The organism is Flavobacterium sp. (genome assembly GCF_040402835.1).
Taxonomy (GTDB): Bacteria; Bacteroidota; Bacteroidia; order Flavobacteriales; family Flavobacteriaceae; genus Flavobacterium.
Map to the genome: position 1 here is coordinate 1 of NZ_JBBALW010000012.1, position 57671 is coordinate 57671.

Consider the following 57671-nt stretch of genomic DNA (forward strand, 5'->3'; position numbering starts at 1 on the left):
TTTTTTTGCCACAGATTCACAGATTAAAAAAGATTTTTGAAAATCTGTGAATCTGTGGCCGTTATTTCACTAATACCTCTGGGGCTCTGCCCCGAGGCAGTTTATTTTTCTAACAACCAGTTTTTCAAATCATAAAAACTTTGTGGGGAAACTCCATGACCAATTGGGTATTCTTTATAGGTAGTTTTTATTCCTAAACTTTCTAAAATAGCGGGTGCTTTTCGTGCCCAATCCACAGGAATTACTTGATCAACCGTTCCGTGGTAAGCAAATATTTTCAAGTTGCTAAAATCATTATTTTGATAGTTTTCTTTAATTATATCTAAGTTTAAATAACCGCTCATAGCAGCTACTTTTTGAACTTTTTCAGGATAAGAAAGTGCAATTGAATAACTCAAAATAGAACCTTGACTAAAGCCAATTAACGTTATATTGGATGCGTCAATTGGATAATTAGCAATCAATTCATCAATAAAATTCAATACTAAATCTCTTGAAATTACTGCTTGGTCGTGGTCTGAAAATTTATTCTGATCGGCATCAAAGTTGATGGCGTACCACGCATAACTTCCATATTGCAAATCATAAGGTGCTCGTGCCGAAACCACATAATATTCGTCAGGAAGTTCTGCAGCAAACGAAAATAAATCGGCTTCATTGCTTCCGTAACCGTGTAATAGCAACAATAATGGGTTTTTGTCAGCTTTTATTTTTGGTTCTCGAATTTGATAAACTAATGATAATTCCATATTTATGAGATGCTTTTAAACCATTTTTGAAAATAATTACCCAATAAAGGTATTGGTTTTGTAGTTCCATTTATGGCGCTGAAAATCCCATAACTCCATAAAACAGAAACAGAAATCCACATTGGCGCTGAAATCATAAGGCTGTCAAAATTACAAATTATTAATCCCAAAGAAATAAAAGTCAATGAAATTCCTAATGCTTGACGAATGTGAAACGATGCAAATGAATTTTTATTTTCACTGTTCATCGACATTGCTATAAAAACGCCAACTACTAATACGTAACTTGTTATAGCGGCTATTTTCCCTTCTTCTACTGAGTTTTCCATACTATTATTAAGCTAAAACTAATTGTCCTTGATTGTAAATTCCGTAAACTTTCCCTTTCATTTCAATTCCAATAAAAGCAGAATTTTTCGATTTTGATAAAATATTTTCTTTGTTGAAAGTCCAAGTTTCCTTTGGATTAAAAAGTGTAATATTTGCGATTGAACCTTCTTTTATTGTTGCGTTTTCAATGCTAAATGTACTTTTTCCAGCGGTTAATTTTTCAATTACTTTTTCAAAATGCAGCACTGTCGTCAACGCTCCAAAAGCAGTTTCTAAACCGATTGTCCCATTTTTGGCTCCATCAAATTCCATTTTTTTATGTTCAATATCTATCGGATTATGATCTGAAGTAATCATATCGATGGTATTGTCTAAAATTCCTGCCAATAAAGCTTTTCGGTCTGCTTCGGTTCTCAAAGGCGGTGAAACTTTATATCGGGTGTCAAAACCATCTAATTTTTCATCGGTTAAAACCAAATTATGGACGGTAACACTACAAGTAACTTTCAATCCTTTGGCTTTTGCATTTTTAATTAATTCAACCGATTTTGCTGTTGAAATTGTTGGAATGTGTATTTTTCCACCTGTATATTCTAATAAAAACAGGTTTCTTGACATTTGAAGTTCATCGGCTAAATTTGGAATTCCTTTCAATCCTAATCTCGTAGAAACAACGCCTTCATTCGCAACTCCATTTCCTTTTATGGTTGCATCTTGGCAAAAAGCAAGTAGCAATCCGTCAAAATCTTGAACATATTGCAATCCTATTTTCAGCAGATTGGCATTGTCAGTATTTTTATTGTAATCCCCAAAAGCAACTGCTCCCGCATTTTTCATATCGAATAATTCCGCCATATCTTTTCCTTCGCTTTCTTTTGTGAAGGCGCCAATTGGAAATAATTCTGTTGCAAATCCATTGGCTTTATTTCTCACGAAATTGATTTGAGATTGATTGTCAATAATTGGGTAGGAATTGGGTTGCAAAGCAATTGCAGTAAAACCACTTTTTGCTGCAACATTAAGTCCGTTAGCAATGGTTTCTCGGTCTTCATAACCTGGTTCTCCAAGCGAAACACTACTGTCAAACCAGCCTTCAGAAAGATGAAGGTTTTCAAGTTGTATTTCTTCAAAACCAATTTCTTGAGGAAGATTAGTTCCAATTTTTTCAATAGTTCTTTCATTAATTTTCACATCCACAATTTGGTTGTGAAAAGGACTTTTTGAGTCAATAATTCTCGCTTCTCGGATGATTAGTTTCATTTTACAAATTTTTGAATTACTATTTCTAAAGCTAAAAATAATAGGGTTAATAGAACAAACAATTTCCAAATTTCATTATTACTTCGGTCTGAAAGTAAGCTGTTAAATACAATATCAACCGAGTTTACGACTTTATAATCGGATAATAAATTGCTATTGGCTAAAGCTAGATTTCCTTCAGATCGATTGTAGTTAAAACTGATATTTCGTATGAAATCATCTTGTTTGTAAACTCCAAAATTCCCTGCAACAGTTGGATAATCGTTGAATAAAAGTTTGACTTTGTTATTCAAGATTTGTTGAATTGGAATGAATTTCTCGGATGTATTTTTCACATTTATAATTTCGTCTTTTGATAAATTGGTAGCCACTAAAAACGGTTGGTTTTCACCAATTGTTATCGCATTTACGCCTGTTTTCTGTGCGTTTTGCGCCATATTATAGAATATCGGAACAATCAATGGTGAATTCTGAAAATTAGAATTTACTTTGTTTAAAGGCGCCGAAAATACATAAACAGCTGAAATTTGGTTTTGCAAAGCGGTTAAAAATACACTCTGATCTTCAAAACTCAATATGGGAGGATTTGGACTTGTTATTTCAAAAGACTGTTTCGTATTTGGATACTGAAAATTGACTATTTTTTTCTCAAATACCGATTGGAACAATGGATGTTGAAAGGCAATTTTCGTAATTAATTTATTGGTGTTTTGCAAAGCTCCAAATTGGATTTTTCCGAAAAATCCCAAAAAGCGATTCAAATCAGAAGTTGCATTTTCATTGGAAGGAATTACAACCAAATTACCGCCTTTTTCAACAAATGATTTTAGGTTGGTTTCCAAAGCTTGCGGGATTTTCTCTACTTCGTTCAACACAATTACATCTTGCTTTTCAATGGCATTGTAATCCAAAGTTTCAATTGTTGAATTGGAATAATTGAATTCCGAAACGGTATAAATCCGTGTTAGGAAGCTGTTTTTTTCTGATTTTCCAATACTAATTACATTGGTTTTCTCTGGTTTTGAAATGCTGAAATAGAACGTATTATCATACGATAAACTGGCGTCATATATAGAAACATAACCGTTAAAATCCTTTTTAGGAATGGTAAAATTGATAGTATTTTCTTGGGTTTCAAATTTCACTAAGGTTTTAGCAATCAGCTTATTTTCATTGTACAAAGCAATTGGAATAGCATTTTTTTGTTCGCCGTAGGAATTCAATTTTACGCCAATTTCATAAAAATCATTTAAGTTTTGCTGGATAAAAACACTGTCAATTGAAATATTATTTTTCTGTTCCGCTTCAGGATTTATAAAATACGTATTAAAATTGGAATCGATGCTTTTCAATTGTTTTTGTTTCAATCCAACAGCATCTGTAATAATAATTACGTCTTTGTTGAACGGCGTTTTGCGAGATTTTATTTTTGCCATAGCGCTTTCAAGTTGAAATGGCAAAGCGCTATAGGTAAGATTTTGAACTTCTTTTTGAATCGATTTTATATCAGTATTCCAAAACGTTTCCGAATTGGTAATCAATGAAAAAGTCTGTTTTTCTGGAGTGTTTTCTAATAATTCCTGAACGGCACGTTTCAAAAGTTCGCCTTTTTTACCTTTTGCTTGCATTGAAAACGAATTGTCTAAAACAATATACATTTCATTGGTAGCATTTTTCTTGTCTTTGGCTTGAAAAAATGGTTGTGCAAAGGCTATGATTATTGCTGCCAACAACAACATTCGCGTAATTAAAAGGAACCATTTTTTGATTTTTGAACTCTTCCGAGTTTGAATTGAAAGCTCTTTAAGGAAGCGAACATTCGTAAAATATTCTTTTTTGAAACGTCTTAATTGGAACAAATGAACCAGGATTGGAATTACCAGTAATATGAGGAAATAGAGTATTTCTGGATGTTTAAATTGCATTCTAATTAGCGTTTGTCAAAAATAGCAATCAATTATCAATTATCAAGTATCAATCAAGAATTATTTCTTGTCTTTTCGTTTTTTATCTCTCGTTTTAAGCATATTTCTATTCACAGAACCCGAAACTTTCTTTTTGGTTTTTGATGGTCCTCCAAGATTTACTTTTTTATTCTTTTTTGATTTTTCATGAAAAGCACCGTCACCGTCTAATTTTGGTTTTTTAAGCAAAAACTTAATCGGTTGTTTGTCTTTTTCAGGCTCAATTAATTTAGATGAAATTTCTACAACTTCAGGAAATTCAACTATTTCAAGCACTTGTCCCATCAATTCTTCCACTTCATTTTTGAAATCTTCTTCCCGTGGCGTAATAAAACTAATGGCGGTTCCCGTAGCATCGGCACGACCCGTTCTACCAATTCGGTGCATATATAATTCAGGCATTTCGGGCGCTTCAAAGTTCACAACGTGCGAAATATTGGAAATATCCAAACCTCTCGCCATAATATCGGTGGTAATAATTCCTCTCAAATTTCCTTCTTGAAATGAAGCCATCGTACTCAAACGATAATTCTGAGATTTATTCGAGTGAATAACCCCAAATTGTCCGTCAAAATGTTCCTCAATTCGCTCGTGAAGCATATCCGAAATCTTCTTATTGTTCACAAAAACCAAGATGCGTTCCATTGATTCATCGGTTTCAAGCAAATGAATTAATAGGTTTACTTTCGTGTTAAAATTCGGAACGTCGTAAGAAATTTGTTTGATGTTTTCTAACGGAGTTCCCGATGCAGCAAGCGTAACTTCTTCAGGAAAATCAAAAAAGTCATTCAAAATCGCATCCACTTCGTCGGTCATTGTAGCCGAAAAAAGAATGTTTTGACGTTTATTTCTCGTCATCATTGCCAAAATTGAAGTCAATTGAACTCGGAAACCCAAATTCAACATTTCGTCAAATTCATCAATAACTAATTTTTGTGTATCGTCAAAACGGATTACGCTGTCCAAAGCCAAATCCATTACTCGTCCAGGTGTTCCCACCAAAATATCAATTCCTTGGTACACCGATTTTTTTTGCGTGTTGATATTCACACCACCAAAAATCCCGATGGTTCGCACCGACATATATTTCGTTAATTTTTCCACTTCTTCCACAACCTGCACCACCAATTCCCGCGTAGGAACTAGGATTACAATTTTCGGAGTATCGGTTGGAGTAAATTTGTATAATTTCAATAAAGGAAACAAATACGCAAAAGTTTTCCCCGTACCCGTTTGCGCAATCCCCATCATATCGCGCCCTGACATAATCACAGAAAAAGATTTTTCCTGAATTGGAGTAGGCGTCACGAATCCTAAATCGTCAATTGCTTTTTGAACCGATTTTGGAAGATTGAATTGCTCGAAAGTAGTCATAAAATGTAAATTTGCTGCAAAGATAGGTTTTTTAGACGGGTACAAAAAGTTTCCAAAGTTCAAAGGTGGAATTCATAGAAAATAGTATTTAAAAAATCCGCTTTGCTTTCACAAAACGGATTGATATTGAAATTTATTTCGAGTATTACAAGTGAATTACTTCGCCATAAGCTTCGGCTACGGCTTCCATAACTGCTTCGCTCATAGTTGGGTGTGGGTGAATGGATTTTAGAATTTCGTGTCCTGTAGTTTCCAATTTACGGGCTACAACTGCCTCGGCAATCATATCGGTAACGCCTGCGCCAATCATGTGGCAGCCCAACCATTCGCCATATTTGGCATCGAAAATTACTTTTACAAATCCATCTGGTGTTCCCGAAGCTTTTGCTTTTCCTGATGCGGTGAATGGGAATTTACCCACTTTTATTTCGTATCCTTTTTCAATTGCTTGTTTTTCGGTTAATCCTACGGAAGCAATTTCTGGACTTGCATACGTACAACCTGGGATATTTCCGTAATCGATAGGATCGACATGCAATCCTGCGATTTTTTCTACGCAAGTAATTCCTTCGGCAGATGCAACGTGCGCCAATGCTGGGCCTGGAACGATATCGCCAATAGCGTAATAGCCAGGAATGTTGGTTTGGTAGAAATCGTTTACCAAAATTTTATCTCTGTCGGTTGCAATTCCAACTTCTTCTAATCCAATGTTTTCAAGGTTGGTTTTGATTCCCACAGCTGAAAGTAAGATGTCGGCTTCAAGAATTTCTTCTCCTTTTGCGGTTTTCACATACGCTTTTACGCCAGCTCCTGAAGTGTCAATTCTTTCTACGGAGGAATTGGTCATAATTTTTACGCCCGCTTTTTTCATCGAACGTTCCATTTGTTTAGAAATGTCTTCGTCTTCTAAAGGAACAATATTTGGAAGGAATTCAACGATGGTTACATCTGTTCCCATTGCGTTATAAAAGTGTGCAAATTCAACTCCAATAGCTCCAGAACCTACCACAATCATTGATTTTGGTTGTTTTTCTAATGTCATTGCTAGTCGGTATCCAATTACTTTTACACCGTCTTGTGGCAAGTTTGGCAATTCGCGAGAGCGCGCTCCTGTTGCAATAATGATATGATCGGCATCATAATCGGTTACTTTTCCATCGGCTGCTGTAACGGCAACTTTTTTCCCAGGTTTCATTTTTCCAAAACCATCAATCACATCAATTTTATTTTTTTTCATTAGGAATTGAACACCTTTGCTCATTCCGTCAGCAATTCCTCGGCTACGTCCTACAACGGCGGTGAAATCTTTATCAAATGATGAAACAGTCAAACCATAATCGGAAGCGTGCTTCAGGTAATCAAAAACTTGTGCTGATTTTAGTAATGCTTTCGTTGGAATACAACCCCAATTTAAACATACACCACCTAAGTTTTCTTTTTCGATAACAGCTACTTTGAACCCTAATTGTGAGGCTCTAATTGCGGTTACATATCCACCAGGACCACTTCCTAAAACTATAATATCGTATTTCATTTTTTTATGTGTTTATTTTTTTAGTTGTAAAAATGCAGTCGCAAAAGCTCGTATCATTTTAGTGTATTTCTATGTTAAAATTCTGATGCGAATTTAAGAATTTTTTTTTATTTGATAATAGCAAAAGTACAATTAGTTATTGCTTATTGTACAAATCAATATTTATGTATTTAATATAAACTGAGAATCGTATAAATTCTTGTAAAACCCTGTTTTTTGACTCAATAATTCTTGGTGCGTTCCTTGTTCTACAATAATTCCTTGATCCATAACTACAATTTTATCGGCGTTGATGATGGTTGCCAATCGGTGTGCGATGATAATTGAAGTTCGTCCCGTTGTGATGGTTTCGGTGGCACGTTGTATTAATTCTTCAGAATACATATCGATTGATGAAGTGGCTTCGTCCAAAATCAAGATACTCGGATTACTGACATACGCTCGTAAAAACGCAATCAATTGGCGTTGTCCCGAAGATAGCATTATGCCTCGCTCTTTCACATTATAATCGTAGCCTTCGGGCAAACTCATAATAAAATCGTGCACTCCAATTTTTTTGGCTGCTGCCACTACTTGTTCTCTTGAAATATCAGGATTATTGAGTGTAATGTTGTTCAGAATGGTGTCTGCAAATAGGAAAACGTCTTGCAAAACGACTGCGATTTGTTTTCGAAGGGAATTCAAAGTATAGTCGTGAATGTTTTGATTGTCAACAAAAATAGTTCCGCTATTGATTTCGTAAAACCGATTTAGTAGGTTGATAATCGTTGATTTTCCTGCACCTGTAGCACCAACAATAGCGATGGTTTGACCCGATTTGACTTTTAAATTAATTCCTTTTATGACTTCTTCATTTTCAATATAACTGAAACGCACGTCTTTGAATTCAATTTCGCCTTCAAAAATTGGGGCTTCAATTGTTCCAATGTCTTGGATGTGTTCTTTGGTATCTAAAATTTCAAAAACACGGTTGGCAGAAATCATTCCCATTTGCATTTCGTTGAATTTATCTGCAATTTGACGCAAAGGATTGAATAGCATTCCAATGTACATGGTATATGAAAATATATCTCCAAAAGAGGTTGAGTTGTCGCCATCTAATATCCTAAAACCTCCATAAAGCACAATGAAACCGAGCGTAAAAGAGGAAATAATATCTGCAATTGGGAAAAAGATAGAGTTGTAAAGTATGGTTTTTATCCACGCTTTTTTGTGTTTGGCATTGATGTCATTGAATTTTTCAAACTCGGTATCTTCTCGATTAAAAAGTTGCACGATTTTCATTCCCGTAACACGTTCTTGCACAAACGTATTTAAGTTGGCAATTTGGTTTCGAACTTCTTCAAAGGAAACTTGCATTTTTCGTTGAAATATTCTGGTGATATAGACCAAAATGGGCATTGCTACAAAAACGATACAAGTTAATCGCCAGTTTTCTTTGAGCATAAAGCCAAGAATTACTACCATTTTCAGTAAATCGCTACCAATCATAAAAAGACCTTGACTAAAAATTTTAGCGATAGATTCCATATCCGAAACCGAACGCGTAATTAATTGACCAACAGGCGCTGTGTCATAATATTTCATTCGGAAACTTAGCATGTGTTTGAAGAGTTTCACACGTACGTCTTTCACGATGTCTTGTCCCAACCAATTCGCCCAATACACGAAGAAAAAGTTGGATAGTACTTCAAGAATAAGGATAATTCCCATTAAAGTCACATACCATAAAAGTCCATTTTTATCGTGGGTTTTTATGTAGTCGTCAACGGTTAGTTTCAATAGATACGGGCGTAAAGCAGCAAATATCGATAAAAATATTGCAAATAGAATTACGCCGTTGAACCTCATTTTATAAGGTTTGGCATATTCTAAAATCCGTTTGAAAACGGTAGTATCGAATGCGGTAGCTTTCATATTTTTGTTACTGCGATTAGGCAAGTTGCTATTCCGTTATACATAATCATATTCTATTTTTGTGAGATATAAACCTTGTGCTGGAACGGAAAATCCTGCTTCGTTTCTATTTTTATTTTCTATAATGGTATTAAAATCGGATAATGATATTTTGTGTAAACCAATATTTACGAGCGTTCCCACAATTGCGCGAACCATATTCCGAAGAAAGCGATCGGCGGAAATGGTAAAAATTAATTGGTTGTTTTCTTGGATCCAATAGGCTTCAGAAATAGTACAATTGAATGTATTTACATCGGTATTTACCTTTGAAAAACATTGAAAATCGTTGTGATTTAATAGCAATTGTGCTGCTTGATTCATCAAATCGATATCTAAATTTTGGTGGTAATACCAACTCCCATCTTGTGAAAAAGCATCTTTATAGGTGGAAATGTAATATTGATAGCTTCTTTTTTTTGCGTCAAAACGGGCATGCGCTTCATCAGAAACAGCAAAAATTTCAAAAATCACGATGTCTTTTGGAAGATAGGAATTGAGTTTATGAACGATAAATTCTGTTTCAAATTTAGGTTCGTAATCAAAATGAGCAAACATTTCTTTAGCATGAACGCCAGTGTCTGTTCGCCCGGCTCCCATTATACTAATATCAGAATTCAAAATTACAGAAAGTGCGGTGTTCAAAGTTTCTTGTACAGACGAAGCATTCGGTTGAATTTGCCAACCGTGGTAATTAGTTCCGTTGTATGCCAATTTTATGAAGTAGCGCAAAGTTTGATGGTTTTCAAAGTTGCAAAGATACTTATTAAAGTAGGATTTTTTTAATTTGATTTTGTAACAAAATGTTAATTTGAATTGGAAGCAAATAGTTAAAGGTACAAAGGTTGAATTTGATTTTTTAATTGGAATTGGAATGTTTAATTTTACCACAAAATCCTAGCCCAGATTGCAGCGGAAATCCCACGCTTTTTTGCGTGGATTGAAGCGGAAAGCTGGAAATAGCTCCAAAAAAAACAATTTTGAAAAAAATACTTTTGCTTTCTGATACGCACAGTCACATTGATGTAACGATTTTGAAATACGTTCATCTTGCCGATGAGGTTTGGCATGCGGGCGATATTGGAGATTTGGTTGTTACGGATTCCATCAAAAAATTGAAGCCGTTGCGTTGTGTTTTTGGGAATATTGACGATGATAAAGCCCGAATGGAATTTCCTTTGCACAACCGATTTATGTGTGAAGGTGTGGATGTTTGGATTACGCATATTGGCGGTTATCCGGGGAAATACAATCAAAATTTGAAAGTTGAAATGGCTACAAATCCTCCGAAATTATTCATTTGTGGGCATTCTCATATATTGAAAGTTATGTTTGACAAGAAAAATAATTTGTTGCACATGAATCCGGGAGCGGCTGGAATTAGTGGTTTTCACCAAATGCGAACGATGTTGCGATTTGTGATTGATGGCGATAAAATTAAGGATTTGGAAATTGTGGAAATAGGGAAGAGGTGAAGAAAAAAGATGACAGATGAAGATATATTAGATGAAAGATGATAGACGAAGAGATGATAGAGATAATAGCCAATGATTTACAGATTTTTCTTTGCGAACTTTGCGTAAAACCTTTGCGATATTAGCCGTTAAAAAATAATAAACGAAAAAAAACCCAAACTTTCGTTCAGGTTTTTCTTCGCATTAATAAACTAAGTTTATAGGTTTATCTCAAACGATCAGCAGATTTTACAAGATCTTCATCCTTCTTGATGGCTTTATTGGCTAATGCCAAAAAAACGATAGCAACAATTGGAAGAAACATCCCAATACCTTTCTCAGAAACCACCATAGTTTCTCCAGATAAATTTAGCGAACGATATACAAATAATCCTAATAAAATTAAATTCAATATGATAGACAATCTGTTAATTACAAATTGATGTTGTCTTTTTTTGAAATACATAATACTAACCAAAGTCAGAGTAGTTGTTAAACCAAAAAGAATCGTATAAGTAGCATCGCTCATAAAGTGAAATTCCTTTCCGTCACTCAAAGTCCACAAGGGAAATACATACGGAAGTACTCCAGAAATTACTAAGGCAATTAATAAATAGATGGTTTGAATTCTTTGAATCATAATTCTAAAATGTAAAAAACAAAAATATTATTTTATTTTAAAAAAAACACTATGATTATTAAATATTATTTGTATTATTGCAAAGCAAATGCGTAAGTGCTTCATCCTTTGGAGATTTCATTTATACAAAAATCACACATTCTTTATCATTATTCCTCAACAACTAAATTCAAATAACATTTTATGTTTGAAATTTCTATACTAAAAGAAATGAAGCTTTCTGAGCTTCAAGAAATTGCGAAAGCAGCAAATATTACAAAAACAACGGGTGTAAAAAAGGAAAGTTTAATCAATCAGATTTTAGAAATTCAAGCATCAAATTCAACGAATAGTTCCAACTCTCAAGTTGATAACGGTACTGAAGCTAAGCCCAAAAGGGCTAGAATGACTGTTGATAAAAAGCTAATTGTTCAAAAATCAGAGCCTATTTCGTTATTTTCAGAACCTGCAGAAATTTCAGTGGAAGAAATGAAGGAAGTTTCCGAAAAAAAGGATAATCAGGCTACTATTTCTGATGAAAATTCTAAGGAACCAATTGAAATTGAGCAAAAAGAACGTAAGGTAATTAAGTTTAAAAAAGCTGATTTTGAAGCTAAAGTTGCAGCAAAAGCAGCTGTAGAAAGCAATATTCAAGAAAATACCTCACTTCCAATTGATAATAGTATGCCAAGTTGGGTTACTGAAAATCCATCGGTTGAAAATTCTACAAATCCGAATCAAAAACAAAACCCCAACCAAAACCCTAATCAAAAACAAAACCCAAATCAGAATCCTAATGCAAATCAAGGACCAAATGGGAATGTAAATCCAAATTTTAAAGCAAAGAAAAGTAATTTTGGACATTCAGATTTTGAATTTGATGGAATTATAGAAAGCGAAGGAGTATTGGAAATGATGTCTGAAGGATATGGTTTTTTGCGTTCTTCAGATTATAATTATTTGGCTTCTCCTGATGATATTTATTTATCAACGTCTCAAGTTAGATTATTTGGTTTAAAAACAGGAGATACAGTTAAAGGAGTTGTTCGTCCTCCAAAAGAGGGTGAAAAATTCTTTCCTTTAGTTCGTATATTAAAAATAAATGGTCACGACCCACAAGTGGTGCGAGACCGAGTTTCATTTGAGCATTTAACACCTGTTTTTCCATCGGAAAAATTCAGATTGGCTGAAAAACAAAGTACTATTTCAACTCGAATCATAGATTTATTCTCTCCAATTGGAAAAGGACAACGTGGAATGATTGTGGCACAACCAAAAACGGGTAAAACCATGTTGTTGAAAGACATTGCAAATGCAATTGCTGCGAATCATCCTGAGGTTTATTTGATTGTTCTTTTGATTGACGAACGTCCCGAAGAAGTTACCGATATGCAACGCAGTGTTCGTGGAGAAGTTATTGCATCAACATTTGATAGAGAGCCACAAGAACATGTTAAAATTGCAAATATTGTACTTGAAAAAGCAAAACGATTAGTAGAATGCGGTCACGATGTTGTGATCTTATTAGATTCAATTACCCGTTTGGCAAGGGCATATAATACTGTTCAGCCTGCTTCTGGAAAAGTATTGAGTGGTGGTGTAGATGCTAATGCTTTACAAAAACCAAAACGTTTCTTCGGAGCTGCTAGAAATGTTGAAAATGGCGGTTCTCTAAGTATTATTGCTACCGCATTAACAGAAACAGGTTCTAAAATGGACGAAGTGATTTTTGAAGAATTCAAAGGAACTGGAAATATGGAATTGCAATTGGATAGAAAAATTGCTAACAGACGTATTTTTCCGGCTATTGATTTGACTTCATCAAGTACGCGTCGTGATGACTTGCTTTTAGATGAAAAAACATTGCAACGCATGTGGATTATGAGAAAATACCTTTCGGATATGAACCCAATCGAAGCAATGGATTTTATAAATGATCGTTTTAAGAAAACTAAAAACAATGAAGAATTTTTGATATCTATGAACAATTAGAATTCAAAATAGAAGGAAATAAAAAACTCCGATGTAAATTACTATATCGGAGTTTTTATTTAAAATAAGATGGGTATTAATTCACACTAATCTTTTTAGTAATTGAATTGTTATTTGAAGATAATTTCAAGAAATAAAATCCTTGAGGTAAATTTTCTAACGAGTAGGTTGCATTTGTAGAAATAGGCTTCCTAATTTCTTGAATTATTTGACCATTAACAGTTATTAATTGGATATCATCAATTATTGCAGTAGTTCCAATGGCAATGGTGTGGTTGTTCGTTGGATTTGGAAAAATAGAAACTCCTGAAGAAAAATCAAAACTAGCATTGCTTAAAGAAGTTCCCCAAATAGTATAAACCCATTCTGGATGATCTATAAAAGGATTTCTGTTCCCTTGAGCTGAATAAACAGCATTATTACGGTCGTCTTCTTTGCGGCTCACCGGATCTGCAATATGCCAGCTGTAAAGCATATTTAATGACCATTGTTCAAAAACTCTAGTGTTTGTTCCATCTAGAAATGCAGCTCCATTAGCATTATTGTTTTCCCAACCTGCAATTAAGTCTTGATAACAAGTAGCCATATAAAAATAATTACGGGCGATGTCGCCTTTGTATTCATCCGCAGGTTCAAAAACAGTTAAAGTAGGTCCGTTTGGTGCAATATTATTTCCTATTTTACAACCGTTTGAAGATGTATAAGTAGCAGTTCCTACAATACCATAAGCATTATTTCCCCTTAGCCCATTCACTTTTTTGTCTGTTGGCATTACATGAAATGCATCAGAATACATTGCTGTTCCCGTAACTCCACCAAACCAACTTTTAGGGAAAGTATGTTCTTTATTAAAAAACTGACATTCAGAAGTGCCACCCGAACCTTGGTCTTGATTGCCTCCAACTCCTGTTCCGAAAGTAAAATTGCATGAAGTGTAAATGTCCCAAACCTTCCCGTCTGCTCTTACGTCACTAAGAGGATATAAATTCCATAATCCAGGAGAATAACTTACGATCGTATGAGGATTTATTATGTTGAATAATTGTGTTTTCAATGTGTATCCAGTTCCAGTAGCAGCATTATAATATCCTGATGGGATTTGAGCAGAAAGGGTCGTTATAATAAATAACGTAAATAATATGAATATTTTTTTCATTTTAATATCTTTGGTAAATAGTAATTTTATTTTTTAGTTCGGGGCGACAAATCTAAACTATATTATTATAATATAGTTTAGATTTTGATTTTAATTGTTGTTAAAGTTCTATTTCGTAAAAAAAACTCCAAATCAAAATCAGGAGTTTTCTTATTTATAGAAATTTAATTATACTTTTCGCTCTAGCAAAGCCATGTAAAATCCATCAAAACCAGATTCAGAGGCTAGAATTTTAGCTTCTTTCACAAATGTAAAACTTTTCCCAGTTTCTGTATTCGTTAGAAAGTTTTTTATTTGTTCTTGGTTTTCCGATGGAAGTACCGAACACGTAGCATAAACTAATTTCCCGCCAGGTTTTACAATTCGGGAATAGCTTTCTAAGACTTCAGCTTGAATTTTTTTTATATTTTCGATGAATTCAGGTTGTAATTTCCATTTCGCATCAGGATTTCTCTTCAGAACTCCCAAACCGCTGCATGGTGCATCAATCAAAACTCTATCGGCTTTTTCTTGTAATTTTTTGATAACTTTAGTAGAATCAATAATTTTATATTCAATATTGAAAGCACCATTTCTTTTGGCACGTAATTTCAATTGTTTTAATTTGCTTTCATATAAATCCATTGCTATTAACTGTCCTTTGTTTTCCATCAATGAAGCCAGATGCAAGGTTTTTCCACCCGCACCAGCACAAGTATCAACTACTCTCATTCCCGGTTTTACATCTAAAAAAGCAGCAACTAATTGTGAATTGGCATCTTGAACTTCAAACATTCCCGCTTTAAAGGCATCTGTCATAAAAACATTAGCTCTTTCTTTCAGTACTAACGCATCTGGTTGTTCTTTTAAAAAAGTTGTTTCAATATTCAAATCCATTAAAAGTGCGTGTAATTTTTCACGGGTGGTATTTAAGTTATTGACTCTTAAAATTACTTTTGCGGGTTGATTTTGAGCAGCGATTTCTGTTGACCAAACTTTTTCTCCCAATTCTTTAACGCCCAATTCATCCATCCAATCCGGTATAGATTCTCTCAAAGCTCTGATTTTTGATAATTCATCAAAACGGCCTTTAATTTTTCTTTCTGGGGTACCCTCTAATTGTCTCCAATCGGGAATTGGATAGCCACGTAATACTGCCCAAACAGAAAACATTCTCCAAATATTATCTCTGTCAAACGGTTCTTTTACTTCTGCAATTTCTGCATATAATCGTTTCCAACGCACCACTTCATAGATGGTTTCGGCAACAAATTTACGATCGGAACTCCCCCATCGCTTGTCTTTTTTTAAAGCGCGTGCAACCACTTTATCAGCATATTCCCCTTCGTTGAAAATTGCATTTAAAGAATCGATTGTGGTGTAAACTAAATTTCTGTGTAATCTCATTATTTGTAATTGAGGGGCAAAGGTACAGTTTTTTTCAAAAGGAATTTAAGTGTATTTTACGGTTTATTAATACATAAACTAAAAGTTGGTTTTACTGGAATTTAGATATGAATCTTATGTGAAAATTAAGATTTTTAGATAAATATTTTTTTAAATTTGTATTTCAAATCTTTTTAGAAGTTTAAAATGAGAGTAAAATAATTATAGTTATGAAGCAAATTTTTATTAGAATTCTTATTCTTTTACTTTTTTCAAAGGGTTTTTCACAATCTTTGAAAGAGGAATATAGAGATTGTGCTTTGCAAAAATATTATTCCAAAGACTTTAAAGAATCCATAGATTATTTTACCAAAATAATAGAAATTAATCCAAAAGATTCAGTTGCCTATAATGATAGAGGTTTAATGAAAGAATTATTGAAAGATTATTCTGGGGCTATTAAAGATTACACTATAGAAATTGCAATCGATACAATGTTTGCCGATAGTTACTTTTTTAGAGGTATGGCAAAGAGTAAAATAATGGATTTTGAAGGAGCTATTTTAGATTATAAAAAAGTAGTATTTCTTGAAAATGACAATGCGGATGCCCATTATTTTATGGGTTTAGCAAAATTTGAACTTAAGGATGTAAAAGGAGCAATTATAGATTATAATGATGCAATTAGTATAAGAAATAATCATAATGAAGCTTTCTTTAGTAGGGGTTTGGCAAAAGAACAACTTAAAGACTATAAAGACGCCTTAGAAGATTATAATTCAGCAATTCAAATTAATGCCACAATTCCAGATTATTATCTTAAAAGAGGTACTTTAAAAATAAAAATGAAACGCCTAAAAGAAGGGCAAATTGATTTAAAAAAATATAACGAACTGTTTTTGGTTAATAAAAACAATAAATAAAAGTATCAAAAATTGAATTGATTATGAAAAAAACGACTTATTTATTTGTGTTTTATATTTTGAATACAATTTCAATTTATTCGCAACAAGAACCCATTTTAATTGAAGGAATCGCTCAAGGTACAACGTATCATATTACTTATTTTGATAAAAAAAATAGAAATTTACAACCTCAAATAGATAAAATTTTACGTGATTTTGATTTATCGGTTTCCACTTACATTCCAAATTCTATCATATCTAAAATTAATTCTAATGTTAAGAATGTAAAAGTGGATATCTATTTCAAAACGTGTTTTAATAAAGCCAAAGAAGTCTGGAGAAATACCGACGGAGCTTTTGACCCCACCGTTTATCCGATTGTAAATGCTTGGGGATTTGGCCCAGGCAAAAAGCAAAAAATTGAAAAGCAAAAAATTGACAGCATGCTTCAGTTTGTAGGTTTTGAATTAATTGAGTTGAAAGCAAATAAAATAATAAAAAAAGATTCTCGTGTTGCATTAGATTTCAATGCTTTTGCGCAAGGATATTCTGTTGATGTGGTTTCAACATTCTTAAAATCTAAAGGGATTACTTCTTTTGTTGTAGAAATTGGTGGTGAGGTATATGCTAATGGAAGAAATCCAAATGGAGACTTTTTTAAAGTGGGAATTGAAAAACCAATTGACAATAAAGAAGATACAAATCCATTGAAAGCAATTGTGAAATTAGAAAATTTAGCGGTTGCCACTTCTGGAAATTATAGGAGATTTGTTATAGAAGACGGAATAAAATATGCTCATCATATCGATCCTAAAACCGGTTATCCAACAAAAAATAACATATTAAGTGCTTCAATTTTTTCTAAAGAATGTATTACTTCAGATGCTAATGCGACGGGAGTTTTAGTTATGGGACTTGAAAAAGCCAAGACTTTTTTAAGTTTACATCCTGAATTGCAAGCGTATTTGATTTATTCAGATGATACTGGGAAATATCAAGTTTATGAAACGCCTGGTTTAAAAGAAATAGTTTCAGAAGTTGTTGAACAAAAAAAGTTTTCTTTATTTAAAGAGAATTAAGATTTAAATAATCTTTAAAGATTTCACTTTTCATAAATAATAAACATAAAAAAAGCACCCAATTAGGTGCTTTTTAAATTGTATTAAGAAATAAATACTATTTATTAAGTATAATTTTATAATTAGAAGTTCCATTTTCATTAGTAACAGAAACAATATAAACACCATTTACTAAGTTTGATAAATCTATTCTTTTTGTTGTAGCTGCATAATCTGTAGTTACTTTTTCAGAATAAACTACTTTCCCTAAAATATTAATTATTCTAATTTTATTTACATCATTTTTAAATTCCATAAAAAAGTTACCACTGGTAGTTGGATTTGGATAAATAACTACTTCTGGTTTTACTGAAAATTCGGGGTTAGCTAAAATCGCGGTAATATTTGTAAAGTTTGAGTCATCTGCATAAGATGGATTTGTAGCATTAGGACCTTTTACAAAAGGGAAATATCTAGTTGCAGTTCCTGTAGAACCATGATTCCATGTAGATTGTATTACAAATTGATAATTACCATCTGCTACAAGTATACCAGATGCATCTTTACCATCCCAAGTTACCGTTTTTGTTGACCATGAAGCCAATGTTGCCCCAGTAGTAGCTGTTGCTACATTACAAGAAGCGGAATTAGCAGTCGTAGTTGCCCCAGCACTGGCTTTTGATGCCCAAGTCGGTAAATGATCACTAGTAATTGAGCCAACATATCTATATTTGGTAGCTATAAAATTACCTGGTGAACCTGTACCTTGTTCAATCCAAACGGCTAAAACATGTTGAAAATTACCATTGTACGTAATTGCCTGAGAAGCTTCAGTAAAAGTAAAAGTTCTTGACTGAACCGTTTGTGCATTAGTAGTTTTAACAAAGAATAAACTAAAAAAAATTATTAATAAAGATAATTTTGTTTTCATATTTTTTTTGTAAAATTACAAATTTTAAAACTTAATTTTTAAAAATAATTTGGAAATTAAGTTAACCTTAACCCTAGTTTAAGTTTAAATTCTCTAATAAACTAACTAATTCTATTCAAATGGATTTTTTCTGGTGGGTGCAAAACCATTGGAAATTTCTCTATTTTTACCGAGCTACTGTCCAATCCAAAGGCTTTTTCCTCAGATAAACTGAATTTTTTAATTAAGAAATAGGTATTCATAACAATTTTTTCATGCCATAATAAATCACTATCATTTGATAAGAATTTTTCTAATAAAACGAATTTGAAATCACCAAGAATATTGTTTTTATTTAATGATTCATAACGGCTTGTAACATCAACTTCACCATTACTTACCATATCTTTCAACACTTCTTTGAACATCAAATTAATTTTTGTAGGCTCTCTGAAACCTAAATTAAAGTCAACTCTAAACAAATCATCTTTTATAATTTCGGTAACTTTATATTCAGTTTTATAGGGTTCACTAAGAATATTAACGTGAACAAACCAATATAAATCGGCTCTTTTCGGTCGTTTTTGTAATATGGAATACATTACTTTTTCTTCAATTTCATCAATACGATTGGCATTGGTCATGTAAACCAAATGCGTCGCATATTTTGGAATAGTTAAATCGGCACTTAATTCTGCTAAAACTTTTCTATAGGAATCAATTTTAACAAATTTGGTATAATTTCTACTAATTTTCTTAGCCAGATGCCAAGTTGTCATTATTCCAATTAAAATTGTTGCAATAAATAAAGTTACATAACCACCATGAATGAATTTATTCAAATTGGCAATTAAGAAACTTATTTCAATAACTAAATAAATAAGTATTAAAGGTGTTATTATGAACCAAGAAATCCTTTTAATAATCATAAAATAGGTGAGGAGCAAAGTAGTCATAATCATACAAAGTATAATAGCTAACCCATAAGCACCCTCCATATTACTGGATTCTTTAAAATGCAAAACAATCATAACACAACCAATAAAAAGCAACCAATTTATAGATGGAATGTACAATTGTCCTTTTAATTCTGTGGGATATTTGATTTTTACTTTTGGCCAAAAATTCAAACGCATCGCTTCATTTATTAATGTAAATGAACCACTAATTAAGGCTTGAGAGGCAATTACAGCAGCAAGAGTAGCGATTACAATTCCAAAAGGTAAAAACCAGCTTTCCATAATTAAATAGAAAGGGTTTCCGTTTTTTCCTCCTAAAGTTTGTAATGTTTCTCCTTCATGATGAATTAAATAGGCAGCTTGACCAAAATAATTTAAAACCAAAGTTGTTTTTACAAATATCCAACTGATTCTGATGTTTTTTCTACCGCAATGCCCCATATCCGAATACAACGCTTCTGCACCAGTAGTACAAAGAAATACAAATCCTAAAACATAAAATCCTTCGGGGTGTATTGACAATAAATGAAATGCATAATAAGGATTTAATGCTTTTAAAACTTCTATATGGTTTGCCATTTGTATAGCTCCAAGAACTCCTAACATTCCAAACCAAATGAGCATCATAGGAGCAAAAAACTTGCCTACTAATTTTGTTCCAAATTGTTGGATAGTAAAGAGTACAAATAAAATTCCAATTACGATTGGAATGGTATTTATATCAGGATAATACGTTCTAATTCCCTCAACTGCCGAAGCTACGGAAATTGGTGGGGTGATTATTCCATCTGCTAAAAGGGCACTTCCACCCACAATTGCGGGGACAATTAACCATTTTACCTTCGTTCGTTTTACTAAAGCATACAATGCAAAAATTCCACCTTCGCCATTATTATCGGCACTTAGCGTTATCAAAACATATTTGATGGTAGTTTGTAAAGTTAAAGTCCAAAAAATACAAGAAACTCCACCTAATACAACTTCGGCATTAATAGCGTGAAGCCCAATGATTGCCTTCATTACATACAAAGGAGAAGTTCCAATGTCGCCATAAATTATACCTAAAGTAATTAATAATCCACCTAAAGTTAATTTACTATGTAAATCGTGATGTTGAGCCTTCATAAAAATATCTTAAAAAAGAGAACAAATTTATTACTATTAAATTTAATATTTATGAATGATTGCGTTTTTTTTATTTTTAGATAAAAATATTTTGTCAAATAAAAAAGCACCGACAATTGGCGGTGCTTTTCATGAGTTTTATAAAAAATTATCTTCGATTATTTCTCGAATCTCTGTTTTCATCTCTTTTTTCGTTTTGCGTTTCGTTTCGCGTTTCGTTTCTCGGTGTTACATTTGATCTTGAGTTGCCTCTCGGAGTTTCCTTTTGCGTTCTATTTCCTCTTGGAGCTTCACTTTCCGGTCTATTATTTCTTGGTGAAATGTTCTCGGTTCTATTATTTCCTATTGGTGAAACAGAATTATTAGAATTAGTTCTCATTCTTGTAGAAGCTCTATTTTGGTCTAATTCATAGCGATTGTTAACACTTGAATTTCGTCTTTCAAAGGAACGTTCAGGATTTCTAACTTCATAACTATTTGCTCGTAAATTCAGATGTAAATTAATCGCCACAGCACTTCGTCTAACATTTACATAATTGTAATGATTGTTGTAATTTATCCAACTACGAACATTTCTATGGTATCTGTAAATTGGAAAAGGATGCCAATAGGAATAGAACCGTGGATAAAATCCCCAATTCCAGCTAGAACGATAAGGTCGGTAATTTGATGCCCAAAAATACGTAAAAATAACTGGCGAATGAACATAAATTGGTTCGTAGATATAGTTATTTCCATACATATACACATCGCCAACTACTTGAACTTGCAAGCGATTGTTATTGTCTTTTTCAACTTCAATTGTGGCAACATCTTGAAAAATGTCTTTTTCTAAAACCGCTTGAATAATAATTAAATGAGTTCTACCTTCAACAGATTCAATTACTCGCAAATAGTCAACTTGATTGTCATTGTTCAAATCTAAATTAGAAATTTTCAATTTAGGATCGTTCAAACGTCTTTCAAAATCTTCTAAATTATTAGAATCTCCAAAAATAGATGCAACCGCTTTTAAATCTAAATTATCACTAATATCAGAATTACTTGCGTTGACTGTCGTTTTGTCTTGAGCAAAAATGGGATTTGCAAAAAGGAAAGCAATAAAAGCAAAGGAAATGATTTTCGTTTTCATGGTATTTTTATTTTAAATTATTACTATTTCAAGAATATTCAATTACTATGCCAACAATTTAAAATTGTATAATTCGGATTTTATTCGGAAGAATAATTGTAAATTAGCAAAGGTAAATGGAAAATAACATGAAAAATAGTGTCACTTTTTTAATTCTTATGGTTTTGATTTTTTCTTGTAAATCAAAAGTGGTGAATCCTCAAAACGACAATCCAAATTATAATGTTACTGTTTCATTGGATACAATTTTTACTGATAAAATAAGTATTCGAGCCATTTTAATTGATAAAAATAAAGTTTGGTATGCGGCTGATAAAAATAGATTTGGCTATTATGATTTGAAGAAAAATAGGCGAGTAGAGCGTAAAATAAGCAAAGATTCCTTGCAATTAGAATTTAGAAGTATTGCCCAAACGGAAAAGGCAATTTTTGTTTTGAGCATTGGAAACCCGGCATTAATGTTTAAAATCAATAAGAAAGATTTATCCGCAGCATTAGTATATAAAGAAAGCCACGAAAAAGTGTTTTATGATGCGATTCAATTTTGGAATAATAAGGAAGGAATTGCTATTGGCGATCCAATTCAAGATTGTTTTTCTATAATAATTACTCGTGATAGTGGTAATTCGTGGAATAAAATTCCTTGTCAAAATTTACCTAAATTAATCCAAGGCGAAGCAGCTTTTGCGGCTAGTAACACCAATATTTGTATTAAAGACTCTAAAACTTTTGTAGTTTCTGGCGGAACTAAATCGAGGGTTTTTGTTAGTGAAAACAAAGGAATTTTTTGGAATGTTTATGAAACTCCAATTACCCAAGGTCACGCAATGTCAGGAATTTTTTCGGCAGATTTTTTAAATGAAAATACAGGAATCATTGTAGGCGGTAATTATGAAGAACAATTAGATAAAGCTGCCAACAAAGCAATTACTAACGACGGTGGAAAAACCTGGAAATTAATTGGAGTAAATGAAGGTTTTGGATATGCTTCTTGCGTTCAGTTTGTGCCACATTCTAATGGAAATGAAATAGTTACAGTAGGAACAACTGGCGTTTATTTTTCAAATAGTCAAGGAACTTCTTGGGAAAAACTATCAGACGATAAAGAACTTTTCACCCTAAGATTTCAGAACGACACTACTGCTTTTGCAGTGGGTAAAAATAAGATGATAAAAATTACCGTACCCAAGCACTAAAAAATTTAATTTTCAGAGTTGTTCAAATTATAAAAAAAAGGAGTTTAAAAAAGCTTGTAAGCAATTTTTAAACTCCTTTTTAAATTAGTAAATCAATTTCTAACTCAATTTTTTCGAAATCAAACTAATGAATTCTTTTCTTGTTTTGTCTTTTTCAAATGCACCTGTAAAAGAAGAGGTTGTTGTAAAAGAATTTTGTTTTTGAATTCCTCTCATTTGCATACACATGTGTTGCGCTTCAATCACAACTGCTACTCCAAGTGGACTTAACGCTTCTTGAATACAGTTTTTTATTTCATCGGTTAGGCGTTCTTGGACTTGCATTCTTCTTGCAAAAGCATCAACAATTCTCGGAATTTTACTCAACCCTACAATTTTTCCATTTGGAATATACGCTACGTGCGCTTTTCCAAAAAACGGCAACATGTGGTGCTCACACATCGAGTAAATCTCAATGTCTTTTACCACAATCATTTGTTGGTGATCCTCTGTAAACAAAGCAGACTTTAATATTTCTAACGGATTCAAATCGTATCCGTGTGTCAAATATTGCATCGCTTTTGCAACACGTTCAGGAGTTTTTTGAAGTCCCTCGCGGTTTACATCTTCACCTAAATTTTCAATAATGGTTTTGTAATTTTTCGACATTGATTCAATTAATTCCGTGTCGTAAATTTCAATTTTTTCGTAACTTTTCATCTATTATTATTGGGGGTTTTTATTTAAATTTTAAAACTAACTATACCATAATCCATTTCAAAAACTTGTCCTGAAATTGATTTTGCATTTTCTGAAATTATGAATTCCGCCATTCCCGCTACTTCTTCAGGCTTCAAATATCCTTTCATTGGATGACGCTCCACCATATTTTCTTTCATTCTGTCGTTGCGAAGAATATTTGCCGACAAAGAGGTTTCCGTAATAGTAGGAGCTATTGCATTCACCCGAATAGTAGGAGCTAACTCAGCACCAAGAGATTTCACTAATCCCTCAACTCCTGATTTTGCTGTTGCAATACTGGCGTGAAATGGCATTCCTAATTTTGCCGCAACGGTACTAAACAATAAAATAGAAGGATTATTTCCTTTTTTTAATGTTGGTAAATACTTCTGAATCGCTTTCACAGCACCGATAACATTGATTTCGAAATCATTTCTAAAATCTTCAACACTTAAGCTCATAATTGGCTTTAAGTTGATAGAACCTGGACAATAAATCAAGATATCTATATTCTCAATTTCTGGAAGTTCGTCTTCTAAAACGTTCAATTCGTAGTGTTTTAAGTTTGGATGGGTAACAGTTGGCGCACTTCTACTAATATTAATAACTTTATTTTCACCAACCATTTTTGATACTATTGCATTTCCAATTCCTTTGGTACCGCCTATAATTACTATATTTTTCATATTTTTTATTTATAAATTATCTTTTTGAAATTTTATTATTATTAATTTGTCTTTGCATCGTACATTTAAATCTACCTTCTCTAAAATCTCTTAGTTTTTCGTGTTTTGTTTTCCGACCCTGAACTCTTGCGCGCCACATCCTGAAGCTTGACGCTTTCATTTCTTTACGCATCAAGTCGATTACTTCTTGCTCTTTTAATCCAAATTGTAATAATATCGCGTCAAAAGTGGTTCTGTCTTCCCAAGCCATTTCAATAATTCGGTCGATTTCTAATTCTGTAAATTCTTTAGTCATAATTTGCTATTTATGATTCGTTATTGTTTGCTCTACTCATCGTATGTAATTTTAATATCCTGAAACTCTCTTCCTTTACCAGAGGATTTTTACGCATTTCCCATAAGAAATCACTTGCAAATTTCCGAGTTCGTTCCATATTTATAATAGGATTTGGATAATTTATACCCAATTCAAAATTGTTGAATTTTTGATCTAGATAGGTCATTTTGTAGGGTTCGTGAATAAATTGTAAAGGCAAATTTTCCAATTCTGGAACCCAACGTTTTATAAATTCTCCTTGAGGATCGTGTTCTAAGCTATTCTTTATTGGATTATAAATTCGTAACATGTTTACACCCGTTTCTCCCGCTTGCATCTGCAATTGTGGAAAATGAATTCCTGGTTCAAAATCTAAAAACATTTGTGATAAATGTTGCGTTGCACTCTGCCAAGGCTGCCACAAATTATGAGTAAAAAAAGAAACAACCATCGCGCGCATCCTAAAATTTAAGTAACCTGTTTCATTCAAACACCGCATACAAGCATCTACCAGTGGAAAACCAGTCTGGCCATTTTGCCATGCTTTTATATAGTTTTCATTATTTTTTTTCTTCAATTGATGAAAACCTTTATTCACACTTTCAAATTCCATTATTTCTTCCATTTCAAATTTCTGAATAAAATGGGCTTGCCAAGTTAGTCGAGAAGTAAAAGAATCGATTTGTTTTTTGTCTTTTACTGTTAATACAAAATCAGCTGCTTTTTGCAATATTTGTCTGGTTGATAAATTTCCCCAAGCAATATATGGAGATAATCTGCTGCAACTTTTCCTTGCTAAAGTTGGTTTTGATATGTTGTAACTGTAATTATGATACCGTTCATCAAAGAAAGTTTTCATATATTTTAAACCCGTTGATGTTCCTCCTTTTTGAAAAACGGAATTTAAATTAGTATTTAAATTGACCATAGTCATATTGGATTCTAATTCAGTAATGGCTTCAATTGAAAATAAATTTTCAGAATTTGGATTGAATGTAAATTGTTTTGCATTCATGTATTTTTCCCATTTGGAAACCCAATTCGTTCGGTTTTCTAAACCTCTAAAAATGCCATTATTAATGTTTTCTTCCCAATGAATCATCGTGTTTTTACAAAATCTTTTGAAAGTTTTATCTCTTTCGTACGTTATTTTCAAACCAGTTTCCTGATGTGAATAAACGGTATCTATCTTGTAAAATTCTTGAATAATATTAAATGCATTAATAGTTTCAGACGAAACGATTAATACTTTTGAATTATGAATCAATAACTGATTGTTGATGTCAACTAAGGATTGTTTGATAAAATCCCAATGGCGTTGGCTGTAATGACCGTCATTTTCCAACGAAGGCTCAAAAACATAAAGTAATAATGTCGGTTTATTTGATTTTAAGCCGTTGAAAATGGCCTCGTTATCTTGTAAACGAAGGTCTCTTTTAAACCAAACTACATTGATATGTTTTCTATTATCGCTCAATATTTATCTTTAATTTTATGATGTTGGCACTTTTCATCACAATATTTAATTTCATCCCAAATCTTTCCACAATTTAAAGGACTATTGCTAACTAAGCGCTTTATTGCGGGTAGATTTTTCTTCAATTAGCTGTATTTTTGATACTGATTAACCACAATTCTTGCTTTTAAATCAAACATTAAGTTGTACAATCCAAAAAAAGTTCGGTTCATATAAATGAAATGTTTAGAACCTCGATTGCCATTCATTTTTCTAAGATTGGTGTCTTTTGCAAATCTTTCTCCCAATTTTGCAATATTTCCAAAGAATTCAGGATCTGAAAAATCAAAATGTTCTGCTTGAAAAGGCTTTGTAAATAAGGACAACAAATCATAAAACATATCCGTAAAATAAATTACTTCGTCTTTTGAATCGTCAGTTCTCAAGATTTCTAACTCAAATAATTTAGCACTAAATAATTTTGTGTTATTGATGACTTTTTTGTCAATCAGCTCAAAATAAGGAATATAAAACTCATTTGGAATTTGTTTCATACAACCAAAATCCAAAGCTACAAGTTGATTTTCGTCATTGACTAAGAAATTTCCTGGATGTGGATCGGCGTGTACTTTTTTCAAAATGTGAATCTGATACATATAAAAATCCCACAAGGCTTGACCAATTTTATCTGCAATTTCTTGATTTGTGTTTACAGCTGTAAATTCCGAAAGGTGTTTTCCAGTCATCCAATCCATCGTGATTATTCTATCAGAGGAATACTCAGGATAATATGCTGGAAATACTAAATTTTCAATTTTTTTACAGGCTTTTACTACTTCTTGACTTTGATTTAATTCCAATAAATAATTGGTTTCCTCAATTAATTTGTCTTCAACTTCTTTAAAATATTTATCAGAATCCTTTCCTTGAAGATTAAACATTCGAATAGCAATGGGCTTTACCAACGCTAAATCTGACGAAATACTATTGGCAACTCCAGGATATTGAATTTTTACTGCTAATTTCTTTCCGTTTTTAATCGCTTTGTGTACTTGACCAATACTTGCTGCATTTACAGAGTTAGCATTGAATTCATCAAAAATATCAAACGGTGATTTCCCAAAATTTGTTTTGAATGTTTTCAATACCAATGGCGCTGAAAGTGGCGGAACAGAAAATTGTGATAATGAGAATTTTTCAACATACGCTTGCGGCAAAAAACTCTTGTCCATACTCAACATTTGAGCGACTTTCAAAGCGCTTCCCTTCAAACTTTTCAGTCCATCATAAATATCTTCTGCATTATTTTCATTCAGTTTATCCTTATTTAATTCAGGATTCACCATTTTTTCTCCATAATATTTCAAATAATTAACACCAACTTTTGCTCCTGTTTGTACTAATTTTGTCGCTCTTTGAATTTTGGATGTAGGTATATAATCTATGGTTTTCATTATTTTGAGTATATTTTTTCTTTGAAGATGAATTTTCCGAAATCAATTAGGCTATCAATTGGGGCAATATTCATCAATTCAAAAGTTGCTTTTATTGATTTTTCAATATAAATATCTGTTTTTTCAAAGGCTGGAGAACTGTCATCTAACCAGAATTTCATTGTCAATAAAAGTTGAAACCAAGACGATTCTTGAAATGCTTTTTCTTGAAAATTTTGAAATTGTTCCTGTTGAGTTCTGAAGTCTTCTGTTATGATTTCTAAAACAAATTTTTTGTAATGCATTCTTAAACTGGACAATTGCATCAAGCTTTTCAGCTGATTTCCGTGCTCTTTTAAACTCATTACAACATAACTTCTATTGGCTGTTAAAAGCTCGAAAAAAGTAAAATTGAAACCCAATAACTTACTACGCATATCATACGATTCATATTCTTTATCTTTTAGTAGCAATTCAATCGTTTTGTCATAGAACATTTTGAAAATTTCCTTCTCCACGATTTCTATGGTTCCAAAAAAATTATAAAATTCTGTTTCCGATATTTCATTTACTTTTGTGAATTTGTAAACCGATTTTGGCTTTTCATTATTTTCTAATGTATAATCCATATACATTGATACTATTTTTTCTTTTGTAACTGCCGATTTTTTAGTTGCCATAATTAAGTATTTTTGAGGGTATAAAGATACATAATGTTTAACTATAATCAATATTCGTTAAACAAAATAATTTGTTAATGTTTTGGTCTTATGATAGTGTCTAAAACTGTCCTTTTATGATTTATTTTTCACTTTAAATAACATAAGTTTTTTTTTAAATTTTAATTTAATTTTTTAATGTACTTATCTATTTAATAATCCCAGTCAGTTTTTTTTATTAACCGTAGATTTAATTATTCACTATTTTATTTTGGTATTCTAAAAAGTATTTAGATATTTGCCTAATTATATAAATCTAAACACTTATGAATGCTATTTTCAAGGCATTGAACGATGTAACAAGAAGAGAAATTTTGGAGCTTTTGAAAGATAAAGATATGACCGCAGGAGATATTGCGGCTTCTTTTGATATTTCAAAACCAAGTATTTCGCACCACTTAGACATTTTGAAACGTGCCGATTTAATAGCTTCTGAGAAAAAAGGGCAATTCGTTATTTATTCCATAAATACGACCATAATGGAAGACGTTTTGCAGTGGATTTTAACTTTTAAAAAATAAAAACAATGAACGAATCATTAAAAAAAGAATTGCCAATTATTGGAATCTTGTTATTACCAATTATTTATTTAGGCTCTGTGTGGAACAGTTTGCCAGAACAAGTGCCGATGCATTGGAATTTTAAAGGCGAAATTGACGATTTGGGAAGTAAATATTCGTTGATTGGATTGGTGTTTTTATTGCCAGTTCTTACGTATATTTTGATGTTGGTTGTACCAAAAATACATCCCAAAAAACGCATCGAATCAATGGGTGGCAAATACAATCAGTTCCGATTTATTTTGGTAGCTTTTATGTCGGTTTTAGCACTTTTTATAATTTATATTTCTAAAAACCAAAAAATTTCAAGTCCTAATATGATTGTAGTTTTAGTTGGAATATTGTTTGTGTTTATGGGTAATTATTTCAAAGTCATAAAGCAAAATTATTTCATTGGCATCAAAACTCCGTGGACATTAGAGAGTGAAGAAGTTTGGAAATTAACGCATCTTTTAGCCGGAAAAATGTGGGTTATCGGCGGAATTGTTATTGTGATTTGTAGTTTTGTTTTGCCTGAAAATATCAATTTTTACTTTTTTATTAGCATTACTTCGGTGATTTCGATTGTGCCAATTGTGTATTCTTACCTTATATATAAGAAGTTGAAAAATACAAATGAATAGTTTTTAGTGATTAAAGCAATAAAGTTATTTTTTGCAGTTATTTTTGTGCAAAATTAGTTCATTTGAAAACCAACGTTTTTATCATCACGCCTCCGTTCACGCAACTGAATACGCCCTATCCAGCCTCTGCGTATATAAAAGGTTTTCTGAATACCCTTGCCGTTCAAGCCGTTCAAGCGGATTTGGGGATTGAAGTGATTTTGGAATTGTTTTCGAAGGAAGGCTTATGCCCCCTAACCCCCAAAGGGGGAATTGAAAATTATTCGGATAATTCTCAACGGATATTCTCACTTTGGAACGAATATATAAAAACGATTGATGCCGTTATTTCTTTTTTGCAAGGAAAAAATCCAACATTAGCGTTGCAAATATGTCAAGATGATTATTTGCCTGAAGCGTCTCGATTTGCACAACTCGAAGAATTAGATTGGGCTTTTGGTACGATGGGAACGCAAGACAAAGCCAAACATCTTGCCACTTTGTACTTGGAAGATATTTCTGATTTTATTGTAGAATGTATCGACGAAAATTTTGGTTTCAGTCGCTATGCGGAACGTTTAGGACGAAGTGCCAATTCTTTCGATGAATTATACGATGCTTTAAATCAGGAAACTACCTATATTGATAAGGTGTTGCTTTCGATTTTGAAATCCAAAATTGAAACGATTCAACCTACTTTATTTCTTATTTCTGTTCCCTTTCCAGGAAATTTATATTCGGCTTTTCGATGCGCACAATGGGCAAAACAGCATTATCCAAATATTAAAATTGCGATGGGCGGCGGTTTTCCAAATACTGAATTGCGTTCGCTTTCTGACAAACGAGTTTTTGAGTTTTTTGATTATATTACGCTTGACGATGGCGAATTGCCTTTGAAATTACTTATTGATAATTTGAATTCTACTTCTAATTCCGAATACAAAAGAACGTTTCTTTTAGAAAATGGCGAAGTCGTTTACAAAAATAATTCCACTAAAGCTGACTACAAACAAGCGGAAGTGGGAACGCCAGATTATTCGGATTTGTTATTGGATAAATACATTTCTGTAATAGAAATTGTAAATCCAATGCACCGAATGTGGAGCGACGGACGCTGGAACAAACTCACTATGGCGCACGGTTGCTACTGGGGAAAATGTACGTTCTGTGATATTTCATTAGATTATATAAAACTATACGAACCTGTTGCCGCCAATTTATTGTGTGATAGAATGGAAGAATTAATTGCACAAACTGGACAAAACGGGTTTCACTTTGTTGATGAAGCGGCACCTCCAGCATTGATGCGCGCTTTGGCATTGGAAATCTTACGCAGAAAAATTTCCGTAACGTGGTGGACCAATATTCGATTTGAAAAAAGCTTTACCAAAGATTTGTGTTTGTTATTGAAAGCGTCAGGTTGTATTGCGGTTTCAGGCGGATTAGAAGTAGCTTCAGACAGATTATTAAAACTAATTGACAAAGGCGTAACGGTAGTGCAAGTGGCAAAAGTCACTCGGAATTTCACCGAAGCTGGCGTTATGGTTCACGCGTATTTGATGTATGGTTATCCAACGCAAACCATTCAGGAAACTGTTGACAGTTTGGAAATGGTTCGTCAATTGTTTGAAATTGGGATTTTACAATCGGGTTTTTGGCATCAATTTGCAATGACAGCGCACAGTCCCGTGGGAATGTATCCAGAAAAATTTGGAGTTGTCAAAGAAACCGAAGTCCTTGGAACATTTGCCAATAATGACATTAATTTTATTGATTCAACAGGAATTGACCACGAGCTATTTAGTTTTGGTTTGAAGAAATCGCTATATAATTTTATGCACGGAATTTGTTTTGACTATCCATTGCAAGATTGGTTTGAGTTTAAAATACCAAAAACAAAAATCTCGGAAGACTTTATATTCAATGCACTTTCTGAAGATAATGATCTTTTTATAAAACCCAATTCCAAAGTGGTTTGGCTAGGAGGAACCCCAAATGTTTCGTGTTTTATAAAAACTAAAAAAGGAAGTTCTTGGGAAATGATTACGTTGACCTTCCACGATAAAAAAGAAACTTTTTCGATTCAAACTAATAAAGAACACGGCGATTGGCTGCTGGAATTACTGAATAAATTAGCGGTATCAAATACTAAAATTCATACTTTACAAGAAATAAAATCCGACTTTGAAACTACATTTGAAGATTTTGAATTGTTTTGGTTTTCTAAGCCAATAGTAACTTTGAGGGCTTATGGGTTGTTATGTTTGTAATGAAAATGCAATTAAGTGAATCTTAAGGTTTTTAGGCACATAATTTGATATAATTTTATAAATTTGAACAAATAAAATTAAAATAAAATGAGTAAAAAAGCAAAAATAATAGGACTACTGATTGTAATATCTTTACTAGTAGGATTTTCTGTTTTTTACTATGTATTTCATTTTGGCGCAAGAGATTTAGCTACTGAAGAAGCTTTATTTACTGTAACTTCAAAAAACATTACAGCAGAATTTGCAGCGAATGTTCCAGTTGCTACCAAAAAATATTCTGATAAAGCAATAGCCGTTTCAGGAATAGTAACATCCGTTACCGATAGTATAGTTACAATTGACAATACTATAATTTGTAATTTTAAATCCCCAGACAGTACCATTAAAAACAATCAATCGATTACAGTAAAAGGGCGTTTGGTTGGATTTGATGATTTAATGGGAGAGTTAAAATTAGATGAATGTGCTATTAACAAAAAATAATTAAAAATGAAAATTAAGAATTTATTACCCATCTTATTTGTCTTTTTTGTGGTTGGATATGCTACCGCTCAAGATGATTTATTAAACCAGTTGGACTCAGGTAATACTAAAGAGAAGCAAATTACACCTTATGCTTTTAAAGGACTTCAAATTTGTAACATGCAATCTACAAAACTACCTGTAAAAGGGGAATGGTACATATTAATTTCACACCGTTTTGGTAATTTAGCAAAAGGATTGGATAATTTCTTTGGTTTAGATCAAGCTTACGCAAAATTAGGTGCTATTTTTGGAGTAACAAATTGGTTATCTTTAGGAGCTACAAGACAAACACATGGTAAGATTTATGAAGTTGCGGCAAAATATAAAATGGCAAATCAAGAGGACAGAGGTTTTCCTGTTACAATTGTTGGGTATAACACAATGGATATAAATAGTGAATTGACAAAAGACGCTACTTTACCAGGATTGAAATTTAATCATAGATTGGCGTACACTACCCAATTATTGATTTCTAGAAAATTCAATGAAAATTTTTCGTTAGAAACAGCACCAATTTACGTTCATAAAAACTTATATGACGGGATTGAAGACCAGAAAGATTTATTCCTTTTAGGAGCTGGCGCTAGATATAAATTATCAAAAAGATTGAGTTTAAATTTAGAATATGCTGCTCGTATGAATTTACCCGAAGGAGCAACTTCAATTTATCATAATCCACTTTCAGTAGGTTTAGATATTGAAACTGGTGGTCATGTTTTTCAATTGGTGTTCTCTAATGGACAAACTATGAATGATGTTTCTATGTTTTCTAACACAACAGGACGTTGGGATGGTAAACAAGAGTTGTATTTTGGGTTTAACTTGTATAGAGTATTTTAATAAAAGATAAGATGAAAAAAATAAAAATAGTTTTACTAGCAATTAGTGGTTTGTTTCTTGTTTCATGTGAATCATCCACCACTCAAGAAATTTCGGCAGTTGTTACTAATCCAACGTATAATGCAAATGTAGCTTCCGTTATGTCAGCAAAATGCACGGGTTGTCACGCTGGAGGAAATCAATATCCTAATTTAGAAACGTATGCGCAAGTTAAAGATGCCTCACGTAATGGTAATTTATTATGCAGATTAGTAGCTTCTTGTGGCAATATTATGCCCCAATCAGGAGCACTGCCAACTGCAACAGTTACTATGATTAATACATGGGCTGTAAATAACTTTCCTGAAAACTAAATTATGAAAAAAATAATTGTTTTTTCGATTGTATTATTTTTAGCAAATGTTACTTTTGCACAAAGAGTAATTACCCGTTCTGGCACGATTAAATTTGATGCTTCAATGCCTAATTTAGTTGAGATTGTTGGAAAAAGCAACACTGTTTCTGCAATTCTTGATGGAGCAACAGGAAACTTTGCTACGAGTGCCATTATAAAATCATTTCGATTCAAATCGCCCTTAATGGAGGAGCATTTCAATGAGAATTATTTGGAATCGTCTAAATTTCCAAATTCAACTTTTAAAGGTAAAATTGCAGGTTTTGATGCTAAAAAATTATCTGCTGTAAAAACTGCTTATGATATTGAAGGCGATTTGACATTGCACGGTGTGACTAAGAAGATAAAAACTAAGATTTATTTAGCATCAGAAGATGGTAAAGTTGCGCTTACAGGAAATTTTTCTGTACATGCGCAAGACTACACTATTGAAATTCCAAATTTAGTAAAAGATAATTTTGCTGATCAAATTAAAGTTGTTTTGGATTTTAATTTAGAGGTAAAGTAGAGGTTTTTTCCACAAAACGCTACAACACTATAGGAATCAAACAAAATAAACAAAGAGATAACAGACTTAGGACGGTAGAAATTAGTTCGATTTAATTACTACAGTTTTATTATAAAGCGTTGTATTTTAAATATTTATCTGCCTTTTCTTGACATTGCTTCTTGTTGTTTTTTTGCGTCTTCGGAAAGAAGCTTGTATTTTGCTTTTTGTTCTTTATCTAATAAAACAAGAATATCCAAATCTGTTTTTTCAACTATTGCCTTAAGTTCATCTGTTTTTTCTTCATTTTTAGATTCTTTTTTCAAAATAGCATTTTGTTTTTTCATATTATCAGTGATGATAATTCCAATCGCAATTACTTGAAGTTCATCTAATGTTAATTGCGTTTTGAGTTTGTCAACTACTTTTTTCACAGTTTCTTCAATAGGAATTTCTTTTGCTGTATCAGGTCTGTTTTGGTTGTTCATTTGTTGGTTTTGGCGTCCCATTTGGTTTCCTCCATACCCCCCTTGACCATATCCATTTTGACCATATCCGCCCTGACCGTATCCCCCTTGACCATATTGAGCCAAAAGTGTTTGCATTGAAAATAGCAAAATAAATGAAGTAATAATTTTTAGTGTTTTCATATTAATTTGGTTGTTGTTTGTTGGTTAATATCTTAGCTAAATTATAACCGAGACCAAAGCTAAAAAATAATTATGAATTATAAATTATAAATAAGTGGATTTATCTTCTTTCATTCGACTTTCGACTTTCGACTTTCGACTATTTTTCAGGTTCTCCATACAAATCAAATTCTGTAGCCTCGATAACCTTAACCATCACAAATTCACCAGTTTTCACATAATGTTTTGTGGCATCTATTAAAACTTCATTATCCACATCTGGGCTATCAAATTCTGTACGTCCCACAAAGTGACCGCCTTCTTTTCTGTCAATGATACATTTAAAAACCTGACCCACTTTCTCCTGGTTCAAATCCCATGAAATTTGAGATTGCAATTCCATAATTTCCTCCGCTCGTGCTTGTTTCACATCCGCAGGAACGTCATCTTCAAGCAAGTAAGCATGCGTATTTTCTTCATGAGAATAAGCAAAACAACCCATTCTGTCGAATTTCATTTCTTGAACAAAATCCTTTAATATCTCAAAATCTTCTTGTGTTTCTCCAGGATAACCCACTATTAAAGTAGTACGAATTGCCATTCCGGGAACTGCAGCTCTAAAATCTTTTAATAATTTAGTAGTTTTTTCTTGTGTTGTACCGCGACGCATCGATTTCAAAATAGAATCTGAAATGTGTTGCAACGGAATATCAATATAATTACAAATTTTAGGTTCGCGCTTCATAATTTCCAAAACATCCATCGGGAAACCTGTTGGAAATGCATAATGCAAACGAATCCATTCAATTCCTTCTACTTTTACTAACGCTTCGAGTAATTCGCCAAGATTTCTTTTTTTATAAATATCAAGACCATAATAGGTCAAATCTTGGGCTATCAAAATTAATTCTTTAACACCATTTTTCGCCAACCCTTCTGTTTCTTTAACCAATTTTTCAATGGTTTGTGAAACGTGTTTTCCACGCATCAACGGAATGGCACAGAAACTACACGGGCGGTCGCAACCTTCTGCAATTTTTAAATAAGCATAATTTTTCGGAGTGGTCGTTAAGCGTTCCCCCAATAATTCATGCTTGTAATCGGCACCTAAAGCCTTTAATAAAGCAGGCAATTCAGTAGTTCCAAAAAACTGATCTACATTTGGAATTTCTTTTTCTAAATCGGGACGGTAACGCTCCGATAAACAGCCGGTAACAAAAACTTTATCAACTATTCCACGCGCTTTTTTATCGGCATATTCTAAGATCATATTCACAGATTCTGCTTTGGCATTGTCTATAAATCCACAGGTATTAATTACTACAATATTTCCTTCTTCTTCATGCACGACGTCTTTTCCACTGGCACGCAATTGCCCCATTAAAACCTCACTATCGTAAACGTTTTTGGAACACCCAAGAGTGATCACATTGATTTTATTCTTTTTTAACGATTTTGTTCTCATATATTGTAAATCCTTAATACTCTAGGGATTTTGCAAAAGTACATTATTTAAAGTAATTATGAATTATAATTTATGAAAGAGTGGTTTCCTTATATTATCTCTTAGATTGTAATTTGCTAATTTTAAATTGGTTTATACTATTTCAAGACTTTTGACTTTACGACATTAAAATTTTCGACTTATTTATCTATTATCTTTCATCTATTTATCAATTTTACAACCTTCAACTCTCGATTATTTCGTTTTTTTGACTTTTTTAGTACTAATAATTACAAAATACCCTTCTTTTTTTGAAATAAATACTCCAAATAAGCACTTATAAAAACCGTTAAAACAGATAAAGCTACACTTATTCGCAAATACACCCGTCTATTACTTAGTGTTTTAAGTAATTAAAATACGATTTATATTTGCAAACAATTTTAAACTGTTTGGTTGAATTATTAGATAAGTTTTTTTTAACACACAGATTTGTAGTTGATAAAAATTTTAAAATTTTAAAAAATAGTTTAGAGAAAAGAGTCGGTTTTAAAACTCACAGGAATAAAATGTACCATCAAAAATGAATAATGTTTAAAAATATATTTTGTATCGCAGTTGTAGTGTTTTCTTTAAATGTGTTTGCGCAAGTCAAAATTGGTGACAATGTTACTTCTTTGAATAGCTCTTCACTTTTAGAATTAGAATCTACTACTAAAGGGGTTTTGTTTCCGCGAGTTGCATTAACCAGTACAACTTCTTATTCTCCATTGTCTGCGCACGTTGCAGGGATGACAATTTACAATACCGCTGCTGCAGGAGACGTAACACCGGGAATGTATACGAATGATGGAGCAAAATGGGTTAAATTAGGAGCAACTACAAGTACAACAGCGCTTAATATTACAGCGGAACAAACAGGTAACTATACCGTTTTGGCGACCGATGATATTATTTTATTGAACGTTAATACAGCTGGTATTACAATGGTATTGCCCACTTCAGGAGTGCCAATAGGGAAAAAATTCTACGTTACTAATAAAGGAGTAAATGGTATTGATGTTTCTCCTTTACCAAGAGAAGCGGCAAATCAAACATTATCAGGGGTACAAGGATATATTTTGATGTATTTGGGTGGCACAGGAAATGGTAGTTATTCGGTAATTTCAGGATATTAAATAAAGAATTAAATGAATATAAATCTTAAAAATATACTTATCTTAATAGGACTAACAGTGGTGGTGAAAGTTAATGGTCAAGTCAGAATTGTTAATTCAATCAACAATAGTGTTGCGTTAAATAGTTCTGCTTTTATTGATGCGTCTTCGAATAGTTCCATTAATAATTCAACGAATCTCGGTAAAGGATTGCTTTATCCGAGAACGGATTTAACAACTTTTGCAAATTTTGGAGGAAGTCCAATAGGTGTGGGCACGAGTTATCCAACGCGTTTTGATGGTTTGTTAGTGTATAATACCGGAACAGGGAATACATTAGCATCAGCAGCAGATGCAATCGTAGCAGTAACTCCAGGTTTTTGGTATTATGATAATAAAAGCACCACATTAAAAGGTGGTACATGGAAACCAATTGCAACTACTACTAGTGGCTCTTCTTCAAGTGATATTTTAAAAGAAGATGCCATTAATAAAAGTACTGATGGCACTTTTAGTTCTAATTCGGATATAAAATTTCCTACAGAAAAAGCCACTAAAACCTATGTAAAAAAACTGACAGACTCCAAGATAAATATTGGTAATGCAGCTAATGTAGCTTCAGAAGTAGTAGTGAGTGGTGATGCAAGTATTAATAATTCGGGCGTATTGACTATAAATGATAATGCAATTACTACCTCTAAAATTATTGACGGCACCATTATAAATTCAGATTTGAACAAACCAACTATTCCAATTAGTGGATTTGGACCAGCAGTAGCTAATATTGATGTCTCGGGTTTCATAGTGTCTGGTTTAGCACTCCCAATAGACAATAATGATGCTGCTAATAAGCAGTATGTTGACGAACGAATTGCAAGTGCCACCACAACGAATACTACAGTATTGAGTATCAAAACTAGTAATTATACTATAGTAAATTCGGATTATACTATTCTTTGTAATGCAGCCAATTCCGGTTTTACGGTAACATTACCTGACGTAAGTACAAGTATAAACAAAATATTAATCATCAAAAAAATTGATGTAACAAACAATATAATCACCTTTGCACCCAATATATACATAACTAATTCAGAAACTATTTCTGAACTTAATTATCCAAAATCAATCAAAATACAATCTAACGGTACCAATTGGTACATAATTAATTAAATTATGAAAATTACTAAACAAAAATTTTATTTACTTTGCATCGCATTTCTATTTGTTACATCTTTTATTTCTGGACAAACAGTTCAAAAAGTAGGGGTTAATGCCATGACTATTGATGCTAATGCAGTCTTGGAACTACAATCTGATAAAAAAGGTTTGCTATTACCAAGACTAGCTTTAACGGCTACTGATAGTGCTTCACCTATGACAGGATCAATCACTCCGGGTATGACGGTTTATAATACTGCTAGTGCAGGAACCGCAGGTTCAACTGAGGTTACTCCAGGTTTTTACTACTGGGATGGCACACAATGGGTTCGTGTTGCGGATGCTGCTAGCTCCAATACTCAGACTATTACTTCTAAAGTAGCAAATTACACTGCTTTGTATAGAGATAATACTATTTTATTTGATTTAACTGGTGTAACAGCAGGTGCAACTATAACATTACCTAATCCTTCAACTAATGCAGCAGTAGTAGCAGATTCGAGTGCTAATCCTGCTATTATTGGTAGTGGTGCATTTAATTGTACAGGTAAAATATACACCATTCGTAAAGTAGATGTCTCGAATTATGTGTTAACTTTTAGCCGAGTAATTACTACTGTTACTGGTGATACTTTTACAAGTTTAAACTATTCTAAAACGATTAGAATACAATCGGATGGCACTAAGTGGAATTTAATTGATTAATCATTAAGAATTAAAAATATGCTGCAGTTTGTTTCCTTAATGAAATAAACTGTAGCATTATACCAGAAAGATTAGACAAATTAATAATTGGAATAGGTAGTACATCATGAATATTAAAATAGGTAATAAAGCTAAAATAAATATTTACATATTTGTTTTAGCTTTAATTTCCTCCACATTAAACGCGCAATCAACTGCTAAAATTGGTGCTGGATCTACGAATATAGATTCTAATGCCGTCTTGGAACTAAATTCTCCTTCTAAAGGTTTGCTATTACCACGACTAGCTTTAGTGGCTACTGATAATGCTTCACCTATGACGGGAACAATTACTGGCGGTATGACGGTTTATAATACTGCCACTTCAGGCACAGGAGCAACTGGGGTTACTCCAGGTTTTTATTATTGGAATAACTCGTTATGGATTCGTATTGCGGTTACTGATTCACCAACATTTACTGGCGTACCCATAGCGCCTACCCCAATTGCAAATACGAATACAACACAACTAGCTACAACCGCCTTTGTTTTGACCAACTCCGATAGATATTATTCGGCTACTAGTGCTACAGAGATAAATACACGGACCACTTCAGATGAAGTAGTTCCCGGAATGTCATTAACATCAGCATTGGGTGGTACTTATGCCGTTTCTTTCAATGCACAATATGAAATTGACCCTAGTGATAGGACTTCGCAAGCCTCTGTAGATATGCTTGCTGGCTACGATGAACTAATGGCAATAGCTTTTACCGAGACTATTGCAAGTGCTATTCCAACGAGAACATTTACACCGGGTGTTTATAATATTGCTGCTGCGGGTACAGTTGCAGCAGGAGTTGTCATCACTTTGAATGGTTCAGGCACCTATATTTTTAAGTTTGGAGCTGCATTAAGTATGGGAGCTGACGTTTCAGTTGTTTTGCAAGGAGGCGCATCCGCCTCAGATGTGTTTTGGATTGCCGAAGGAGCAGTAGCAATTGGTGCAAATGCAAAAATAAAAGGAAGTCTTATTTCTAATAGTGGAGCAGTTGACTTGGCTGCAGGCTGTACTTTAACTGGAAAATTATTAGCTATTAATAGTGGTGCCATTAGTATATCTGGTTCTAACGTTACCAATACTGGAAGTACATCTGCAGTAAATTGGGGATTGATTGTATCCTTTTCTATTTTTAGTAAAGGAGGAGTTATTTCAAATGCAGGAGCATCGTATGTTACTGGAGACATTGGAACAAAAACAGGAAGCATCACAACGGCTTCGTTTGCACCCGCAACGGTTACAGGAACTTTCTATACAGCATTGGTGGGAAGTGCTTTAGCTACATTTAGTGTCTATCAAAACGGGACATTAATTGCAAATTCCAAAAGAAGTAGATCTAGTACTTTACATACTGTTGATTTTACTTTACAAGCAATAGCAACTGTAGGAGCAGGTCAAAGTGTTGACATTAGATGGAGTGTAGATTCCGGAAAAATAACACTAAAAAACAGAATATTAACACTCATTAGTGTTAGATAATTCCTTTTTGGTTATTTGCTCGTCGTTTTTTAGCTCGGTTTATACCAATCGTTTTAATTAATCCAAACCTTCTTGTATAATACAGCAGTTTATTTCATGTAAACAGTAAGTGCGATTAAGTGTCGTATTATAAAACATATAATTTTACAATAGACTGATTTTAATAGTTATTTACTATTTATAGACTTTTACTTACGACATTTAAACTTTCGATTAACTTAAATTATCGTTTCAATGTAAAATGTCCTTTAGCAGTTCGCCCATCTTCAAAATAAATGGTATACCAATAATCGTCTGCAGGCATAATTCCACCGTTAAATGTACCGTCCCATCCTTTGCTAATTGGGCTTAGTTGTTTCAATAATTTACCATAGCGATCAAAAATGTAAATAGTAGTATTGTAATTTTTTGTCGTAGTTAGCCCAAGTACATTCCACGTATCGTTAAATCCGTCAGCATTTGGAGTGAAAAATTTTGGTATTCCAATCACATTTATAACTTGCGATGTAGTTCCACAACCATCTAAATCTTTAACATATACCGTATGAACTCCTGGAGCGACATCTGTAAATATATTAATGGTTTGATAGGCATTTGGGAAATCTAAACTATATACATAATTTCCTAGTCCTGTGGCGTTTACAATAACTGTATTATTATCGCTTAAATCCATTATGGTTGGCATTTGAAATTGTGCCGCATTGGAGGCAATAACTGTAATTGTTCTTGTTCTAAAACAGCCCAACGAATTTATAACTTTAACGGTATATATTCCTTCAGCATTTACATTTAGCGTGTAGGAAGTTGCGGTTGGAATTACTACGCCATCTTTATACCATATATATGTATAATTGGTAGTTGGCGTACCATCAGTTATACCAGCATCTAATAATGCAAAGAATGTAGGGTCATTACTACAAACCAATGTTGACGCTTCTAATTCAATTATAGGCACAGGATTCACAGTAAACGTAATGGTTTTTGTGATTTTACAGGTTGGATTTATTGGATTGTATACTACGATAGTTATATTTTTTGTTAATGTAACTGGCAATGGATTTGGAAGAGGAGTTGACAATAACACATTGTTTTCATCATAATATTCGTAAAGTAGTCCAGAGGGCTGACCAAAAGTTACAATAGTATGAATCGCTAGCGAGTTTGTGAAATTAAATTGTCCATTTTGCAAAGCAGGATCCGTTTCATCATCACATGAGGTAGTTAACGCTGCAGGAATTGTAAAGTTAATAGGAGATTTATCTACTATAAATTGAATTGTAGTATCGTACCAACACGCTTGTGGCGTAGTATTAGTTACCACCGCTCTAATTATTTGTGATGTTGATGAGAATGTTGCGGGAAATGGGCTTCTAATTAAATTATTATTGGAATCTCTCAACGGATTGTTAGAAGAATCGAAATAAGTAACAGCCACGCCAGTTTGTCCTAGTAATAAATCACGTTCTAGGTTTGCCGTATTAAAATTGAAAATACCATCTAAATTATCATCACATTGTCTCGGTATAGAAACGGTGTGAGCAAATGGTTTTGCTTGTACATTTAAAGTAACCCAAGGTCCTAATCCATAACATGCATTGGAAATATCACTATCAATTCTGACCCAAATATTCTGCGTTGAAGGATAGCCTATATTTCTATAGTTAGTAAGATTTGTAATTACATTTTGTTCAGCCAATGCATCTGCTTTATTTCTATAATATTTAATGTAATATACACCAGTTGTAGGTAATAAAGCTCTAATTGTAGGTTCTGTTGAACTAAAATTGAAGGTTGCTATTCCATCGCGATCGTTATTATTGGCATTATTATTTCCGTTGGTATCTAAAAAGTCATCACAAACAGCTGGCATAGTAATATTATAGGTACTTGGAATATTTGGTGCGGGAACGCGTAGCGTTATTTTTGCAACTCGATAACAGCCATTTACAGTAGTGACTCTAGTCCAAATGTACATTAGGGTAGGGGTTGTATTTGTGAAAGCTAGTGGATTGGAAATTACATCAAAGGTCGGATTGGCATTAGCACCGGCAAAAGAAGTATAATAAGTAAAGATTTCATTTGAAGCATTCGCAGAAATTAGATTATTATTTACGGTCAAATTAAAAGCAGTTATTGCATCTAAATCATCATCACATTGTACAATAGTAGTTTCATTTATTATTGGCAAAGGGTTTACAATTACTTCAGCAATATTGGTAGAAACCGTCCCACAACCTCCATTTGCATAAGTTGCTATACAATAATAATATAGGGTTCTCACCACAGTAGTAACTGGAATATAACTTAGGGATCTAGCGCCAGTAATTACTGTGCCTCCAGTAAATGAATTAACAGTATTAGAGTACCATTGAAATGTTGGAATTCCAGTTCCATTGATAAAAGCAGTAGTTAAAGTTATTGGGGTATTATTGATACAAATGGGTTGACTCGCTAAAGGCTGAGTACTTACAGAAGGATTATCAACTACTTTTACGCTAACCACTGCACTTGTAACTGAACATGCAAGCCCTGTTTGAGTGATAACACAGTAATAGGAAAGTGTGCCAACTGAAGTTGTTGCCGGAGTGTAATTAGCTGTTGTAGCTCCAGCTATAATTGTGTTAGCAGGAGAATTGTACCATTGGTAATTATAAGTACCTACACCTCCTGAAGGAGTTACTACTAAATCTGTTGGGGTAGTTCCTTGACAAATGATTTGAGTATTTGGGGTAATGCTAACTATTGGGTCGGGTACAACGTGAACTAATGCAGTACTACTAGCAACACTTATGCAACCAGAACCTGATAAGGTTACTGTAGCATAGTAGTTATAATCCCCTACTGAAGTAAATGTTCCAGGAGTATAAGAAGAAACCGTTGCTCCTGAAATTAGTATTCCACCTGGATTGCTATACCATTGGTAAGTAGCAGTTCCTACTCCGCCTGTATAACCTACAACTAATGGTGCTATAATACCTCCAACACATATATCTTGACTAGCTAATGGTTGAGGTGTTACAGTTTGAATTGGATTTACAATGACTTGTGCAATGTTTGAAGTCACTAAACCACATCCACCATTGGCATAAGTTGCAATGCAATAATAATAAATTGTTCCTGTGGCCAGAGTTAGAGGAGTATACGTAATAGCGGTAGCTCCTGAAATTGAAATCCCTCCAAGTGCATTAACGGTATTAGAATACCACTGATAAGTAGGTGTTCCTGTTCCGTTCGATAAAGAAATAAATAAATTTATTGGTGCGCCATTCAAACAAACTGTTTGAGTTGCTAAAGGTTGTGTACTTACCGATGGATTATTCACTACTTGCACGCTCACTACTGGGCTTGTTATAGAACAAGCCAATCCTGTTTGTGAGATAATACAATAATAGGATAATGTCCCAACAGTTGCTGTTGAAGGGGTGTAATTTGCACTTGTAGCACCAGCAATTACTGTATTTGACGGAGAATTGTACCATTGATAGCTATAAGTCCCGACTCCTCCCAATGGTGTCACCACCAAATCTGTCGGGACAGCTCCTTGACAAATAATTTGAGTATTTGGGTTAATGCTAACTGTTGGGTCTGGAACTACATTAACTAATGCAACATTACTCGCCACACTACCACAATCTAATCCTGAAAGTGTAACTTTAGCATAATAGTAATAATTTCCTGGAGTATTAAATGTAGGTGGAGCATAAGATGAAGCTGTTGCCCCTGAAATTGCGGTACCACTCGAAGTAGTATTAGTGCTATTGCTATACCATTGTAAAGTTGCTGTACCCAATCCTCCAGTATAAGCTACTGAATAAGCAGGAACAGTACCTCCAACACAAATATCTTGAGTTGCTAAAGGCTGAGTTGTTATGGTTTGAATAGGATTTACAACAAGGTTAAAAGAGGTAGTCATATAACATCCTGAAGTTGCCATTGTTAATCTTACGTAGATAACCCTATTTGCAGTATTTATAGATGTAATCCCGTTTTGACCTAAATTAGCATCATTTTGAGTTGTGTGATACGTTACGTTAACTCCAGTTTGAGTTCCTAAAGCCTCGCTATTTTTTAAAGTTAAATTAAATGTAGCTAAACCATTAGTATCGTTACCATCTAAAGCATCATCACATTTAGCAAAATTGCTGATAGTATTTATTACAGGGACTACTGAATTATTAACATTTACAGTAGAGGAAACGGCTAGGCAAGCTCCCGTTGCGGCAAAACTATAAGTATAAATTCCCCCAGCATCAACGGCAGGATTAAAAACTCCTGTTCCAGAGGCTAATACTGGACTCCATACACCGCCAACCTCTGCAGTACTTCCTAATAAACTAAATAAATTATAGGAAGGCGTTGTTACACACGAAGAAGTTGTAGTACTAACCCCTGTTTTATTAATTTGTTGGATAGCAACAATTACTTTAACACTTATTGTTGTAAGCGAAGTATTACATGATTTAGTAAAGGTGTAAATATATTCACCTGGTAAATTAATCGCGGGATCAAAAATATTTCCAGTTAATGGGCTGCCGCCTGTTGGGACAGACCAAGTCCCACCTGTTCCTGGATTTCCTGTAATTACAGTGAATAAATCTTTTGTGGTATTTGAACAGATGCTTATATTGGTATCTTGTGGCGTACTACCAAAACCAGAATAGTAGCCGGCGAATCCAACCGCTGTACCCTGGAATCCAAAAACTCCAACCGCTAGTGGTCCAGTAGAAACTACATTAAGATTTCCAGTTTGGTTTCCAACTCTGTAGGATACCCAGTCGGTATTTCCTAATACAGCCTGTGCTTGTGTTGTAGGGACAGCAACTCCATTAATAGATATCGTCGCATTGGAGTAGGTCAATATCATTAAATCGGCGGTATAGGTATTGGTTCCAATTTGATTTACGTATGGAATATTTACAGAATTTTGAAAAAAGCAACTCAATGGTGGAATAAAATTTAGCCCAGAGGTAGCTGTACTCGATCCACCTCCTAAAAATTGATAGGCATAAACAGGTTTACCAGCCCTGACATAAATATTTTTATTATTGGTACCTTGATAATAAGAATTTGGTACTAAATAATATTGACCTGCATTTATTGTGGTAACAGGTGTTGCCCCTCCATTAACATAAATTTCTGTTCCGTTTTCATTAGCAACAATTAACGGATTTTCCATTGTAGAAACTCCATTTCCTTGAATAAAAATATAATCAGTACCAATTTGGGTTGCTGATACAATTTGGTCTAAAGTTAAATCAGCTTTCCCATTTTCTATTCCCCCAAGTGCATTTCCGGTATTAACAGCTACAGGTTTATTTGAAGTTACTAAACCACCAATTATTCCATCTAAATTTGCAATTACATTACTATAGCCACTAAATACAATACACTGACCTGCATTTAAAGTATAGGTTTGGGTGTCAGCAGTAATATTTCCAGTACCGCTTGCAAAAATTACACCTGTATTATAATCTGATAATGTTACAGTAGTATTATTTTCAGTAGCCATAACGCTGGCTACAAAGTTCTTTCTAGCGTCTTGATCTTCATTAATTAAACAACCCAATCTAAAGCTTGTTCCTATTCCAGGCCTTCCCTTTGAAATAATAGTTTCCGCGTGACTTGGATGACGCATTCTAAAACTCACATAAAAATCTTTTGGTCCTTGAAGCATTACTCCTTTTCCAGAAACAACGGTATTTACATCACTTAAACTTAGAAACATTTTTGTCGGTTGTCCTGTCCCAATTGTAAATGACGCTGGAGTTGCTGCGGATATTGTGAATGGTGATCCAACATAAGGGGTGCCATTGCCATCAGTTGCAGTTACCTGAAACGGTGTAGTTTCATTGGTAGACATATAGATATATTGATCAGAAATAGCAGTGTTGTCTCTTGAATGTAATGGTGGTATCCAGTGTCTGTTACTTAACTGAGAAAATGAATTCAAGGAAGATACCAGAATAAACAGTATGGCTATTTTTTTCATAAATTAATTAATAAAGTGTAAAAATAGTATATTTATCTCAATAGCGCAAAGTGCCCTTTGATAATTCTATCGTTATTTAATATTATTGTAAACCAGTAATCATCTGCTGGTATTTGTTGTCCATTATAGGTGCCGTCCCAGCCATTTCCTTTTGGATTTACTTGTGTTATTAATTTTCCATATCTGTCAAAAATATAAAGTAACATATTCGGATATTTGGCACTATTTTTTATTTTCCAAAAATCATTATAACTGTCTCCATTGGGTGTAAAAAATCTTGGGTAATCCAAAACATAAATTCTTGTGGGAGTTGGTATGCCGCAACCATTTATATCTTTAATATACACTAAATAATCTCCTTCAGGTAAATTTATAAAATAAGGACTGTTTTGATAATGAACCCCATCAAGTGAAAATTCATAAACTCCAATTCCTGTATAATTGATTAATACAGAGTTTTCATTTCCAGAAAAATCATTAATTTCTACAGAAGTTATTGTTCCAACTCCCGAAGTCATTGCAATAAATTTTTTGGTTGCAATACATCCTTCTGCATTAGACGCAGTTACGGTATAATTTCCCGTGGTAGCAATTGCGGTAAAAGATGTTATTGCTCCATTACTCCATAAATAACTCGAAAAACCATTTGCAATAGCAATTCTCTTCGGATTTCCGTCACATATATAGACAGTTTCATCATTAAAATTTGCAGGTGTAAACACGACAACTTTTAATTTTATTGGAGTAATTCCGAAACAATCAGGGCCATTTACAATTCGGGCATAGATTATTTGTTCATTTACAGTAGTATTTGTGTACGTATTTGATAACGGATTAAGTTGTAAAACTGCATTATTAGCAGTAAGATAATATTCAACAACAAGACCAGAAGGCAAGCCAGATAAAATTTGTGGGGTTACATCTGAATTTAAGTTAAATGCTATAAAACCGTCTTGATTAGCATCGGAATCGCATTTAATAATTGGATTTTGTGTGGCAATCATATTATTAGCAATTTGAAGGTTTACAGTCGCAAAAGCGGTACACCCAAATTGATTAATCACTTTTCCGTAAACGGTATTTGATGTTAGATTTTGATAATTTGTAGGATTTGGAATGGGATTTATGTCCGTTGGATTTTTAAAATAAACTGGAACGCTTAATTGTGAATTTCCACTTGTAATGATGCTGTTCACTTTTGTTAAATCAAAAGTAGTAATGCCATCATTATTATCATCACATTGAATCAAAATAGTGTTTGTTAATACTGGTTTTGCACTATATTCAATAGTAACAGTTCCAGTTGCAATACAGGCAGTACCGTTTAAAGTAATTTCAACTTTGTAAACTCCAGAATTTCTCACGGTATAAATTGGACTTATTTCACCAATAATTTCAGAATTATTACGAAACCATTTATAGGTATTGTTACCCGATTGCGTAGCATTTAAATTATAGGTATTTCCATCACATATTGGATTATTAGTAGCAATCAATTTATTTTCACCTAAATCGGCACCAACATTAAAACTCCCACCACTTAAAAAAATAGCAGAATCATATCGATAATTTCCTTCATCGGCAATTACTAACTTAATATGATAGGTTCTGCCTGCTACAACAGTAGCTCTCGCAGTCATAGCAACTGTTTGCCCATTATAATTTGTAGGATATTCCATTCCGTTAAATGCATCAAAATAGTACTCATTTATAGCGGGACACCCATTAGCACCCGGAATTAGCGGATGAACTGAAGTGACTTTTACAGGGGTTGTAGTATTAGGTACTAGTGCTAAATTTTCATAACGATCCTGTGAATTTGCTTCCTTGAGTAGAAATGCAAAACCGTCAGAATAGCGGCACGAAGCATTGTCGTGGTATTCTTCGGAAGCAAAGATATAGTCAAAACTTAAATTGCTTGATAATGGGACAAAGTCAAATTCTAAGGATGTTGCATTTATACTCCCAGTTATTCCTAATGCTTGTTCCAAATCGAAATCTCCAGCCCAAGAAGTTGAACCTTCGTCTATTAAGCTTGAATTTGGACCTTCTGCTTTTTTCGCTCTTGATGTTGTTAAGATTATTCCGCTTGTAAAAGGGAAAATGACGGTATTGTTAGTAAAAAAACCATAGCTGTTTTGGATGCCACTAAAAGTATCTCCACTAACTGAAATAGTACTGACATTAACGCAAGGGCTATTGTTTACCAATACGTTTTGAACTAATTGTTGTGCGGTATACGTATCGTCAACTTGAATATACTGCGCATTCATTACCCATGAAGAGCAAACAAGTAAAACAATAAAGAGGGAATTGGGTAAAATTTTCATAGCATCACAAAGATACTATAAATCTCGTTTTTTTAGTAATTTGTAGGACATTAACATAAAAATAACAGTCCACGCTAAAACGATTAAAATGGCTGTGAAATGAACGCTGTAGTCTTTGCCGTTCCCCACGCCACCAATGGCAGTTTGAATATTTTTCACAACTGATAATCTCGAAAAAGGTTCAACTATTAAATTACTCATTGACTCTAATGGTAGAAATTGCGTAATATTTTCAGCAGTTTTACCTTCAGGAAATACTTTAAAATTCAAAATCCCTTTTAAAATGGATTCTAAGATATTCCAAACGAATAAAAATCCAATTGCAAATGCCGATCTTTTTACCAACATTCCTAAAAACAGACAGATAGAAAAGAAGCCTATTAATTTAATAAAATACGCCAACAGGTATTGTAAATCACTGAAAACAATACTAAATTCGGTATAGGACGAAAAGCTATAACCTAGTATTAACGACATTATAAAAACAAAAATAGTAGATACAAAAGCGAAAACAACAACAGTTAAGAATTTTGATAAAATGAATTCTTGTTTGCTCATTCCGTCAATTAAATTTTGTTTTAAGGTGCCATAACTGTATTCGTTCGCCATCATTGAAACAATTACAATTGCCAAAAAGAATTTTAAAATTGCCGCAATATATGTGTTGAAATGCCAAATATAGGGGAAGTTGAAAATTCCTTGCTCTGCAATATGCAATTGAAAACTACCAATATTAAATTTTATTGAGGCTATTAAAGCGATAAAAGAAAGCAAAAAGAAATAACTAATTGTTAAGATTCTACTTGATTTGCTGAGCCATATTTTTTGTAATTCTATATAAAGTAATCGTTTCATTTAGATTTGGGATTTGAGATTTGAGATTTTAATTTTTTAAATTGCAGTTGTTATTGATTTTTTGTCAATTCCAAAAACTGTTCTTCCAAACTTGTTTTGCGTTTTACTAAATGATTTAAAAAGATGTTTTTTTCAAATAAATAACGATTTAATTCGGATGCTTCCAAAGGATTTTTTAGATATACCAATACTTTTCCTTCCTCAAACACTACTTTTTCGATAGCAGAATGGGTACTTAAAATGGTTTTTAAGGCTTCATTATCGTCCGATTGCAATTCGAAGAATCCCTCATTTGCAGTCATTCCATCGACAGTTCCTGAATAAAGGATTTTCCCTTTTTGCAAAACCAAAACGTGTGAACATACCTTTTCAACTTCATCTAACAAATGCGATGCCAATAAAATAGTAGTTCCTTGTGAAGCAATTAATCGAATAATATCTCGAATTTGGTGAATTCCTTGAGGGTCTAAACCATTTGTAGGTTCATCTAAAATAAGAATTTCAGGGTCGTTCAGCAATGCCGAAGCAATTGCCAAACGTTGTTTCATTCCTAACGAAAAAGTACTGAATTTGCTGTCTTCTCGTTCAACCAATCCAACTAATGTCAGTTTTTCCCGTACTTTGGAATAGTCGATATTTTTGATTTTACAAACCAATTCCAAGTTTTGCTTGGCGGTCATATACGGATAGAAATTAGGGCGTTCAATAATTGCCCCTACTTTTTTTAGTGCCTCGTGTGTTTCAACTTTTCCATCAAACCAACTGTATTCACCAGAAGTTTTGTTGACTACATTCAGGACAATTCCCAAAGTTGTAGATTTTCCACTTCCATTTGGTCCCAAAATCCCATAGACATTGCCTTTGTGTATTTCTAGTGAAACATCGTTTACGGCGTGAACATATTTATTGTAAATCTTATTTAGATTTTTTATCGATAATATAGTTTCCAATAGCTTTATATTTAGTTGTAAATGTAAGACGTTTAATAGAATAAAATGTTACAAAATAACTATTAAAAGGAAGACTTTTAATTTTTAATATAAAAACTATTTTTTACTTTTGTAAACTACAATTTAATAATAATGTACAAAATAATAATACGTCCAATACTTTTTTGGTTTGACCCTGAAAAAGTTCATTATTTTACTTTTTCTTTAATACGGATTTTATCCAAAATCCCGGGAATTTCATTTATTTTTAAATCTATCTATAGTATTGAAGACGTTAGATTAGAAACAGAAGTATTTGGATTAAAATTTAAAAATTCAGTAGGATTAGCGGCTGGGTTTGATAAAGATGCTGTTTTATTCAAAGAACTCTCTAATTTTGGTTTTGGATTTATAGAAATTGGAACCTTAACACCAAAACCGCAAGGGGGAAATCCTAAAAAACGATTGTTCCGCCTTAAACAAGACGGTGCTATAATCAATCGAATGGGCTTTAATAATAAAGGAGTCGAAAGTGCGATTCTACGATTAAAACAGAATAATGGGATTTTAATAGGAGGAAATATTGGTAAAAATAAAGCAACTCCAAACGAAAATGCAGTTGACGATTATCTCATTTGCTTTGAAGTATTATACGATTATGTTGATTATTTTGTAGTAAATGTAAGTTCTCCAAACACCCCAAATTTAAGAGAATTACAGGAAAAAGAACCGCTAATGAAATTATTGCATACACTTCAAACGGTTAATGAATTGAAAATAGGTAGCAATAATAAAGTAAAGCCTATTCTATTGAAAATCGCACCAGATTTAACAAATGAACAACTATTAGATATTATAGATATTGTAAATACTACTAAAATAGCAGGTGTAATTGCTACTAATACAACTATTAATAGAGAGGGATTGCAATCTGAAAACAAAGTTGAAATGGGCGGGTTGTCAGGAAAACCGTTATCTAATCGCTCAACTGAAGTAATCCGATTTCTATCTGAAAAAAGTAATAAATCCTTCCCAATAATAGGAGTAGGAGGGATTCATTCAGCGCAAGATGCAATTGACAAATTAGAAGCAGGTGCAAGTTTAATTCAACTGTATACTGGTTTTATTTATGAAGGTCCAAGTTTGATCAAAGAAATCAATAAAAAAATATTGGAGAATTTACCTCTTAATTAATGATTTCGTATAGCAAACGCTTTTACTTTTTCCCTATATTTGTTTAATGAAACCAATTAAACCAATAAAAATAATAGAATGTCCGCGAGATGCGATGCAAGGAATTAAACAATTTATACCTACAGCACGAAAAGTCTCCTACATTCAATCTTTATTGCGAGTTGGTTTTGATACCATCGATTTTGGAAGTTTTGTTTCCCCAAAAGCAATCCCCCAAATGCAAGATACTTTCGAAGTATTATCTCAACTCGATTTGTCACAAACACAAAGCAAATTATTAGCTATAATTGCCAATACACAAGGCGCCATAGCTGCTGCACAGCACAAAGAAATTCAATATTTAGGATTTCCATTCTCAATTTCTGAGAATTTCCAAATGCGAAATACCCATAAAACCATCGCAGAATCCTTAATTACGTTACAAGAAATTTTAGAAATCGCCGATAAAAACGGGAAAGAAGTAGTAGCCTATTTATCAATGGGATTTGGAAACCCTTATGGCGACCCTTGGAACGTTGAAATAGTAGGAAATTGGACGGAGAAATTATCCAATATGGGTGTCAAAATCTTGTCGCTTTCAGATACCATTGGAAGTTCTACGCCGGAAGTTATCAATTATTTATTCTCTAATCTAATTCCAAAATATCCCGAAATCGAATTTGGAGCGCATCTTCACACCACTCCAGATAAATGGTTTGAAAAAATAGAGGCTTCTTTTTCTGCAGGTTGCCGAAGATTTGACGGCGCGATTCAAGGTTTTGGGGGATGTCCAATGGCTACAGATACACTCACAGGAAACATGCCAACAGAAAAGTTGCTATCCTATTTTACGGCTAAAAAGGAAAATACAAACACCGGTCCTATGAGTTTTGAAAGCGCATACAACGAAGCTACAAAACTGTTTGGAGAGTTTCATTAATTGAACTCGAAACGTTTTTAGCTTTAATTAAAAACTTAAAAATCATTTGTCACATTTAATATAATTTGCTACCTTTGCACGCAATTCAACTACAAATTGCAATGATCGCACACAACACAAAAATTATTGGAGAAGGGCTTACTTACGACGACGTATTATTAGTTCCAAATTATTCCAATGTACTTCCTCGTGAAGTTAGTATTCAATCTAAATTTTCTCGTAACATTACCTTAAATGTTCCAATAGTCTCCGCAGCAATGGATACCGTTACTGAAAGTTCTATGGCAATTGCCATGGCGCAAGAAGGAGGAATTGGAGTGTTGCATAAAAACATGACTATTGCACAACAGGCTGCTAAAGTCAGAAAAGTAAAGCGTGCAGAATCAGGAATGATAATTGATCCAGTTACTTTGCCGTTAACATCTACAGTTGCAGACGCTAAAAATGCAATGAAAGAATTCGGCATTGGAGGTATTCCAATTGTCGATGATAATAAAATCCTAAAAGGAATAGTAACCAACCGAGATTTGCGTTTTGAGAAAAACAATACAAGACCAATTGTAGAAGTAATGACTTCTAAAAATTTGGTTACCGTTGCCGAAGGAACTTCTTTAGAACAAGCCGAAGTGGTTTTACAAGGCAATAAAATTGAAAAATTACCTGTTGTAAATGCTAATTATAAATTAGTTGGTTTAATCACTTTCAGGGATATCACCAAATTAACACAAAAACCAATTGCCAACAAAGATGTTTTTGGACGTTTGCGCGTAGCAGCAGCCATTGGTGTTACAGGCGATGCCGTTGAAAGAGCAGAAGCATTAGTAAATGCTGGTGTTGACGCCATTATTATTGACACCGCCCATGGACATTCACAAGGTGTTGTTAATGTTTTAAAAGAAGTAAAAACTAAATTCCCTAAAATAGATGTAATTGTTGGAAATATTGCAACTCCGGAAGCCGCCAAGTTTCTTGTTGAAAATGGTGCTGATGGTGTAAAAGTTGGAATTGGACCTGGTTCCATTTGCACAACTCGAATTATTGCAGGCGTAGGTTTCCCACAATTTTCAGCAATTTTAGAAGTTGCTGCAGCCATAAAAGGCTCGGGAGTTCCTGTAATTGCTGATGGTGGAATACGCTATACAGGCGATATTCCTAAAGCAATAGCTGCTGGTGCCGATTGCGTTATGTTGGGTTCGCTTTTAGCAGGGACCAAAGAATCTCCGGGAGAAACCATCATTTTTGAAGGTCGAAAATTCAAATCTTACCGTGGAATGGGTTCTGTTGAAGCGATGCAAGAAGGTTCAAAAGACAGATATTTTCAAGATGTTGAAGACGATGTCAAGAAATTAGTTCCCGAAGGAATTGTAGGTCGAGTTCCTTATAAAGGCGAATTAAACGAAAGTATGCAACAATTCATTGGCGGACTTCGAGCAGGAATGGGTTATTGCGGTTCAAAAGATATCCAAACATTGCAAGAAACAGGAAGATTTGTTCGCATTACTGCCAGTGGAATCAACGAAAGTCATCCACATAATGTAACTATAACCAAAGAAGCACCTAACTATTCTAGGTAGAATTGAAGTCATAATTAATTAAGGGAATAAATTATAATTGAGTTTTAGCTTTACTTATTTGAAGGCAAAATAAGAACTATTATTGCTATCAATTTAAATTTCTAATTTTTACTTGAATAAAATCCCCAAATTTTCCAGGCTTTTTCTGCCTGAAAAACTAACATTTCTAAACCATTTTTGCTTACGGCTCCTCGTTCTTTTGCCTTTTGAAGAAATAAGGTTTCAGAAGGATTATAAATCAAGTCAAATGCAATGTGATTGGAAGTGAAATATTGATATGGAATATCCGGACACACATTTGTATTAGGCATAGTTCCTAAAGGCGTGCAATTGACAATTATTTGGTATTCTTCAAATGTTTCAGCGGTTATTTGGCTGTAGCCAATGGCGTATCCAGATGAAGTTCTGGAAACATAAGTAGTAGCAATTCCCATTTGATTTAATGAATATGCCACGGCTTTTGAAGCACCACCCGTTCCTAATAGCAATGCTTTTTTGTGATGGGATTGCAATAGCGGTTCGAGTGCTTTTTGAAAGCCATAATAATCAGTGTTGTAGCCTTTTAATTTTCCGTTTTTAGTAATGCGAATTGTGTTTACAGCTCCAATTTCTGCTGCTATTTTAGATAATTTATCCAAGTAGGGAATAATCGTTTCTTTATAAGGAATGGTTACGTTTAAGCCTTTTAAATTTGGATTTTTTTTTAGAAAATTAGGCAATTCTGAAATGTCTTGAAAATCTATATTTTCGTAGGAATAATCCAATAAGTTCAGTTCTTCAAATTTTTTTGTAAAATGTGCTTTTGAAAATGAGTAATTGATATTTTTTCCAACTAAACCAAATTGGTGCTTTGCCATTTAGATTTTATTTTGACACTTTATTGATTGCATTTTGAACCATTTTGCGTGCCCAAACCACAGGAAATAACTCTTCAAGAAGCGTTTTGTTTTTGAAACTCAATCGAAGTCCGTTGCTTAAATGAAATTTTGCTTTTTTGTCATCGTGAATCATAAAGTACAATCCTGCCAAACGATATTCAACTTGATATTCTTCTGGGAAATATTCTGAAGCTTGCAATAATGTTTGTATAGCGCTATCAAATTCTCCTAAAAATTGAAGAATGTCAACCCAAAACAACCACGTATCCAATTGATAATCACCAAATTCAACTGCTTTTCTGTAGCCAAATTCTGCTTCTTCAAAAAGATTTAATTCTTTGTTTATTGTTGCAAATCGTTTCCAATACAACCGATTTTGATTGTCGATGCTCAAGGCTTTGTTTACATAAAACAAGGCTTTTTGGTACTTTTTTTGACGAACGTAGAAATCAGTAATTGCAATCCAACCTTTGTCTAAAAGCGGGTCTTCGTGAACGGTTTTGTTGAAATATTTGAGTGCTAAAACTTTGTTTCCAATTTTCTCGTAACATTTCCCCATTCGAAGTAATGCATAAGAAGTTGCGTCGTCTAATTCAATAGTTCGAGTGTAACTTTCAATGGCTTCTTCGTATTTTTTTAGTCTTTCTAATGCTTTTGCTTTTTCCATAAAAGCACCCAAAAATTCATCGTCAATTAGGGTTGCAAATTCAAAAGCACGTAAGGCGTCTTCATATCTTTTTAGTCCGTAATTTAATCTTCCGATTTGGTGCCATGCGATTTCGCTGTACGGATTTCTGTCGATATATTTGTTAAGATAAACAATGGCATCTTCATTTTGGTCTAAAAATTCAAAGCAATATACCACGTTATATAAGGCTGCTTGATCTTCGGTATCTTCTTCAAGACATTTCATAAAATTGTATTTTGCCAATTCTAAATTGTCCATAAAAAGGTGTTCCATTCCAATTAAATTATAAACATCGGCAAAATCATCAGTATATTTTAGTGCAATTTGCAATAATTCTACCGCTTTTTCGTGATTGTCTCTTTTGGAATATATATTTGCTTTTTGGATGTAAATTTCTTCGTTTGTAGGTTCGATTGCATACAACTCATTTAGCAATTTTTCTGCTTGTTCGAGTTTGTCTTCATAAACCAACATTTCTACTTGAACTAATTTTAATCCAGTTGATTTTGGGTGTTGTTCAAGCGCTAATTTCAAGGCTTTTTTAGCCAAGGCAGCTTTTCCCATATCGAGGTAATGAAGAATAATTTCTTCAAATTCTTCGGAATCAAAAAAGAGCACTTTGTTGGTTTTCAACATTGACTCAAATTTCGATAAGGATAAGTTGTAGTCTTCTTCGTCGTCGCTTATGTGCATACTGTTTTCTTTAATTTATCCTGAGATAAAGGTAACGATTTAATTTTATTTTGTGAAGAAAGTGCTTTTTTTTGTGAACAATTTAATTAACAAATAATCGTCTTGAAATCCCGAATGCCCTAGCCCTGATGGAAGGGAAAATCCCGCTTTGTTGCTCGGCACGAAGCAACAAAGCGGATTGGAATGAAAGCAGGAATAGCTCCAAAAAAAACTAATTTTCGTTTAAAATTTCGTCCATTGCTTCGAGAATTATCTTACATCCTTCTTCAATTTCTTCGTTTGAAATTGTGAGCGGCGGTGTGATTCTGATGGCGCAACTTTCAAAGAGTAACCAAAACAATATCAGACCTTTATCCTGACATTTGAAGATTACTTTGTTGGTAATTTCGGCGTTTTCGGTCATTGCTGCCAACATTAATCCTTCGCCTCGGATTTCCTTGATTAATGGGTGTACCAAAAGCGTTCGTAAAAGTTTTTCTTTGGCTAAAGCGTCCGTCATTATTGAGGTTTCGGTCAATTCTTGCAATGTTGCCAAACACGCTGCGGCGATGACGGGGTGGCCGCCAAAGGTTGTGATGTGCCCTAATTTGGGGTTGTCGCTCAATAAATCCATATTTTTTTGAGATGCCGTGAAACCGCCAACGGGCATTCCGCCGCCCATTCCTTTGCCCATAATTACGATATCGGGAACGACATCATAGTTTTGAAAACCGAATAATTTCCCTGTTCGCCCAAAGCCAGGTTGGATTTCGTCGAGAATCATTATGGCGCCAACTTCGGTGCATCGGGCACGAACTTTTTTGAGAAATCCGTCGTAAGGTTGAATAAATCCAGCTCCGCCTTGAATGGTTTCAAGGATTATTCCAGCAGTTTTTGTAGTAATTTTCTGCAAATCGTCTTCGTTATTGAAGGTGATAAAATCGACATCGGGAACTAATGGACGGAAGATTTGTTTGCGTTC

48 protein-coding genes (1 of these 48 running past the window's edge) are annotated in these 57671 nt (G+C 33.4%); 19 read left to right on the forward strand and 29 right to left on the reverse strand.

All coding sequences use genetic code 11. The features are described 5' to 3' along the window. Positions 1–101: 101 nt before the first annotated feature. The 8 genes from AC9UEH_RS05585 to truA form a co-directional block, all read right to left on the reverse strand. A complete protein-coding gene (locus AC9UEH_RS05585) occupies positions 102–749 on the reverse strand; it encodes an alpha/beta hydrolase (protein ID WP_509529376.1) in 648 nt (215 codons plus the stop codon). 2 nt (positions 750–751) lie between these two features. Further along, positions 752–1078, reverse strand: coding sequence for a hypothetical protein (locus AC9UEH_RS05590; RefSeq protein ID WP_509529379.1), 327 nt, complete (start codon positions 1076–1078; stop codon positions 752–754). Between the two features lie 7 nt (positions 1079–1085). Continuing rightward, positions 1086–2339, reverse strand: a complete 1254-nt coding sequence (locus tag AC9UEH_RS05595) for a dihydroorotase (RefSeq protein WP_509529381.1) — start codon at positions 2337–2339, stop codon at positions 1086–1088. Next, entirely contained in the window at positions 2336–4264 is a 1929-nt protein-coding gene (locus tag AC9UEH_RS05600) for a BatA domain-containing protein (RefSeq protein WP_509529383.1), read from the reverse strand. The genes AC9UEH_RS05595 and AC9UEH_RS05600 overlap by 4 nt, the downstream gene beginning before the upstream one ends. Before the next feature lie 60 nt (positions 4265–4324). Continuing rightward, a complete protein-coding gene (locus AC9UEH_RS05605) occupies positions 4325–5677 on the reverse strand; it encodes a DEAD/DEAH box helicase (protein ID WP_509529385.1) in 1353 nt (450 codons plus the stop codon). Positions 5678–5822: 145 nt separating this feature from the next. Next, positions 5823–7211: a dihydrolipoyl dehydrogenase gene (lpdA, locus tag AC9UEH_RS05610; protein WP_509529387.1), complete on the reverse strand. Its 1389-nt coding sequence runs from the start codon at positions 7209–7211 to the stop codon at positions 5823–5825. Between the two features lie 162 nt (positions 7212–7373). After that, entirely contained in the window at positions 7374–9128 is a 1755-nt protein-coding gene (locus AC9UEH_RS05615) for an ABC transporter ATP-binding protein (protein ID WP_509529389.1), read from the reverse strand. 36 nt (positions 9129–9164) lie between these two features. Further along, positions 9165–9899, reverse strand: coding sequence for a tRNA pseudouridine(38-40) synthase TruA (gene truA, locus AC9UEH_RS05620; protein WP_509529391.1), 735 nt, complete (start codon positions 9897–9899; stop codon positions 9165–9167). 248 nt (positions 9900–10147) lie between these two features. Here truA and AC9UEH_RS05625 point away from each other — a divergent pair, with 248 nt between their 5' ends. Next, the gene (locus tag AC9UEH_RS05625; protein WP_509529393.1) at positions 10148–10642 is read left to right on the forward strand and encodes a metallophosphoesterase family protein; all 495 of its coding nucleotides are present in this window, start codon (positions 10148–10150) and stop codon (positions 10640–10642) included. Between the two features lie 205 nt (positions 10643–10847). On the opposite strand, the gene AC9UEH_RS05630 is transcribed toward AC9UEH_RS05625, so the two are convergent. Continuing rightward, positions 10848–11261: a DUF4293 domain-containing protein gene (locus AC9UEH_RS05630; RefSeq protein WP_509529396.1), complete on the reverse strand. Its 414-nt coding sequence runs from the start codon at positions 11259–11261 to the stop codon at positions 10848–10850. A 183-nt stretch (positions 11262–11444) separates the two neighbouring features. Here AC9UEH_RS05630 and rho point away from each other — a divergent pair, with 183 nt between their 5' ends. Next, complete coding sequence (rho, locus tag AC9UEH_RS05635; protein WP_509529398.1) at positions 11445–13232, forward strand: transcription termination factor Rho; 1788 nt, start codon at positions 11445–11447, stop codon at positions 13230–13232. Positions 13233–13308: 76 nt separating this feature from the next. Here the strand turns inward: rho and AC9UEH_RS05640 are convergent, their stop codons facing one another. Further along, on the reverse strand, positions 13309–14388 hold the full coding sequence (locus AC9UEH_RS05640) for an endonuclease (RefSeq protein WP_509529400.1): 1080 nt from the start codon (positions 14386–14388) through the stop codon (positions 13309–13311). A 168-nt stretch (positions 14389–14556) separates the two neighbouring features. Beyond that, positions 14557–15774: an RsmB/NOP family class I SAM-dependent RNA methyltransferase gene (locus AC9UEH_RS05645; RefSeq protein ID WP_509529402.1), complete on the reverse strand. Its 1218-nt coding sequence runs from the start codon at positions 15772–15774 to the stop codon at positions 14557–14559. Positions 15775–15983: 209 nt separating this feature from the next. Between AC9UEH_RS05645 and AC9UEH_RS05650 the strand changes: the two genes are divergently transcribed. Both AC9UEH_RS05650 and AC9UEH_RS05655 read left to right on the forward strand, forming a co-directional pair. Then, positions 15984–16676 (forward strand): tetratricopeptide repeat protein, encoded by a 693-nt coding sequence (locus AC9UEH_RS05650; protein WP_509529404.1) that lies wholly within the window; start codon positions 15984–15986, stop codon positions 16674–16676. Between the two features lie 23 nt (positions 16677–16699). Next, positions 16700–17737, forward strand: coding sequence for an FAD:protein FMN transferase (locus AC9UEH_RS05655; protein WP_509529406.1), 1038 nt, complete (start codon positions 16700–16702; stop codon positions 17735–17737). Between the two features lie 97 nt (positions 17738–17834). Here the strand turns inward: AC9UEH_RS05655 and AC9UEH_RS05660 are convergent, their stop codons facing one another. The 3 genes from AC9UEH_RS05660 to AC9UEH_RS05670 form a co-directional block, all read right to left on the reverse strand. Next, the gene (locus tag AC9UEH_RS05660; protein ID WP_509529408.1) at positions 17835–18647 is read right to left on the reverse strand and encodes a T9SS type A sorting domain-containing protein; all 813 of its coding nucleotides are present in this window, start codon (positions 18645–18647) and stop codon (positions 17835–17837) included. A gap of 101 nt (positions 18648–18748) precedes the next feature. Then, positions 18749–20710: a KUP/HAK/KT family potassium transporter gene (locus AC9UEH_RS05665; protein ID WP_509529410.1), complete on the reverse strand. Its 1962-nt coding sequence runs from the start codon at positions 20708–20710 to the stop codon at positions 18749–18751. Positions 20711–20858: 148 nt separating this feature from the next. After that, a complete protein-coding gene (locus AC9UEH_RS05670) occupies positions 20859–21842 on the reverse strand; it encodes a hypothetical protein (RefSeq protein WP_509529412.1) in 984 nt (327 codons plus the stop codon). Positions 21843–21958: 116 nt separating this feature from the next. On the opposite strand from AC9UEH_RS05670, the gene AC9UEH_RS05675 reads away from it, so the two are divergent. Continuing rightward, positions 21959–23038: a sialidase family protein gene (locus AC9UEH_RS05675; protein WP_509529415.1), complete on the forward strand. Its 1080-nt coding sequence runs from the start codon at positions 21959–21961 to the stop codon at positions 23036–23038. A gap of 99 nt (positions 23039–23137) precedes the next feature. On the opposite strand, the gene folE is transcribed toward AC9UEH_RS05675, so the two are convergent. From folE to AC9UEH_RS05705, 6 genes are all read right to left on the reverse strand, one after another. After that, a complete protein-coding gene (folE, locus tag AC9UEH_RS05680; protein ID WP_509529417.1) occupies positions 23138–23737 on the reverse strand; it encodes a GTP cyclohydrolase I FolE in 600 nt (199 codons plus the stop codon). 23 nt (positions 23738–23760) lie between these two features. Beyond that, positions 23761–24444, reverse strand: coding sequence for an SDR family NAD(P)-dependent oxidoreductase (locus AC9UEH_RS05685; RefSeq protein ID WP_509529419.1), 684 nt, complete (start codon positions 24442–24444; stop codon positions 23761–23763). 16 nt (positions 24445–24460) lie between these two features. Further along, positions 24461–24739 carry a TIGR03643 family protein gene (locus tag AC9UEH_RS05690; protein WP_509529422.1) on the reverse strand — a complete coding sequence of 93 codons (279 nt, stop codon included), beginning with the start codon at positions 24737–24739 and terminating at the stop codon, positions 24461–24463. Positions 24740–24749: 10 nt separating this feature from the next. Beyond that, a complete protein-coding gene (locus AC9UEH_RS05695; protein WP_509529424.1) occupies positions 24750–26237 on the reverse strand; it encodes a cryptochrome/deoxyribodipyrimidine photo-lyase family protein in 1488 nt (495 codons plus the stop codon). A gap of 125 nt (positions 26238–26362) precedes the next feature. Beyond that, positions 26363–27670, reverse strand: coding sequence for an ABC1 kinase family protein (locus tag AC9UEH_RS05700; RefSeq protein ID WP_509529426.1), 1308 nt, complete (start codon positions 27668–27670; stop codon positions 26363–26365). Then, complete coding sequence (locus AC9UEH_RS05705) at positions 27670–28329, reverse strand: TetR family transcriptional regulator C-terminal domain-containing protein (protein WP_509529428.1); 660 nt, start codon at positions 28327–28329, stop codon at positions 27670–27672. Before AC9UEH_RS05705 ends, AC9UEH_RS05700 begins: the two co-directional genes overlap by 1 nt. A gap of 305 nt (positions 28330–28634) precedes the next feature. Here AC9UEH_RS05705 and AC9UEH_RS05710 point away from each other — a divergent pair, with 305 nt between their 5' ends. From AC9UEH_RS05710 to AC9UEH_RS05740, 7 genes are all read left to right on the forward strand, one after another. Continuing rightward, positions 28635–28889, forward strand: coding sequence for an autorepressor SdpR family transcription factor (locus tag AC9UEH_RS05710; protein ID WP_509529430.1), 255 nt, complete (start codon positions 28635–28637; stop codon positions 28887–28889). 5 nt (positions 28890–28894) lie between these two features. Then, entirely contained in the window at positions 28895–29551 is a 657-nt protein-coding gene (locus AC9UEH_RS05715) for an SdpI family protein (protein ID WP_509529432.1), read from the forward strand. Positions 29552–29613: 62 nt separating this feature from the next. Then, entirely contained in the window at positions 29614–31800 is a 2187-nt protein-coding gene (locus AC9UEH_RS05720) for a B12-binding domain-containing radical SAM protein (RefSeq protein ID WP_509529434.1), read from the forward strand. Between the two features lie 87 nt (positions 31801–31887). Continuing rightward, positions 31888–32283, forward strand: a complete 396-nt coding sequence (locus AC9UEH_RS05725) for an OB-fold protein (protein WP_509529436.1) — start codon at positions 31888–31890, stop codon at positions 32281–32283. A gap of 6 nt (positions 32284–32289) precedes the next feature. Continuing rightward, positions 32290–33165 carry a DUF5777 family beta-barrel protein gene (locus tag AC9UEH_RS05730; RefSeq protein ID WP_509529438.1) on the forward strand — a complete coding sequence of 292 codons (876 nt, stop codon included), beginning with the start codon at positions 32290–32292 and terminating at the stop codon, positions 33163–33165. Between the two features lie 11 nt (positions 33166–33176). Beyond that, on the forward strand, positions 33177–33518 hold the full coding sequence (locus AC9UEH_RS05735; protein WP_509529440.1) for a cytochrome c family protein: 342 nt from the start codon (positions 33177–33179) through the stop codon (positions 33516–33518). A gap of 3 nt (positions 33519–33521) precedes the next feature. Next, positions 33522–34067, forward strand: coding sequence for a YceI family protein (locus AC9UEH_RS05740; protein WP_509529443.1), 546 nt, complete (start codon positions 33522–33524; stop codon positions 34065–34067). Positions 34068–34201: 134 nt separating this feature from the next. Here AC9UEH_RS05740 and AC9UEH_RS05745 read toward each other — a convergent pair whose 3' ends face one another. After that, a complete protein-coding gene (locus tag AC9UEH_RS05745; protein ID WP_509529445.1) occupies positions 34202–34696 on the reverse strand; it encodes a hypothetical protein in 495 nt (164 codons plus the stop codon). Positions 34697–34835: 139 nt separating this feature from the next. After that, complete coding sequence (gene rimO / locus AC9UEH_RS05750; protein ID WP_509529447.1) at positions 34836–36140, reverse strand: 30S ribosomal protein S12 methylthiotransferase RimO; 1305 nt, start codon at positions 36138–36140, stop codon at positions 34836–34838. Positions 36141–36709: 569 nt separating this feature from the next. On the opposite strand from rimO, the gene AC9UEH_RS05755 reads away from it, so the two are divergent. The 4 genes from AC9UEH_RS05755 to AC9UEH_RS05770 all read left to right on the forward strand — a co-directional run bounded on the left by AC9UEH_RS05755 (position 36710) and on the right by AC9UEH_RS05770 (position 40661). Further along, positions 36710–37297 (forward strand): phage tail-like protein, encoded by a 588-nt coding sequence (locus AC9UEH_RS05755; protein WP_509529449.1) that lies wholly within the window; start codon positions 36710–36712, stop codon positions 37295–37297. Between the two features lie 12 nt (positions 37298–37309). Further along, complete coding sequence (locus tag AC9UEH_RS05760) at positions 37310–38449, forward strand: phage tail-like protein (RefSeq protein WP_509529451.1); 1140 nt, start codon at positions 37310–37312, stop codon at positions 38447–38449. 3 nt (positions 38450–38452) lie between these two features. Next, positions 38453–39142 (forward strand): phage tail-like protein, encoded by a 690-nt coding sequence (locus AC9UEH_RS05765; RefSeq protein ID WP_509529453.1) that lies wholly within the window; start codon positions 38453–38455, stop codon positions 39140–39142. Between the two features lie 106 nt (positions 39143–39248). Then, positions 39249–40661, forward strand: coding sequence for an ice-binding family protein (locus AC9UEH_RS05770; RefSeq protein ID WP_509529455.1), 1413 nt, complete (start codon positions 39249–39251; stop codon positions 40659–40661). Between the two features lie 223 nt (positions 40662–40884). Here AC9UEH_RS05770 and AC9UEH_RS05775 read toward each other — a convergent pair whose 3' ends face one another. The 4 genes from AC9UEH_RS05775 to AC9UEH_RS05790 form a co-directional block, all read right to left on the reverse strand. Then, positions 40885–46650, reverse strand: coding sequence for an FIDD domain-containing protein (locus AC9UEH_RS05775; RefSeq protein ID WP_509529457.1), 5766 nt, complete (start codon positions 46648–46650; stop codon positions 40885–40887). Between the two features lie 32 nt (positions 46651–46682). Then, positions 46683–48923: a T9SS type B sorting domain-containing protein gene (locus AC9UEH_RS05780; RefSeq protein ID WP_509529460.1), complete on the reverse strand. Its 2241-nt coding sequence runs from the start codon at positions 48921–48923 to the stop codon at positions 46683–46685. Positions 48924–48995: 72 nt separating this feature from the next. Then, positions 48996–49835: an ABC transporter permease gene (locus tag AC9UEH_RS05785; RefSeq protein WP_509529462.1), complete on the reverse strand. Its 840-nt coding sequence runs from the start codon at positions 49833–49835 to the stop codon at positions 48996–48998. Positions 49836–49885: 50 nt separating this feature from the next. Then, positions 49886–50785, reverse strand: a complete 900-nt coding sequence (locus AC9UEH_RS05790) for an ABC transporter ATP-binding protein (protein ID WP_509529464.1) — start codon at positions 50783–50785, stop codon at positions 49886–49888. Positions 50786–50917: 132 nt separating this feature from the next. Between AC9UEH_RS05790 and AC9UEH_RS05795 the strand changes: the two genes are divergently transcribed. The 3 genes from AC9UEH_RS05795 to guaB all read left to right on the forward strand — a co-directional run bounded on the left by AC9UEH_RS05795 (position 50918) and on the right by guaB (position 54451). Further along, positions 50918–51958, forward strand: a complete 1041-nt coding sequence (locus AC9UEH_RS05795) for a quinone-dependent dihydroorotate dehydrogenase (RefSeq protein ID WP_509529466.1) — start codon at positions 50918–50920, stop codon at positions 51956–51958. A 46-nt stretch (positions 51959–52004) separates the two neighbouring features. Then, positions 52005–52877, forward strand: coding sequence for a hydroxymethylglutaryl-CoA lyase-like TIM-barrel protein (locus tag AC9UEH_RS05800; RefSeq protein WP_509529469.1), 873 nt, complete (start codon positions 52005–52007; stop codon positions 52875–52877). A 101-nt stretch (positions 52878–52978) separates the two neighbouring features. Then, complete coding sequence (gene guaB / locus AC9UEH_RS05805) at positions 52979–54451, forward strand: IMP dehydrogenase (protein WP_509529471.1); 1473 nt, start codon at positions 52979–52981, stop codon at positions 54449–54451. Positions 54452–54552: 101 nt separating this feature from the next. On the opposite strand, the gene AC9UEH_RS05810 is transcribed toward guaB, so the two are convergent. From AC9UEH_RS05810 to AC9UEH_RS05820, 3 genes are all read right to left on the reverse strand, one after another. After that, positions 54553–55308, reverse strand: coding sequence for a shikimate dehydrogenase family protein (locus AC9UEH_RS05810; protein ID WP_509529474.1), 756 nt, complete (start codon positions 55306–55308; stop codon positions 54553–54555). A 7-nt stretch (positions 55309–55315) separates the two neighbouring features. Then, positions 55316–56710 (reverse strand): tetratricopeptide repeat protein, encoded by a 1395-nt coding sequence (locus tag AC9UEH_RS05815; RefSeq protein ID WP_509529476.1) that lies wholly within the window; start codon positions 56708–56710, stop codon positions 55316–55318. A gap of 211 nt (positions 56711–56921) precedes the next feature. Next, positions 56922–57671: the 3' portion of an aspartate aminotransferase family protein gene (locus tag AC9UEH_RS05820; RefSeq protein WP_509529478.1), read on the reverse strand. Its footprint extends 438 nt past the window's final position; only the last 750 of its 1188 coding nucleotides appear in the window; its start codon lies off the right edge, out of view; the stop codon is at positions 56922–56924.

What these genes read in the sequence shown, in the direction of transcription:
- AC9UEH_RS05645 (WP_509529402.1), bottom strand. Translation starts at nt 15,774, where the DNA reads ATGAGATTACACAGAAATTTAGTTTACACCACAATCGATTCTTTAAAT.
- AC9UEH_RS05795 (WP_509529466.1), top strand. Translation starts at nt 50,918, where the DNA reads ATGTACAAAATAATAATACGTCCAATACTTTTTTGGTTTGACCCTGAA.
- AC9UEH_RS05640 (WP_509529400.1), bottom strand. Translation starts at nt 14,388, where the DNA reads ATGAAAAAAATATTCATATTATTTACGTTATTTATTATAACGACCCTT.
- AC9UEH_RS05775 (WP_509529457.1), bottom strand. Translation starts at nt 46,650, where the DNA reads ATGAAAAAAATAGCCATACTGTTTATTCTGGTATCTTCCTTGAATTCA.
- AC9UEH_RS05765 (WP_509529453.1), top strand. Translation starts at nt 38,453, where the DNA reads ATGAAAATTACTAAACAAAAATTTTATTTACTTTGCATCGCATTTCTA.
- guaB (WP_509529471.1), top strand. Translation starts at nt 52,979, where the DNA reads ATGATCGCACACAACACAAAAATTATTGGAGAAGGGCTTACTTACGAC.
- AC9UEH_RS05770 (WP_509529455.1), top strand. Translation starts at nt 39,249, where the DNA reads ATGAATATTAAAATAGGTAATAAAGCTAAAATAAATATTTACATATTT.
- rho (WP_509529398.1), top strand. Translation starts at nt 11,445, where the DNA reads ATGTTTGAAATTTCTATACTAAAAGAAATGAAGCTTTCTGAGCTTCAA.
- AC9UEH_RS05600 (WP_509529383.1), bottom strand. Translation starts at nt 4,264, where the DNA reads ATGCAATTTAAACATCCAGAAATACTCTATTTCCTCATATTACTGGTA.
- AC9UEH_RS05585 (WP_509529376.1), bottom strand. Translation starts at nt 749, where the DNA reads ATGGAATTATCATTAGTTTATCAAATTCGAGAACCAAAAATAAAAGCT.
- AC9UEH_RS05815 (WP_509529476.1), bottom strand. Translation starts at nt 56,710, where the DNA reads ATGCACATAAGCGACGACGAAGAAGACTACAACTTATCCTTATCGAAA.
- AC9UEH_RS05705 (WP_509529428.1), bottom strand. Translation starts at nt 28,329, where the DNA reads ATGGCAACTAAAAAATCGGCAGTTACAAAAGAAAAAATAGTATCAATG.
- AC9UEH_RS05725 (WP_509529436.1), top strand. Translation starts at nt 31,888, where the DNA reads ATGAGTAAAAAAGCAAAAATAATAGGACTACTGATTGTAATATCTTTA.
- AC9UEH_RS05590 (WP_509529379.1), bottom strand. Translation starts at nt 1,078, where the DNA reads ATGGAAAACTCAGTAGAAGAAGGGAAAATAGCCGCTATAACAAGTTAC.
- AC9UEH_RS05755 (WP_509529449.1), top strand. Translation starts at nt 36,710, where the DNA reads ATGTTTAAAAATATATTTTGTATCGCAGTTGTAGTGTTTTCTTTAAAT.
- AC9UEH_RS05685 (WP_509529419.1), bottom strand. Translation starts at nt 24,444, where the DNA reads ATGAAAAATATAGTAATTATAGGCGGTACCAAAGGAATTGGAAATGCA.
- AC9UEH_RS05785 (WP_509529462.1), bottom strand. Translation starts at nt 49,835, where the DNA reads ATGAAACGATTACTTTATATAGAATTACAAAAAATATGGCTCAGCAAA.
- AC9UEH_RS05735 (WP_509529440.1), top strand. Translation starts at nt 33,177, where the DNA reads ATGAAAAAAATAAAAATAGTTTTACTAGCAATTAGTGGTTTGTTTCTT.
- AC9UEH_RS05660 (WP_509529408.1), bottom strand. Translation starts at nt 18,647, where the DNA reads ATGAAAACAAAATTATCTTTATTAATAATTTTTTTTAGTTTATTCTTT.
- AC9UEH_RS05665 (WP_509529410.1), bottom strand. Translation starts at nt 20,710, where the DNA reads ATGAAGGCTCAACATCACGATTTACATAGTAAATTAACTTTAGGTGGA.
- folE (WP_509529417.1), bottom strand. Translation starts at nt 23,737, where the DNA reads ATGAAAAGTTACGAAAAAATTGAAATTTACGACACGGAATTAATTGAA.
- AC9UEH_RS05710 (WP_509529430.1), top strand. Translation starts at nt 28,635, where the DNA reads ATGAATGCTATTTTCAAGGCATTGAACGATGTAACAAGAAGAGAAATT.
- lpdA (WP_509529387.1), bottom strand. Translation starts at nt 7,211, where the DNA reads ATGAAATACGATATTATAGTTTTAGGAAGTGGTCCTGGTGGATATGTA.
- AC9UEH_RS05650 (WP_509529404.1), top strand. Translation starts at nt 15,984, where the DNA reads ATGAAGCAAATTTTTATTAGAATTCTTATTCTTTTACTTTTTTCAAAG.
- AC9UEH_RS05615 (WP_509529389.1), bottom strand. Translation starts at nt 9,128, where the DNA reads ATGAAAGCTACCGCATTCGATACTACCGTTTTCAAACGGATTTTAGAA.
- AC9UEH_RS05675 (WP_509529415.1), top strand. Translation starts at nt 21,959, where the DNA reads ATGGAAAATAACATGAAAAATAGTGTCACTTTTTTAATTCTTATGGTT.
- AC9UEH_RS05595 (WP_509529381.1), bottom strand. Translation starts at nt 2,339, where the DNA reads ATGAAACTAATCATCCGAGAAGCGAGAATTATTGACTCAAAAAGTCCT.
- AC9UEH_RS05715 (WP_509529432.1), top strand. Translation starts at nt 28,895, where the DNA reads ATGAACGAATCATTAAAAAAAGAATTGCCAATTATTGGAATCTTGTTA.
- AC9UEH_RS05760 (WP_509529451.1), top strand. Translation starts at nt 37,310, where the DNA reads ATGAATATAAATCTTAAAAATATACTTATCTTAATAGGACTAACAGTG.
- AC9UEH_RS05700 (WP_509529426.1), bottom strand. Translation starts at nt 27,670, where the DNA reads ATGAAAACCATAGATTATATACCTACATCCAAAATTCAAAGAGCGACA.
- rimO (WP_509529447.1), bottom strand. Translation starts at nt 36,140, where the DNA reads ATGAGAACAAAATCGTTAAAAAAGAATAAAATCAATGTGATCACTCTT.
- AC9UEH_RS05670 (WP_509529412.1), bottom strand. Translation starts at nt 21,842, where the DNA reads ATGAAAACGAAAATCATTTCCTTTGCTTTTATTGCTTTCCTTTTTGCA.
- AC9UEH_RS05730 (WP_509529438.1), top strand. Translation starts at nt 32,290, where the DNA reads ATGAAAATTAAGAATTTATTACCCATCTTATTTGTCTTTTTTGTGGTT.
- AC9UEH_RS05655 (WP_509529406.1), top strand. Translation starts at nt 16,700, where the DNA reads ATGAAAAAAACGACTTATTTATTTGTGTTTTATATTTTGAATACAATT.
- AC9UEH_RS05630 (WP_509529396.1), bottom strand. Translation starts at nt 11,261, where the DNA reads ATGATTCAAAGAATTCAAACCATCTATTTATTAATTGCCTTAGTAATT.
- AC9UEH_RS05780 (WP_509529460.1), bottom strand. Translation starts at nt 48,923, where the DNA reads ATGAATGCGCAGTATATTCAAGTTGACGATACGTATACCGCACAACAA.
- AC9UEH_RS05605 (WP_509529385.1), bottom strand. Translation starts at nt 5,677, where the DNA reads ATGACTACTTTCGAGCAATTCAATCTTCCAAAATCGGTTCAAAAAGCA.
- AC9UEH_RS05800 (WP_509529469.1), top strand. Translation starts at nt 52,005, where the DNA reads ATGAAACCAATTAAACCAATAAAAATAATAGAATGTCCGCGAGATGCG.
- AC9UEH_RS05740 (WP_509529443.1), top strand. Translation starts at nt 33,522, where the DNA reads ATGAAAAAAATAATTGTTTTTTCGATTGTATTATTTTTAGCAAATGTT.
- AC9UEH_RS05810 (WP_509529474.1), bottom strand. Translation starts at nt 55,308, where the DNA reads ATGGCAAAGCACCAATTTGGTTTAGTTGGAAAAAATATCAATTACTCA.
- AC9UEH_RS05690 (WP_509529422.1), bottom strand. Translation starts at nt 24,739, where the DNA reads ATGACTAAAGAATTTACAGAATTAGAAATCGACCGAATTATTGAAATG.
- AC9UEH_RS05745 (WP_509529445.1), bottom strand. Translation starts at nt 34,696, where the DNA reads ATGAAAACACTAAAAATTATTACTTCATTTATTTTGCTATTTTCAATG.